The organism is Stenotrophomonas lacuserhaii, from assembly GCF_014836545.1.
Lineage (GTDB): Bacteria > Pseudomonadota > Gammaproteobacteria > Xanthomonadales > Xanthomonadaceae > Stenotrophomonas > Stenotrophomonas lacuserhaii.
Genome location: NZ_JACSQS010000009.1, coordinates 66120 through 122989 on the forward strand (window position 1 = coordinate 66120; position 56870 = coordinate 122989).

At 67.9% G+C, this 56870-nt stretch carries 54 protein-coding genes and 2 pseudogenes (1 of these 56 only partly in view); 45 read left to right on the top strand and 11 right to left on the bottom strand.

Features of this window, described 5'->3' with window-relative positions; genetic code table 11:
• Window positions 1–39: 39 nt before the first annotated feature.
• Window positions 40–456 (bottom strand): YkgJ family cysteine cluster protein, encoded by a 417-nt coding sequence (locus H9654_RS10300; protein WP_191770753.1) that lies wholly within the window; start codon window positions 454–456, stop codon window positions 40–42.
• 105 nt (window positions 457–561) lie between these two features.
• Between H9654_RS10300 and oleC the strand changes: the two genes are divergently transcribed.
• The 7 genes from oleC (at window position 562) to xth (ending at window position 7561) form a co-directional block, all read left to right on the top strand.
• Window positions 562–2220 carry an olefin beta-lactone synthetase gene (gene oleC / locus H9654_RS10305; RefSeq protein WP_191770754.1) on the top strand — a complete coding sequence of 553 codons (1659 nt, stop codon included), beginning with the start codon at window positions 562–564 and terminating at the stop codon, window positions 2218–2220.
• Complete coding sequence (oleD, locus tag H9654_RS10310) at window positions 2217–3227, top strand: 2-alkyl-3-oxoalkanoate reductase (protein WP_191770755.1); 1011 nt, start codon at window positions 2217–2219, stop codon at window positions 3225–3227. The genes oleC and oleD overlap by 4 nt, the downstream gene beginning before the upstream one ends.
• A 63-nt stretch (window positions 3228–3290) precedes the next feature.
• Window positions 3291–3446: a DUF1328 domain-containing protein gene (locus H9654_RS10315; protein ID WP_042613899.1), complete on the top strand. Its 156-nt coding sequence runs from the start codon at window positions 3291–3293 to the stop codon at window positions 3444–3446.
• 145 nt (window positions 3447–3591) lie between these two features.
• Complete coding sequence (locus H9654_RS10320; protein WP_191770756.1) at window positions 3592–4227, top strand: ubiquinone biosynthesis accessory factor UbiJ; 636 nt, start codon at window positions 3592–3594, stop codon at window positions 4225–4227.
• On the top strand, window positions 4224–5879 hold the full coding sequence (ubiB, locus tag H9654_RS10325) for a ubiquinone biosynthesis regulatory protein kinase UbiB (RefSeq protein WP_191770757.1): 1656 nt from the start codon (window positions 4224–4226) through the stop codon (window positions 5877–5879). Before H9654_RS10320 ends, ubiB begins: the two co-directional genes overlap by 4 nt.
• Window positions 5879–6640, top strand: a complete 762-nt coding sequence (locus H9654_RS10330; protein ID WP_225211981.1) for a pseudouridine synthase — start codon at window positions 5879–5881, stop codon at window positions 6638–6640. Before ubiB ends, H9654_RS10330 begins: the two co-directional genes overlap by 1 nt.
• A gap of 153 nt (window positions 6641–6793) precedes the next feature.
• Complete coding sequence (gene xth / locus H9654_RS10335; protein ID WP_191770758.1) at window positions 6794–7561, top strand: exodeoxyribonuclease III; 768 nt, start codon at window positions 6794–6796, stop codon at window positions 7559–7561.
• 74 nt (window positions 7562–7635) lie between these two features.
• On the opposite strand, the gene H9654_RS10340 is transcribed toward xth, so the two are convergent.
• Window positions 7636–7887: a GlsB/YeaQ/YmgE family stress response membrane protein gene (locus H9654_RS10340; protein WP_101099446.1), complete on the bottom strand. Its 252-nt coding sequence runs from the start codon at window positions 7885–7887 to the stop codon at window positions 7636–7638.
• An 84-nt stretch (window positions 7888–7971) separates the two neighbouring features.
• Here H9654_RS10340 and H9654_RS10345 point away from each other — a divergent pair, with 84 nt between their 5' ends.
• The 13 genes from H9654_RS10345 to H9654_RS10405 all read left to right on the top strand — a co-directional run bounded on the left by H9654_RS10345 (window position 7972) and on the right by H9654_RS10405 (window position 21676).
• Window positions 7972–8571 carry a 4'-phosphopantetheinyl transferase family protein gene (locus H9654_RS10345; protein ID WP_318241130.1) on the top strand — a complete coding sequence of 200 codons (600 nt, stop codon included), beginning with the start codon at window positions 7972–7974 and terminating at the stop codon, window positions 8569–8571.
• A 38-nt stretch (window positions 8572–8609) separates the two neighbouring features.
• Window positions 8610–9248, top strand: coding sequence for a 16S rRNA (guanine(527)-N(7))-methyltransferase RsmG (gene rsmG, locus H9654_RS10350; protein ID WP_191770759.1), 639 nt, complete (start codon window positions 8610–8612; stop codon window positions 9246–9248).
• A 111-nt stretch (window positions 9249–9359) separates the two neighbouring features.
• On the top strand, window positions 9360–10157 hold the full coding sequence (locus H9654_RS10355) for a ParA family protein (protein ID WP_101099443.1): 798 nt from the start codon (window positions 9360–9362) through the stop codon (window positions 10155–10157).
• A complete protein-coding gene (locus H9654_RS10360; protein WP_372487481.1) occupies window positions 10154–11080 on the top strand; it encodes a ParB/RepB/Spo0J family partition protein in 927 nt (308 codons plus the stop codon). The genes H9654_RS10355 and H9654_RS10360 overlap by 4 nt, the downstream gene beginning before the upstream one ends.
• Before the next feature lie 8 nt (window positions 11081–11088).
• A complete protein-coding gene (locus tag H9654_RS10365) occupies window positions 11089–12054 on the top strand; it encodes an NAD-dependent epimerase/dehydratase family protein (RefSeq protein ID WP_191770760.1) in 966 nt (321 codons plus the stop codon).
• A gap of 91 nt (window positions 12055–12145) precedes the next feature.
• Entirely contained in the window at window positions 12146–12868 is a 723-nt protein-coding gene (locus H9654_RS10370; protein WP_191770761.1) for a glycosyltransferase family 2 protein, read from the top strand.
• Window positions 12868–13209: a lipid-A-disaccharide synthase N-terminal domain-containing protein gene (locus tag H9654_RS10375; protein WP_101099439.1), complete on the top strand. Its 342-nt coding sequence runs from the start codon at window positions 12868–12870 to the stop codon at window positions 13207–13209. The genes H9654_RS10370 and H9654_RS10375 overlap by 1 nt, the downstream gene beginning before the upstream one ends.
• An 85-nt stretch (window positions 13210–13294) precedes the next feature.
• Window positions 13295–15070, top strand: coding sequence for a DUF885 family protein (locus H9654_RS10380; protein WP_191770762.1), 1776 nt, complete (start codon window positions 13295–13297; stop codon window positions 15068–15070).
• A 63-nt stretch (window positions 15071–15133) separates the two neighbouring features.
• Complete coding sequence (locus H9654_RS10385) at window positions 15134–15748, top strand: hypothetical protein (protein ID WP_191770763.1); 615 nt, start codon at window positions 15134–15136, stop codon at window positions 15746–15748.
• 58 nt (window positions 15749–15806) lie between these two features.
• Window positions 15807–16184: a hypothetical protein gene (locus H9654_RS10390; protein ID WP_191770764.1), complete on the top strand. Its 378-nt coding sequence runs from the start codon at window positions 15807–15809 to the stop codon at window positions 16182–16184.
• A 59-nt stretch (window positions 16185–16243) separates the two neighbouring features.
• Window positions 16244–17515, top strand: coding sequence for a TolC family protein (locus H9654_RS10395; protein WP_225211982.1), 1272 nt, complete (start codon window positions 16244–16246; stop codon window positions 17513–17515).
• The gene (locus H9654_RS10400) at window positions 17512–18480 is read left to right on the top strand and encodes an efflux RND transporter periplasmic adaptor subunit (RefSeq protein ID WP_318241131.1); all 969 of its coding nucleotides are present in this window, start codon (window positions 17512–17514) and stop codon (window positions 18478–18480) included. Before H9654_RS10395 ends, H9654_RS10400 begins: the two co-directional genes overlap by 4 nt.
• Window positions 18481–18520: 40 nt before the next feature.
• Complete coding sequence (locus H9654_RS10405; RefSeq protein WP_406833468.1) at window positions 18521–21676, top strand: efflux RND transporter permease subunit; 3156 nt, start codon at window positions 18521–18523, stop codon at window positions 21674–21676.
• Window positions 21677–21833: 157 nt separating this feature from the next.
• Here the strand turns inward: H9654_RS10405 and H9654_RS17935 are convergent.
• Window positions 21834–21920 (bottom strand): annotated as a pseudogene (locus tag H9654_RS17935) (RidA family protein); the annotation flags it as partial.
• A gap of 1 nt (window position 21921) precedes the next feature.
• Between H9654_RS17935 and H9654_RS10410 the strand changes: the two are divergent.
• From H9654_RS10410 to H9654_RS10420, 3 genes and pseudogenes are all read left to right on the top strand, one after another.
• Window positions 21922–22092: pseudogene (locus tag H9654_RS10410) on the top strand (LysR substrate-binding domain-containing protein); the annotation flags it as partial.
• Between the two features lie 53 nt (window positions 22093–22145).
• On the top strand, window positions 22146–23441 hold the full coding sequence (locus H9654_RS10415) for an AAA family ATPase (protein ID WP_191770766.1): 1296 nt from the start codon (window positions 22146–22148) through the stop codon (window positions 23439–23441).
• Window positions 23438–24313 carry an HNH endonuclease family protein gene (locus tag H9654_RS10420; RefSeq protein WP_191770767.1) on the top strand — a complete coding sequence of 292 codons (876 nt, stop codon included), beginning with the start codon at window positions 23438–23440 and terminating at the stop codon, window positions 24311–24313. Before H9654_RS10415 ends, H9654_RS10420 begins: the two co-directional genes overlap by 4 nt.
• Here H9654_RS10420 and H9654_RS10425 read toward each other — a convergent pair.
• On the bottom strand, window positions 24247–25524 hold the full coding sequence (locus H9654_RS10425) for a glycosyltransferase (RefSeq protein ID WP_191770768.1): 1278 nt from the start codon (window positions 25522–25524) through the stop codon (window positions 24247–24249). The genes H9654_RS10420 and H9654_RS10425 overlap by 67 nt on opposite strands.
• Window positions 25525–25834: 310 nt before the next feature.
• Between H9654_RS10425 and rpmB the strand changes: the two genes are divergently transcribed.
• From rpmB to H9654_RS10460, 7 genes are all read left to right on the top strand, one after another.
• Window positions 25835–26071, top strand: a complete 237-nt coding sequence (gene rpmB / locus H9654_RS10430) for a 50S ribosomal protein L28 (RefSeq protein WP_019185625.1) — start codon at window positions 25835–25837, stop codon at window positions 26069–26071.
• A 7-nt stretch (window positions 26072–26078) separates the two neighbouring features.
• Complete coding sequence (gene rpmG / locus H9654_RS10435) at window positions 26079–26246, top strand: 50S ribosomal protein L33 (protein WP_182339464.1); 168 nt, start codon at window positions 26079–26081, stop codon at window positions 26244–26246.
• A 112-nt stretch (window positions 26247–26358) separates the two neighbouring features.
• Complete coding sequence (cls, locus tag H9654_RS10440) at window positions 26359–27777, top strand: cardiolipin synthase (RefSeq protein ID WP_191770769.1); 1419 nt, start codon at window positions 26359–26361, stop codon at window positions 27775–27777.
• A 34-nt stretch (window positions 27778–27811) separates the two neighbouring features.
• On the top strand, window positions 27812–29212 hold the full coding sequence (locus tag H9654_RS10445; protein WP_191770770.1) for an FAD/NAD(P)-binding protein: 1401 nt from the start codon (window positions 27812–27814) through the stop codon (window positions 29210–29212).
• Between the two features lie 9 nt (window positions 29213–29221).
• Complete coding sequence (uvrD, locus tag H9654_RS10450) at window positions 29222–31411, top strand: DNA helicase II (RefSeq protein ID WP_191770771.1); 2190 nt, start codon at window positions 29222–29224, stop codon at window positions 31409–31411.
• Window positions 31412–31428: 17 nt separating this feature from the next.
• Entirely contained in the window at window positions 31429–31755 is a 327-nt protein-coding gene (locus tag H9654_RS10455; RefSeq protein ID WP_191770772.1) for a low molecular weight protein tyrosine phosphatase family protein, read from the top strand.
• 134 nt (window positions 31756–31889) lie between these two features.
• Entirely contained in the window at window positions 31890–35255 is a 3366-nt protein-coding gene (locus H9654_RS10460) for a hypothetical protein (protein WP_191770773.1), read from the top strand.
• 15 nt (window positions 35256–35270) lie between these two features.
• Here H9654_RS10460 and H9654_RS10465 read toward each other — a convergent pair whose 3' ends face one another.
• Complete coding sequence (locus tag H9654_RS10465) at window positions 35271–35984, bottom strand: ThuA domain-containing protein (RefSeq protein ID WP_191770774.1); 714 nt, start codon at window positions 35982–35984, stop codon at window positions 35271–35273.
• Window positions 35985–36113: 129 nt separating this feature from the next.
• Between H9654_RS10465 and H9654_RS10470 the strand changes: the two genes are divergently transcribed.
• On the top strand, window positions 36114–36560 hold the full coding sequence (locus H9654_RS10470) for a universal stress protein (RefSeq protein ID WP_191770775.1): 447 nt from the start codon (window positions 36114–36116) through the stop codon (window positions 36558–36560).
• Window positions 36561–36671: 111 nt separating this feature from the next.
• Here H9654_RS10470 and H9654_RS10475 read toward each other — a convergent pair whose 3' ends face one another.
• A complete protein-coding gene (locus tag H9654_RS10475; RefSeq protein WP_101099425.1) occupies window positions 36672–36914 on the bottom strand; it encodes a hypothetical protein in 243 nt (80 codons plus the stop codon).
• 16 nt (window positions 36915–36930) lie between these two features.
• Window positions 36931–37227, bottom strand: coding sequence for a DUF2782 domain-containing protein (locus tag H9654_RS10480; protein WP_406833466.1), 297 nt, complete (start codon window positions 37225–37227; stop codon window positions 36931–36933).
• An 87-nt stretch (window positions 37228–37314) separates the two neighbouring features.
• Here H9654_RS10480 and polA point away from each other — a divergent pair, with 87 nt between their 5' ends.
• Complete coding sequence (gene polA, locus H9654_RS10485; RefSeq protein WP_191770776.1) at window positions 37315–40092, top strand: DNA polymerase I; 2778 nt, start codon at window positions 37315–37317, stop codon at window positions 40090–40092.
• A gap of 290 nt (window positions 40093–40382) precedes the next feature.
• Here the strand turns inward: polA and hemF are convergent, their stop codons facing one another.
• The 4 genes from hemF to H9654_RS10505 form a co-directional block, all read right to left on the bottom strand.
• Window positions 40383–41279 carry an oxygen-dependent coproporphyrinogen oxidase gene (gene hemF, locus H9654_RS10490; RefSeq protein ID WP_191770777.1) on the bottom strand — a complete coding sequence of 299 codons (897 nt, stop codon included), beginning with the start codon at window positions 41277–41279 and terminating at the stop codon, window positions 40383–40385.
• 71 nt (window positions 41280–41350) lie between these two features.
• Window positions 41351–42634: a hypothetical protein gene (locus H9654_RS10495; RefSeq protein WP_191770778.1), complete on the bottom strand. Its 1284-nt coding sequence runs from the start codon at window positions 42632–42634 to the stop codon at window positions 41351–41353.
• 38 nt (window positions 42635–42672) lie between these two features.
• A complete protein-coding gene (locus H9654_RS10500; protein WP_191770779.1) occupies window positions 42673–43236 on the bottom strand; it encodes a hypothetical protein in 564 nt (187 codons plus the stop codon).
• A gap of 69 nt (window positions 43237–43305) precedes the next feature.
• The gene (locus H9654_RS10505; protein WP_191770780.1) at window positions 43306–45675 is read right to left on the bottom strand and encodes a S9 family peptidase; all 2370 of its coding nucleotides are present in this window, start codon (window positions 45673–45675) and stop codon (window positions 43306–43308) included.
• 567 nt (window positions 45676–46242) lie between these two features.
• Between H9654_RS10505 and H9654_RS10510 the strand changes: the two genes are divergently transcribed.
• The 13 genes from H9654_RS10510 to H9654_RS10570 form a co-directional block, all read left to right on the top strand.
• On the top strand, window positions 46243–47640 hold the full coding sequence (locus H9654_RS10510; RefSeq protein ID WP_101099418.1) for a cytochrome ubiquinol oxidase subunit I: 1398 nt from the start codon (window positions 46243–46245) through the stop codon (window positions 47638–47640).
• Window position 47641: 1 nt separating this feature from the next.
• Window positions 47642–48655 carry a cytochrome d ubiquinol oxidase subunit II gene (gene cydB, locus H9654_RS10515; RefSeq protein WP_191770781.1) on the top strand — a complete coding sequence of 338 codons (1014 nt, stop codon included), beginning with the start codon at window positions 47642–47644 and terminating at the stop codon, window positions 48653–48655.
• A gap of 156 nt (window positions 48656–48811) precedes the next feature.
• Entirely contained in the window at window positions 48812–49552 is a 741-nt protein-coding gene (locus H9654_RS10520; protein WP_191770782.1) for a beta-ketoacyl synthase chain length factor, read from the top strand.
• The gene (locus H9654_RS10525) at window positions 49542–50348 is read left to right on the top strand and encodes a lysophospholipid acyltransferase family protein (RefSeq protein WP_318241132.1); all 807 of its coding nucleotides are present in this window, start codon (window positions 49542–49544) and stop codon (window positions 50346–50348) included. The genes H9654_RS10520 and H9654_RS10525 overlap by 11 nt, the downstream gene beginning before the upstream one ends.
• On the top strand, window positions 50335–50592 hold the full coding sequence (locus H9654_RS10530) for a phosphopantetheine-binding protein (RefSeq protein WP_191770783.1): 258 nt from the start codon (window positions 50335–50337) through the stop codon (window positions 50590–50592). Before H9654_RS10525 ends, H9654_RS10530 begins: the two co-directional genes overlap by 14 nt.
• Entirely contained in the window at window positions 50589–50864 is a 276-nt protein-coding gene (locus H9654_RS10535) for an acyl carrier protein (RefSeq protein WP_318241133.1), read from the top strand. Before H9654_RS10530 ends, H9654_RS10535 begins: the two co-directional genes overlap by 4 nt.
• Before the next feature lie 22 nt (window positions 50865–50886).
• Window positions 50887–51438, top strand: coding sequence for a COG4648 family protein (locus H9654_RS10540; protein WP_318241134.1), 552 nt, complete (start codon window positions 50887–50889; stop codon window positions 51436–51438).
• Window positions 51431–53119 carry an ApeI family dehydratase gene (locus H9654_RS10545; protein WP_191770784.1) on the top strand — a complete coding sequence of 563 codons (1689 nt, stop codon included), beginning with the start codon at window positions 51431–51433 and terminating at the stop codon, window positions 53117–53119. Before H9654_RS10540 ends, H9654_RS10545 begins: the two co-directional genes overlap by 8 nt.
• A complete protein-coding gene (locus H9654_RS10550) occupies window positions 53109–53879 on the top strand; it encodes a glycosyltransferase family 2 protein (RefSeq protein WP_191770785.1) in 771 nt (256 codons plus the stop codon). Before H9654_RS10545 ends, H9654_RS10550 begins: the two co-directional genes overlap by 11 nt.
• Complete coding sequence (locus H9654_RS10555; RefSeq protein WP_191770786.1) at window positions 53879–54826, top strand: LpxL/LpxP family acyltransferase; 948 nt, start codon at window positions 53879–53881, stop codon at window positions 54824–54826. Before H9654_RS10550 ends, H9654_RS10555 begins: the two co-directional genes overlap by 1 nt.
• Window positions 54816–56366 (top strand): HAL/PAL/TAL family ammonia-lyase, encoded by a 1551-nt coding sequence (locus H9654_RS10560; RefSeq protein WP_191770787.1) that lies wholly within the window; start codon window positions 54816–54818, stop codon window positions 56364–56366. Before H9654_RS10555 ends, H9654_RS10560 begins: the two co-directional genes overlap by 11 nt.
• On the top strand, window positions 56359–56775 hold the full coding sequence (locus H9654_RS10565) for an acyl-CoA thioesterase (RefSeq protein WP_406833467.1): 417 nt from the start codon (window positions 56359–56361) through the stop codon (window positions 56773–56775). The genes H9654_RS10560 and H9654_RS10565 overlap by 8 nt, the downstream gene beginning before the upstream one ends.
• Window positions 56772–56870, top strand: the 5' end (the start) of a protein-coding gene (locus H9654_RS10570; protein WP_191770788.1) for an outer membrane lipoprotein carrier protein LolA. 528 nt of this gene lie beyond the right edge of the window; 99 of the gene's 627 nt are visible here — the first part of the coding sequence; its start codon is at window positions 56772–56774; the stop codon falls past the right edge of the window. The genes H9654_RS10565 and H9654_RS10570 overlap by 4 nt, the downstream gene beginning before the upstream one ends.

A 56870-nucleotide genomic window follows, 5' to 3' on the forward strand; every position in this document is an offset into this window, starting at 1 on the left:
GCCGAAGGCAGCGGCTCCTGCCGCTGCCTTCGGCGCTACTCAGGCTGCGATCGGGGCCTGTGGCGAGCCGTTGTCGTCCGGGTGGTTGTCATCGTTGCCGGCGGCGTCGCGCCAGCGCCAGTCGGCCGGGGTCAGCGGGTCCAGGCCGTAGGCAATGCGGGCTTTCTCGCACTGCGCGCTGGGCTTGCCGTATTCCCATGAAGCGTCCACCTCGCGGCATACGCTGGGCCGGTTGGGATGGATCGTGCATCGCGAATACACGCCGATCTGGGCGTCGAGCGCCACGCAACGGACCGGCGCCGAATGGGTGCCCTGCATGCACAGGCGATGCGGGTCCAGCACTTCGGTCAGTTGGTGCGGCACGCCGCCGGGGGTGACTTCGTCTGATTCCATCCAGTGGAACGCGACGCGGTACTGGGTGCAGCAGGCGCCGCAGGTCATGCAGGGGTGTTGCATGGGCAGGGCGCCTCGGGCGGCCATTGGCGCAATGAAAAGAGAGTGCGGATTTTCCACGATGCGGGCCAGCGCGCAAGAAATTCCGTATCGGGCGACAATGAACGGATGAACCGATACAGCAACATCGCCGCACGATTGCCCGAACTGGCGCGTGAACGTCCCGACCAGATCGCCATCCGCTGTCCCGGACGGAGAGGGCCGGGCAATGGCATGGCGGCCTACGACGTCACCCTGGACTACCGCCAGCTGGATGCGCGCAGTGATGCCATGGCCGCCGGTCTTTCCGCCTACGGCATCGGCCGCGGCGTACGGGCGGTGGTGATGGTGCGGCCTTCGCCGGAGTTCTTCCTGCTGATGTTCGCGCTGTTCAAGCTGGGCGCGGTACCGGTGCTGGTGGATCCGGGCATCGACAAGCGCGCGCTGAAGCAGTGCCTGGACGAGGCGCAGCCGCAGGCCTTCATCGGCATTGCGCTGGCCCACGTGGCCCGGCTGGCGCTGCGCTGGGCGCCGTCGGCCACGCTGCTGGTGACCGTGGGCCGCCGGCTGGGCTGGGGTGGCACCACGCTGGCCGCGCTGGAGCGCGCCGGGGCCGGTACGCCGCCGATGCTGGCCGCCACCGATGGCGAAGACACCGCGGCGATCCTGTTCACCAGCGGCTCCACCGGCGTGCCCAAGGGCGTGGTCTACCGCCACCGCCATTTCGTCGGCCAGGTCGAGCTGCTGCGCGCGGCCTTCGGCATGCAGCCGGGCGGAGTGGACCTGCCGACCTTCCCGCCGTTCGCCCTGTTCGACCCGGCATTGGGACTGACCTCGGTGATACCGGACATGGATCCCACGCGCCCGGCCAAGGCCGATCCGCGCCGCCTGCACGATGCGATCAAGCGCCACGGCGTCACCCAGTTGTTCGGCTCGCCGGCATTGATGCGGGTGCTGGCCGACCATGGCCAGCCGCTGCCGGGGGTCAAGCGGGTGACCTCGGCGGGGGCGCCGGTGCCGCCGGACGTGGTCGCCAGGATCCGCCGGCTGTTGCCGCCCGATGCCCAGTTCTGGACGCCATATGGCGCCACCGAATGCCTGCCGGTCGCGGTGATCGAAGGGCGCGCGCTGGAGAACACCCGGGCCGCCACCGAAGGCGGTGCCGGCACCTGCGTGGGCGGGGTGGTGGCACCGAACCAGGTGCGCATCATCGCCATCGACGACGCGCCGCTGCCGGACTGGTCGCAGGTGCGTGAGCTGGCGGTGGGTGAAGTGGGCGAGATCACCGTCGCCGGGCCTACCGCAACGGACAGCTATTTCAACCGTCCGCAGGCAACCGCGGCGGCCAAGATCAACGAGACGCTGGCCGATGGGAGCACCCGCGTGGTGCACCGCATGGGTGATGTGGGCTACTTCGATGCGCAGGGCCAGCTGTGGTTCTGCGGACGCAAGACCCAGCGCGTGGAAACCGCGCACGGGCCGCTGTACACCGAACAGGTCGAGCCGGTGTTCAACACCGTGGCCGGCGTGGCGCGCACCGCGCTGGTCGGCGTCGGTGCGCCGGGTGCGCAGGTGCCGGTGCTGTGCGTGGAGCTGCTGCGCGGGCACTCCGATTCCGCCGCCCTGCATGAAGCGCTGCGCACCAAGGCGGCCGTGCGCCTGCCCGAGGCACGCCTGCAGGAGTTCCTGGTCCATCCGGGGTTCCCGGTGGATATCCGCCACAACGCCAAGATCGGCCGCGAGAAGCTGGCGATCTGGGCCGCTTCGCAACGGGAAAAACACGCATGAAGATCCTTGTCACCGGCGGCGGTGGATTCCTCGGCCAGGCGCTGTGCGCTGGCCTTGCCGAGCGTGGGCACCAGGTACTCAGCTTCAATCGGGGTCATTACCCGGCGCTGCAGGCAATGGGCGTAGGCCAGATCCAGGGTGATCTGGCTGATGCGCAGGCGGTGCTGCACGCGGTGACGGGCATGGACGCGGTGCTGCACAATGCGGCCAAGGCAGGGGCCTGGGGCAGCTATGACAGCTACCACCGGGCCAATGTCGTCGGCACCGACAACGTGATCGCCGCCTGCCGTGCGCAGGGAGTGTCGAAGCTGGTCTACACCTCCACGCCCAGCGTGACCCATCGGGCTACGCATCCGGTGGAAGGGCTGGGCGCGGACCAAGTGCCGTATGGCGAAGACTTCCAGGCGCCGTATGCTGCGACCAAGGCGATTGCCGAACAACGCGTGCTGGCGGCCAACGATGCCGCGCTGGCCACCGTGGCGCTGCGCCCCCGGTTGATCTGGGGGCCGGGCGATCTGCAGCTGGTGCCGCGGCTGGCGCAGCGTTCGCGCGCTGGACGCCTGCGCCTGGTCGGCGATGGCAGCAACCTGGTCGATACCACCTTCATCGACAATGCCGCACTGGCGCATTTCCTGGCGCTGGATGCACTGGCTCCTGGTGCGGCGTGCGCGGGCAAGGCGTACTTCATTTCCAACGGCGAACCGCTGCCGATGCGCGAGCTGCTCAACAAGCTGCTGGCTGCGGTAGGCGCGCCCCCGGTGAAGAAATCGCTGAGTTTCAAGACTGCGTACCGCATCGGGGCGGTAGCCGAGAAACTTTGGCCGCTGCTGCGCCTGCCGGGTGAGCCGCCGCTCACCCGTTTCCTTGCCGAACAGCTGTGCACCGCGCACTGGTACAGCATGGAACCGGCGCGCCGTGACTTCGGTTATGTGCCCGTGGTGAGCATTGACGAAGGGCTCACGCGGCTGAAAGCTTCATCAATCGGCGAGATTTCCGTCACCAGATGAACACCGCTGGCACGTGAGTATGGTCCCCAACGCCACCCCGGCACGTTAACCGCGAGGATCGCCATGCTGCATTACGCCGTCATCTTTTTCGTCATCGCCCTGATTGCCGCCGTGCTTGGGTTCTCCGGTATCGCCGGTGCCGCCAGCAACATCGCCTGGATCCTGTTCGTGGTCTTCCTGGTGCTGGCCATCATCTCGATGTTCCGCAAGCGAACCTGACCTTCGGTCGGGTTGCTTGAAAGACAAAGCCGGGCATTGCCCGGCTTTGTTGTTTCCGCACGATGCTGCTGGAGCAGACGGCCAGCGGCCGTCACTACCGGGCCGGCGGCGGTCACTGCCGCATCAGGCAGGTAGAATGCCCGCCATGCCTCTTTCCCTGCTCAAGTCGCTCAAGCCGGTTGCCGGCCGCGCCCTGCAAGCCGCGCTCAACCGCGCGCTTGCGCTGGACCCTGATACCCGCCAGGCGCTGACCGCACTGGATGGCCGCCATATCGACCTGACCCTGGAAGCGCCCGCCCTGGCGATGCGCATCAGCGTGCACGGCGAGGCGCTGGAAGTGGGTCCGGTGGACCATCGCGAAGCCGACCTGGCGGTGCGCAGCAGCCTGTCCGGTGTGCTGGTACAGTTACCGCTGCTGGCGAAATCACGCGGCGCCCAGGCCAACACGGCCGGGCGCGTTCGGGTGGCCGGCGATGCCGAACTGGCGCGCCGCCTGCAGCAGCTGGCGAAGGGCTTCGATCCGGACTGGCAGCTGCCCTTCGTGCGCGTGTTCGGCGAAGTGCTGGGCGTACAGGTGGCCAATACCCTGCGCAGCGCCCTGCAGCACGCACGCCGCGGCGCGTCCGACCTCGCGCATACGGCCGCAGAGTTCGTCACCGAGGAATCGCGCGATGTGGTGCCGCGCGGCGAACTGGATGCCTTCCATGACGACGTGGACGTGCTGCGTGACGACCTCGAGCGCCTCGCCGCGCGCGTGCAGCGCCTGCGGGGTGCCGCATGAAGGCGCTGCTGCGGGCCAGCCGCATCGGCCGCATCATCCTGCGCTACCGGCTGGACGACCTGCTGCAGGGCACCCCGGCCGAGCGCTGGCTGCGGCTGGCCAAACCCTTCGTGCCACGTGCATCGGCGGACATCGCCGCGCAGTCCCGCGGTGCGCGGCTGCGCCTGGCGCTGCAGGACCTCGGCCCGATCTTCGTCAAGTTCGGACAGATCCTGTCCACCCGCCGCGACCTGGTGCCGCCGGATGTAGCCGTCGAACTGACCCTGCTGCAGGATCGGGTCAAGCCGTTCGACGGCGATACCGCACGGCGCATCGTCGAACAGGCGCTGGGCATGCCGGTCAGTGCGGCATTCGCCAGTTTCGATACCGAGCCGCTGGCCTCGGCATCGATCGCCCAGGTGCACGCTGCCACGCTCGGCGATGGGCGCCAAGTGGTGGTCAAGGTGCTGCGCCCGGACATCGAGAAACAGATCGTCGCCGACATCGCCCTGCTCAATTCGCTGGCGACGCTGGTCGAGCGCACCCATCCGCGCGCCGACAAGATCCGCCCGCGCGAGGTGGTGGCGGAGATCGAAAACACGCTTTCGGCCGAACTGGACCTGCAGCGCGAAGGCGCCAATGCGAGCGTGCTGCGCCGGTTCTGGGAGAACTCCGACGACCTGTACGTGCCCGAGGTGATCTGGAGCCACACGGCCGAACGTGCACTGACCCTGGAACGCGTGTGGGGCATTCCGTCGGACGACATCGAAGCGCTGGACCGCGCCGGCATCGACCGCGTCGCGCTGGCGGCCAAGGGCGTGCGGGTGTTCTACACCCAGGTGTTCCGTGACAACTTCTTCCACGCCGATGCGCACGCCGGCAACATCTGGGTCGATATCGATCCGCAGCGCCGCGCCAACCCGCGCTTCATCGCGTTGGATTTCGGCATCATGGGCCAGCTCTCGCAGGAGGACCAGTACTACCTCGCCGAGAACTTCATGGCCATCTTCAACCGCGATTACCGGCGCATCGCCGAACTGCACGTGCAGGCCCGGTGGATGCCGGACCACGTGCGCATCGACGAGCTGGAATCGGCGGTACGGTCGGTCTGCGAGCCTTACTTCACCCGCCCGCTGTCGCAGATTTCGCTGGCCGAGGTGCTGATGAAGCTGTTCCGCGTAGCGCAGCGCTACCAGCTGACCCTGCAGCCGCAGTTGATCCTGCTGCAGAAGACCCTGCTCAACATCGAAGGCGTGGGTCGCCAGCTGGATCCGCAGATCGATATCTGGGCGGTGGCCAAGCCGGTGCTGGCGAAGATCCTGCGCGCGCGCTACAGCCCGCGCCGGGTGCTGCGCGAGATCGGCAAGCGGGTGCCGGAAATCATGACCCATGCGCCGGACATGCCGCGGCTGGTGCACGCCTGGCTGAGCCAGCAGGTGGAAGGGCGGCACGAGTTGTCGATGCGCTCGCGCGACCTGGCCGCGCTGGATGCCAGCCTGCAACGGCTGCAGAAGCGCGCCGTGGGCGCAATCACCGGTGTCGGCCTGCTGGCGATCGCCGCGCTGCTGTACGTGCTGCAGCCGCCGGGCCTGTACTTCGGCGACATGCCGATCTGGAGCGGGGTGTCCAGCGTGCTGGGTGCATTGGCGTTGGCACGGGCGTGGTGGCGATGATGGGGGGCGAGTCGGTGATCGACGAGACGACCCAGGAGGATGTGTCCGCCGTCGCAGCAGCGGAGCCGCTGCAGCTGCTGCACCAGGACGAGCGCTTGGCGGTGGTCAACAAGCCAGCCGGGCTGATGGTCCACGACAGCAAGCTGGCGCGCGGCGAGGATGACTTCCTGGCTGATCGGCTGCGCGAGCAGCTGGGCCGGCAGATCTTCCTGGTGCACCGGCTGGACCGCGCCACCAGCGGCTGCCTGCTGCTGGCCTTCGACCGCGAAACCGCCAGCGCGCTGGGCAAGTCGCTGATGGGCGGGGAAGTGCAGAAGGATTACCTGACCGTGTGCCGTGGGTGGCCGGCAGAGGAAAGCTGGCAGGTCGACCATGACCTGGACGGTGGTCCCGGCAAGCCGGTGAAGAAGCCGGCGGTGACGGATTTCCAGCGCCTGGCGACCGGCGAGCTGGCGGTGCCGAGTGGTGAGTTCAGCACCTCGCGCTATGCGTTGCTGCGCTGCCAGCCGCAGACCGGGCGCTTCCGCCAGATCCGCCGCCACCTCAAGCACCTGTCGCACCATATGATCGGTGACACCAGCCACGGCGATGGGCGGCACAACCGCATCTTCCGCATGCAGGGCGTGCACCGCATGCTGTTGCATGCCGAGCGCCTGCGTTTCCCGCATCCGGACGGTGGCACGGTGGATGTGCGCGCACCGGTGGACGCCGCATTCCAGAAGGCGCTGGATCTGTTCGGCTGGGACGTCGCGCCGGCCTGAAGGCGGTAGCGCCGAGCCATGCTCGGCGGGATCCAGAAGCGTGACGACCAACGGTCGTCACCCACCAAGCGAACAGCGTGACGACCAACGGTCGTCACCCACCACGGCACGGCGCTACCGGGCCCCGAGCCTGGGCGGGCTACAATCCCCGCCATGAAAATCGCCTCGTGGAACGTCAATTCACTCAACGTCCGCCTGCCGCACCTGGAGCAGTGGCTCAAGGACTTCGGCCCGGATATCGTCGGCATCCAGGAAACCAAGCTGGAAGACCACAAGTTCCCGGATTCGGCGCTGATCGCCGCCGGTTACCGCAGCGTGTTCGCTGGCCAGAAGACCTACAACGGCGTGGCACTGCTGTCGCGCGAGCCGGCGCAGGACGTGCAGATCGGCATTCCCGGCTTCGAGGACGAGCAGAAGCGCGTCATCGCCGGGACCTTCGGCCAGCTGCGGGTGATCAACCTGTACGTGGTCAACGGCCAGGACGTGGGCACGGACAAATACGCCTACAAACTGCGCTGGCTGGAGGCGGTGCACGCCTGGATCGCCGATGAGCTGCAGCGCTACCCGAAGCTGATCGTGATGGGGGATTTCAACATCGCCCCGGACGAGCGTGACGTCAACGACCCGCTGGTCTGGAACGAAAACCACATCCTGACTTCCACCGCCGAACGCGGCGCGCTGAACAAGCTGCTGCAGCTGGGACTGCACGATGCGTTCCGCCTGCACAGTGACGAGGCCGGAGTGTTCAGCTGGTGGGATTACCGCGCCGCCGGTTTCCGCCGCAACCTTGGCCTGCGCATCGACCTCACCCTCGTATCGGAGGCGCTGAAGGCGTCAGCGGTGGCATCGGGCATCGATCGCGAGCCGCGGACCTGGGAGCGCCCCAGCGACCACGCACCGGCCTGGGTGCAGCTGGCCTGAAACAACGGGGCCCGGCATTTTGCCGGGCCCCGTGCTGATGCATCCGCCGGCCAGCGGCCGGCACCATGGCGGCGTCAGCGTATGCTCTTGCGGGTGAACAGATTGACGATCGCCAACAGGATCACCGCGCCGATCAGTGAGAACAGGAAGGTGCGCAGCGTGATCGCGTCGTTGATCCCACCACCGAACAGAAAGCCGGCAATGAGCGCGCCGACGATGCCGACCACCACGTTGAGGATGATGCCCTGCTGGCCATCGCGCCTCATGATGATGCTGGCCAGCCAGCCCACGATGCCGCCTACGATCAACCAGATGATGATGCCCATCGCCACACCTCCACGTCCCAAGGGCCTTCAGTTGACGCGCCCGGCCGTGAACCGCTTGTGCAGCCGTGCTGACAGGCACGCGACGTGAGCCTGCAGCCGCCCTGTGATGGCCCGTGGCAGTTCGGTCCGGTGACAGTCTGGCGCCGGCCCCACGTGCCGGGACACCGTGGCGAACCGCAGGCGCGCCAGGTGCTGGCCGAAGCGTTGGGAGGCGATCCGCTGGCGCTGCCCCTGGTCCGTGATCCGCGTGGCCGCCCGGAGCTGTCTGCTGCGTTGTCCGGCTACGGCACCGGCTGGAGCCACAGCGGCGAGCTGCTGCTGGTGGCGCTGGGCGAAGGCGTACGGCTGGGGGTGGACCTGGAACTGCTGCGTCCACGGCCGCGCCTGCTGGAAATCGTTCGCCGCTTTTTCCACCCGGCGGAAATCGAATGGCTGGAACGCCTGTCCGAGGCTGATCGCGAACACTGGTTCTTCCGTGTCTGGTGTGCCAAGGAGGCCATGCTGAAGGCCGACGGGCAGGGCATCTCCTTCGGCCTGCACCGCCTGCAGTTCGCCCCCGCCGGCGACGGCAGCCTGCAGCTGCACTGGTGCGATGCGGCGCTCGGCCCGGCCACGCGCTGGCACCTGCATGAGTGGCAGGCGCGCGCCGATTTCCGCGCCGCGCTGGCCTGGCACGCGGCCTGAAGCGCTCGTGGCCGGGTGAAACCGGCGATAATGCCGGCATGAGCGAACACAATCTTCCGCCTGCCGTCGCCGACACGCTGCAGCGTGGTCTGGCCGACATGGGCCTGGCCGCCGAGATGGCGCCGCCGCTGCTGCGTTACCTGGCCCTGCTGCATCGCTGGAACCAGACCTACAACCTCACCGCGGTGCGCGATCCGCAGGAGATGGTCACCCGCCACCTGCTGGATTCGCTGGCGATGCAGCCGCACGTAACCCAGGGCACCCTGGCCGACCTCGGCACCGGTCCGGGGCTGCCCGGCATACCGCTGGCCATCGCCTGCCCGGGCCTGCAGGTCACCCTGGTGGAAAGCAACGGCAAGAAGGCGCGCTTCATGCGCGAGGCCGTGCGCCAACTGCAGCTGGGCAATGCGCGGGTCGCCGAATCGCGCGCTGAAGCGCTGGACGAGCCCGGCCAGTACGACCAGATCACCGCGCGTGCGATGGATACTTTGGAAGGTATCGTGCGCGTGGGTGGCCACCTGCTGCGCCCGGGCGGTGTGCTGCTGGCGATGAAAGGCATCCATCCGCACGATGAAATCGCCGCACTGCCGAAGGGCTGGAGCGTGCGCGAGGTAGTGCCGCTGCAGGTACCGGGCCTGTCCGGAGAGCGCCACCTGGTGACCGTTACAGGTCCTTGAGCGGCTGCGCCGGTCCTTGTCCGCCAAGGTCCTGGCGCATCCCGATTTCCGCCCGGGGCCGGTTGTACGCATAATGACCAGCCCCAGCAACCGTCGACGAGGCTCACCCGCATGGCCCGCATCATCGCCATCGCCAACCAGAAGGGTGGCGTCGGCAAGACCACGACCGCCGTCAACCTGTCCGCCGCCCTGGCCCACGCCCCCAAGCGCGTCCTGCTGGTGGACCTGGATTCGCAGGGCAACGCGACGATGGGCAGCGGCGTGGAAAAGCGCGAGCTGGCCTCGTCCACCTATGACCTGCTGCTGGGCGAAAGCACCGCGGCGGAAGTGCGGGTGAAGTCGGCCGAAGGCTATGACCTGCTGCCCGGCAACATCGACCTGACCGCCGCCGAGATCCAGCTGATGGGCCAGGGCGAGCGCGAACAGCGCCTGAAGCGCGCGCTGGCACCGATCCGCGATGAGTACGATTACATCCTGATCGACTGTCCGCCGGCGCTTTCGCTGCTGACCTTGAATGCCCTGGCCGCCGCCGATTCGGTGCTGGTGCCGATGCAGTGCGAGTACTACGCCCTGGAGGGCCTGAGCGCGCTGGTGGAAACCATCGAAGCGCTGCGCGGCAACCTCAATCCGGCCTTGGAAATCGAAGGCGTGCTGCGCACCATGTTCGATGTGCGCAACAACCTGGCCAACGCGGTGTCCGGCGAGCTCACCGAACACTTCGGCGACCTGGTGTTCCGTACCATCGTGCCGCGCAACGTGCGCCTGGCCGAAGCGCCCAGCCATGGCCAGAGCATCGTCGGCTACGACCGTGGCTCGCGCGGTGGCGTGGCCTACCTCGGCCTGGCCGGGGAGATCATCCGTCGCAACAACGATCGCAACAAGGCCGCCAAGGCCGTGGAGACTGCCTGATGACCACCAAGCCCGCCGCAGGCAAGAAGCGTGGCCTCGGCCGCGGCCTGGATGCCCTGCTGGGACCGAAGGCTTCGGTGAGCCAGGTGCAGGCCACGGCGGTGATCGAACCGCTGCCTGGTGAAGTGCTGCGCAGGCTGCCGATCGGCCAGCTGCAGCCGGGCAAGTACCAGCCGCGGCGCGAGATGGACCAGGCCAAGCTCGCCGAACTGGCTGATTCCATCCGTTCGCAGGGCGTGATCCAGCCGATCCTGGCGCGCCAGCTGCCGGGCGGCAACTACGAAATCGTCGCCGGCGAACGCCGCTGGCGTGCCTCGCAGCTGGCCGGGCTGGACGAAGTGCCGGTGGTGGTGCGCGAGCTGGAAGACCGCACCGTCATCGCGATGGCGCTGATCGAGAACATCCAGCGCGAAGACCTCAACCCGCTGGAAGAAGCCGAAGCCCTGCATCGGCTGATCAGCGAGTTCACCCTGACCCACGCTGAAGCGGCCGAGGCCGTCGGCCGTTCGCGTGCGTCGGTGTCCAACCTGCTGCGCCTGCTGGAACTGCCGATCGCGATCCGCGTGCTGCTGGAATCACGCCGGCTGGAAATGGGACATGCCCGCGCGCTGCTGACGCTGGCACCGGAACTGGCCGGCAAGCTGGCCCAGGAAGCCGCCGACGAAGGCTGGTCGGTACGTGAAGTGGAGCGCCGCGCGCAGGCGTTCGCCGCCGGCAAGGTGCCGGGCAACCGCCCGCAGCCGGCGCCGCGCAGCGCCCCTCAGGCGGATATCGCCTCGCTGGAAACCGAGCTGAGCGAATCGCTTGGTGCCAAGGTGGCGATCAACCATGGCCGCGGCGGCAAGGGCAAGCTGGTCATCCACTACACCGATCTGGACACGCTGGATGGCGTGCTTGAACGGTTGCGGGCCCAGCGCGGCTGAGCGACAGCATGACGATCCTGCTTACCGGCGCTGCGGGATTCATCGGGGCCTACACCGCGCAGGCCCTGCTGCAGGCCGGCCAAGCGGTGGTCGGGCTGGACAACTTCAATGATTACTACGATCCCCAGCTGAAGCGCGACCGCGTAGCGGCGCTGTGCCCGCAGCTGGACCTGCGCACGCTGGAGCTGACCGACCGCAACGGCCTGGCCGCGCTGTTCGAAGAGGTCCAGCCGCAGGCGGTGATCCACCTGGCCGCGCAGGCCGGTGTGCGTTATTCACTGGAAAATCCGCAGGCCTACGTCGACAGCAACCTCAGTGGCTTCGTCAACATCCTGGAGGCCTGCCGCCACTACCGCGTGCAGCATCTGGTGTATGCCAGCAGCAGTTCGGTGTATGGCGATTCGGCCACGCCGCCGTTCTCCGAAGACCAGCGCGTGGACCAGCCGCGCTCGCTGTACGCGGCCACCAAGGTCGCCAACGAACTGATGGCCTACAGCTATGCGCAACTGTATGGCCTACGCGCCACCGGACTGCGCTTCTTCACCGTATACGGCCCCTGGGGGCGGCCGGACATGGCGCCGCTGCTGTTCGCCCGCGCGGTGCTGGCCGGGCAGCCGATCGAGGTGTTCAACGAAGGCCGGATGCAGCGCGATTTCACACATGTTTCCGACATCGTGGCGGGCATCCTTGGCGCGCTCGCGCATTCCAGCACCGAGCCGGTGCCGCACCGCGTGTTCAACCTGGGCAACCACACCCCGGTGGAACTGGAGCGGTTCATCGAGGTGATCGAGCAAGCCGCCGCTCGCCCTGCACGCAAGGTCTACAAACCGATGCAGGCCGGCGACATGGTGCGCACGATGGCCGATACCCGACGTGCCCATGACGCGTTCGGCTATTCACCGTCCCTGCCGATCGAACAGGGGCTGCCGCCCGTGGTGGCGTGGTGCCGGGATTATTTCGGCGAACGCGGCTGAAGGCGCCCATGCTGGGCAGCCGGGTTCATCTTCGGATAACCTCGGAAGCGGAGAATGCGCGCTGTTTTACTTTCCCTTGGCCGAGTTCCCGATGAGTCATCCCGAGCTTTCCGTCGTCGTCCCGGTATTCAACGAACGCGACAACGTCGCCCCGCTGGTGGCTGAAATCACCGCAGCGCTGCGCGGCCGCGTGGCGTTCGAGATCGTCTACGTGGACGACCATTCGCAGGACGACACGCTGGCGGTGCTGCAGGCGCTGAAGGCCACCACGCCGGAGCTGCGCGTGCTGCACCACCTCAGCCAGAGCGGCCAGAGCACGGCGGTGCGGACCGGCGTCAAGCAGGCCCGCGGCGCGTGGATCGCCACGCTGGACGGCGACGGCCAGAATGATCCCGCCGATATTCCGAAGCTGCTCGACGCCCGCGCGACGGCCGATGCCCAGGTCAAGCTGTTCGCTGGCTGGCGGGTCAACCGCAAGGACAGTGGCAGCAAACGCTGGGCCAGCCGCTGGGCCAACGCGATCCGCGCACGCGCGCTGCACGACGCCACGCCCGATACCGGCTGCGGCATCAAGCTGTTCGAGCGCGAGGCCTTCCTGGACCTGCCCTATTTCGACCACATGCACCGCTATCTGCCTGCGCTGATGCAGCGTGCCGGCTGGACCACGCAGTGCGTGCCGGTCAACCACCGTGCGCGTACCGCCGGGGTGTCCAAGTACAACAACCTGCAGCGGGCACTGGTCGGTCTGCGCGACCTGCGCGGGGTGGCATGGCTGATCACGCGCAGCCGCCGTACGGCCGTGGAAGAACGCTGATGGACCTTCCCCTGCTGGACCAGCCGCTGACCTGGTTGTACTGGACCGGGCTGCACGTCACCGGCTGGAAGCTGATCGGCTACACCGGCGCGCTGATGTTCGGCGGCCGCTGGCTGGTGCAGTTCGTCGCTTCGCGGCGCGCCGGCAAGCCGGTGATCCCGCGGTTGTTCTGGTACATGAGCGTGGTCGGCAGCCTGATGACGCTGAGTTACTTCCTGTTCTCCGCCAAACAGGACTCGGTCGGCGTGCTGCAGAACCTGTTCCCCGCCTTCACCGCGCTGTACAGCCTGAAGCTGGACATCGCCCACCGCGGCTGGAAGCGCGACAAGGCCGCTCATTAGACAGCGGGCAGGACGTTCGACCCATGTAGCGGGGCAGCATCGGTGCCATCATCGAAGGCCTGCCTCCCCCGGGAATCCTGCGCTCGTGAAAACCCGCCTTGCCGTTGCCCTGCTGCTCGCCCTGTCTGCTCCCTTGCTCACCCACGCGGCCCCGCCGGCGGCCACCGCCGCGCCGGCCAGCATTGCCAATGAAAGCGCCGCCGATGCAGCGTTCCGCGCGATCTATGAGAAGGAATGGGCGTGGCGCCAGGCCGGTGGAGGTGAAGCCAGCGAAGACGGCGACGCACCGGAAAGCGCCGCGCGCATGCCCGATGTAGGCCCGGCTGCACAGCAGGCGCGGCTTGCGGTCTGGGACGGTGTGCTCAAGCAGCTGGACGGGCTGGATGCCAAGGCCCTGTCTGGCGTGAACCAGGTCAACCTGGCGATCTACCGCGACCAGGTGTTCAACCTGGCCGAGGAAGTGCGCCTGCGCACCTACGAGATGCCGTTCAATTCGGATTCCTCGTTCTGGTCGAACCTGTCCTTCATGGCCCGTCGCGAGATGAAGACCGCGCAGGACCATCGCAACTACATCGCGCGCCTCAACGACGTGCCGCGTTACTTCACCCAGCAGACCGACAACATGCGTGCCGGCCTGGCGCGTGGTTTCAGCGTGCCGCGCGCCGTGCTGGACGGCCGCGAAGTGGCGATCTCCAACGTCGCCGACCTCACCGATCCGACCCGGTCGCCGCTGTACGCACCGTTCAAGAAGCTGCCTTCCAGCATTCCCGCCGCCGAGCAGGCCCAGCTGCAGGCGCAGGCGCGCGAGGCGATCGCCGGCAAGGTCATCCCGGCGTTCCAGCAGCTGCGCCGCTTCTTCCTGCAGGAGTACGTGCCGAAGGCGCGCACCACCCTGGCCGCCGAGGCAATGCCGGACGGCAAGGCGTTCTACAAGCAGCAGATCCACGAATACACCACGCTGGACCTGGGCCCGGATGAGATCCACACGATCGGCCTGGCCGAAGTGGCACGCATCCAGGCCGAGATGAACGCCATCATCAAGCAGGTCGGTTTCAAGGGCAGCTTCGGTGAGTTCCTGACCTTCCTGCGCACCGATCCGCAGTTCTACGCCAAGACGCCCGATGAACTGCTGCATCGCGCGGCGTGGATCTCCAAGCGCGTGGACGGGGTGATCGGCAGGTACATGACGCTGCCGCGCGCGCGCTTCACCATCGTGCCGGTGCCGCCGGACATCGCCCCGTTCTGGACCGCCGGCCGCGGTGGGATGGGCACCTATTGGCTCAACACCTACAACCTGCCGGCGCGCCCGCTGTACAACCTGCCCGCGCTGACCCTGCATGAGTCCGATCCGGGCCACGCGCTGCAGGGTGCGCTTGCGGCCGAGCAGGGCGAACTGCCGGAGTTCCGTCGCAACAGCTACATCTCCGCCTACGGCGAAGGCTGGGGCCTGTACTGCGAAAAGCTTGGCGTGGAGATGGGCATCTACGAGACCCCTTACGAAGACTTCGGCCGGCTGACCTACGAAATGTGGCGTGCCGCGCGGCTGGTGATCGATACCGGCGTGCACAGCAAGGGCTGGAGCCGCGAGCAGGCACTGGCCTACCTGCGCGACCACACCGCGTTGAGCGAACACGAGGTCACCACCGAAGTGGATCGCTACATTTCCTGGCCGGGCCAGGCGCTGAGCTACAAGCTCGGCGAGATCGCCATCGTGCGGCTGCGCGCGCAGGCGGAGAAGGAACTGGGCGATTCGTTCGACATCAAGGCGTTCCACGATGCAGTACTGCAGCAGGGCTCGGTGCCGCTGCCGGTGCTGGAACAGCAGATCCAGGCGTTCATCGCAGAACGCAGGAAAGGCTGATTCCTGGTAGCGGGAATCGCGCGCTGCGGCAGGCTTGTCGGATCCAACAGACAGGCCTGCCGCATGCCCCAACCCCTACAGCCCCATCCGGCCGCGCCAGGTATTTTCACCATCCACAGCGTCGCTGCCCCGGCAAGCGGCCCGGCGGCTTCGCTGGTGCCACGCGCCGTGGGCAATGCTCCGGTCATCACCGCCATCTGGATGGCCGGGATGCCATGCTATGGCGGACAGGCGCCGCAGGGCATCACTGACGTGCTGACAGCACAGGAGCGCGGCGTCATCGCCAGCGACCATGCGCGGTACGGGAATGCGCTGAACGACCCGGAGCGCATCGTCAACATCGATCCCGAGCAGGCCAAGGCGCACGTCAGCTATCGCGCCCTGTGCACGCAGTTCCAGCGCCCGGGCAGCTTCTGTGTACGCCATGCAGAAGGCGGGGATCTGATCCTGGTGCATCGTTCGCGATCAGCACTGAGCCCAGCACAGCTGGTGCGCACGCCGCTGCAACGCTCGGCGACAGGCTGGCAGTTGCAGGTCGCGGACAACGCCAGTCCTGCCTGGTCGGCAGTGCGAGGCAGGCATTTCCAGACCTTGCAGGCGCTCAAGGCGGCGCTGCCGCCCGGCATGCGCGAAGTGCAGGCAATGGCCGTTGGCGACCCGGACATCAGCCACCTGTAGCGTCGGCCCGCGGCGCTGCGATTGTGTAACGCCTCGTGCGGCCGCTACCCTGACGATGATGATCCGCACCGTCCGCCGACGCCCGCTGTTCCTGATCCGCCTGCTGATGTTGGTGGTGGTGGCGCTTGGCACGGCCGGTGGCGCATTGGCGTCGGCGCTGGGTGACCTGCATGAGTTGTCCCATGCCGATCATCCCGCGGTGCCGCACGGCGATGCAGAAGCAGACACCGGCCACGACGATGATGATACCGGCGCGCGCCTGCTGCATGCACTCGTGCATTGCGGCCATTGTCATGGCCAGGGCGGCGTGCTGCCCTTTGCCTACGCAGGCTGGGAACTGATCACTGCACCGGCCGGCGTGCGCCACGCTCCGCATGACGCGACGTGGCGTCCCGCGCCACAGGACAGCCCGCTGCGTCCCCCGATCCAGGCCTGATCCGCGGTCCGCACGCAGCGGACGACCCGATCCTGTCCTGAGATTGCTGGAGAAACCCCATGTGGAAACGCCTGGCCGCGCTTGCGGCCCTGGCGATGGCACCGTGCGCAGGCGCACAGGTGACATCGTCTGCTGTCCCGTTGACGCTCGATGCTGCCATCGAGCGTGTTTCGCGCACCCACCCCGACCTGCGACTGCTGCCCCTGCAGCAGCAGGCCGCCCGCGCCCGCTACGACGCCGCCGGGCTGGCACCGCCGCTGGTGTTCGGCGTGGACCTTGAAAACGCGCTTGGCAGCGGCGACAGCCGCGGCATCGACGCGCTGGAAACCACGGTATCGCTGGCCGGCGTCCTGGAGCGCGGCGGCAAGCTGGATGCCCGCCGCGCCGTGGCCCAGGCCAATCTCGATGCGCTGGCACCGCAGCGCGAGATCATCCGGCTGGACATGATGGCCGAGGCGGCTCGTCGCTACCTTGCGATCACCGTCGCCAGTGGCCGCCAGCGCATCGCGCTGGATGACATCGAGCAGCGCCGGCGCGCGGTGGACGCAGCGCGTGGGCGGCTCACTGCCGGAGCTTCGCCAGCCTCGACCCTGATGACCGCGCAGGCCGCACTGGCCCAGGCAGAGCTGGACCGTGACCGTGCATTGCAGGAGGGCAGGGCGGCACGGTTGTCGCTGGCTGCGCTGTGGAATGCACGCGAAGTCGACTTCGACGTGGCCAGTGGTGATCCGCTGCAGTTGCCTGCCCTGCAGGAATTCAGCCAGCTGGCCGATCTGCTCGAGCGGACCCCGGAGCTGGCGCTGATCGCCGGCGAGCAACGGGTGCGCCAGGCCCAGTTGCAGCTGGCCAGCAGCCAGCTGCGCGGCGATGTGTCCTGGCAGTTGGGGGTCCGCAACGAGCGCGCCCGCCGGGACTCATCGCTGGTGGGAGGCTTCAGCGTGCCGCTGGGCAACGCGCGGCGTGCCGATCCGGAGATCCGCGCGGCACGCAGCGAACTGGAAATGAGTGCGGTGGAGCGGCAGGCGCGCGCGCTGCAGCTGCACGCCACCCTGGCTGAAGCGCATGGGCGTTACGCCAACGCCCGGCTGGAGGTCACCCGCATGGAGCGCGATGTGCTGCCGCAGCTGCGCCGGGCCGAAAAGGCCGCCGAAACCGCGTGGCGCGCCGGTGCCATCAGTTATCTGGAATGGGCCCAGCTGCAGGCGATGCGCATCCAAGCGCGGCAGCGCCAGCTGGATGCAGCGGTGTCCGCGCAGAGTGCCCTGATCGAGATCCAGCGGCTGACCGGACAGCCACTGGTCGCCAACGCAACCCAAGGAACCGCACCATGACCTCCACCACCGTGGCGCCGCGCCGCCTGCTCGCGATCCTGTTGCTGTCTGCCCTGCTGGCGGGCTGTAGTGACAAGGCAGCCAAGGCCGCCGATGAAGACACACACGCGCACGCAGAAGGTGGATCGCACGCTGATGAAGCGCCCGCCGACAGCACCCGTATCAGCGATGCGCAAGCCCGCGCCGCCGGCATCGTCAGCGCAGCGGCAGGCCAGGGCACCATCGCCGACGAGCACGAAGTGCAGGGCCTGCTGGCGCCGGTCGATGGACGCAGCGCACAGGTCACCGCGCGTTTTCCCGGACCGGTGCGCGCGCTGCGCGCCAATGTCGGTGACCGGGTGCGCGCCGGCCAGCCGTTGGCCAGCATCGAGAGCAACCTCAGCCTGACCACCTACAGCATCGCCGCACCGATCTCCGGCGTGGTCCTGTCGCGCCAGGTGCAACTGGGCGCAGTGGCAGCCGAAGGCCAGGTGCTGTTCGACATCGGCGACCTGTCGCAGCTGTGGGTGGACCTGCATATCTTCGGTTCCGATACCCAGCACATCACCGCCGGCGTGCCGGTCACCATCACCCGCATGACCGATGGCGCCGCGCAGACCGTGACCCTGGAACGTGTGCTGCCCGGCACCGCTACGGCCAGCCAGAGCACCGTGGCCCGGGCCACCATCGACAATGCCGATGGCCTGTGGCGGCCGGGTGCCGCGGTGCGCGCGCGCATCGTGGTGGCCAGCACGCCGGCGCCGCTGGCGGTACCGCTGAGTGCACTGCAGACGCTGGATGGCAAGGACGTGGTCTTCGTCCGCGACGGTGAAACCTACCAGGCACGCGAGGTCCAGCTGGGTGCACGCGACGCACGCCAGGTGGCGGTCACGGGCGGCCTGCAGGCCGGCGAGCAGGTGGTGGTGGAGCAGAGCTATACGGTGAAGGCGGACATCGGCAAGGCGGGCGCAGCGCATGAGCACTGAACCGCAAGGCGGCCGCGCCAGACCTGGCGTGCTGAAACGCATGATCGGTGGCGCCATCGCCCAGCGCTGGCTGATGATGGCGCTGACCGTGGGGCTGGTGCTGGTGGGTGCGTGGAGCTTCGGCCGGCTGCCCATCGATGCCACGCCGGACATCACCAACGTACAGGTGCAGATCAATACCGCGGCGCCGGGATATTCGCCGCTGGAAAGCGAACAACGCATCACCTATGCGGTGGAAACCGCGATGGCCGGGCTGCCGGCACTGGAGCAGGTCCGTTCGCTGTCGCGCTACGGGTTGTCACAGGTGACGGTGGTGTTCGACGACGGCACGGACCTGTACTTCGCCCGCCAGCAGGTGGCCGAGCGCCTGCAGCAGGTCCGCTCGCAGTTGCCCGACGGCCTTGATCCCCAGCTCGGGCCGATCGCCACCGGACTCGGCGAGATCTTCATGTACACCGTCGACGCCGCGCCCGGAGCGCGCAAGCCCGATGGCACGGCCTACACCGCCACCGACCTGCGCACGCTGCAGGACTGGGTGATCCGCCCGCAGCTGCGCAACGTGCCAGGAGTCACCGAGGTCAACACCATCGGCGGCTTCCAGCGCCAGGTTCACATCACCCCGGACCCGGCTCGGCTGCGCGCACTGGGATTCACGCTCGAGGATGTGGCGGCCGCGGTGGAAGCCAACAACCAGAACGTGGGTGCCGGCTATATCGAGCGCAACGGGCAGCAGTTCCTGGTGCGCATACCCGGCCAGGTGGCCAATCTGGAAGAGATCGGCAACATCGTGCTGGACCGCCGCGAAGGGGTGCCGATCCACGTGCACGATGTGGCCGAGGTGGTCGAAGGGGCGCAGCTGCGCAGCGGCGCGGCCACCCAGGATGGTCATGAAGTGGTGATGGGCACGGTGGTGATGCTGGTCGGCGCCAACAGCCGCGAGGTGGCCCAGGCCGCGGCAGCGAAACTGGCGCAGGCGCAGCGCAGCCTGCCCGAAGGGGTCACCGCCACTTCCAGCTACGACCGCACCGCGCTGGTGGACCGCACCATCACCACCGTGGCCAGGAACCTTCTGGAGGGCGCGCTGCTGGTGGTCGTGGTCCTGTTCGCGCTGCTGGGCAACGTGCGTGCCGCGCTGATCACCGCGGCGGTCATCCCGTTGGCGATGCTGTTCACCCTGACCGGCATGGCACGCGGCGGCGTGTCGGCCAACCTGATGAGCCTGGGCGCGCTGGATTTCGGCCTGATCGTCGATGGCGCGGTGATCATCATCGAGAACTGCCTGCGCCGCTTCGGTGAGCGCCAGCATGCGCTGGGCCGCGACATGAGTGCCGCCGAACGCTTCGCCGAAACCGCCAGCGCGACCGCCGAAGTGATCCGTCCGAGCCTGTTCGGCCTGGGCATCATCACCGCGGTCTACCTGCCGATCTTCGCGTTGACCGGGGTGGAAGGAAAGATGTTCCACCCGATGGCGATCACCGTGGTGCTGGCGCTGACCGGCGCGATGCTGCTGTGCCTGACCTTCGTGCCGGCCGCCATCGCGCTGTTCCTGGGTGGACGCGTGCAGGAGAAGGAAAACCGGGTGATGGCCTGGCTGCGCCGGCGCTACCAGCCGCTGCTGGGCGTGGTGCTGCGGCGTGGGCGCTGGGCAGTGGCCGCCGCGCTGGTTCTGGTGGTGGGCTGCGGCGTGCTGGCCAGCCGCCTCGGCAGCGAGTTCGTTCCCAGCCTGGACGAGGGTGACGTGGCGATGCATGCCATGCGCATTCCCGGCACCAGCCTGGGCCAGTCGGTACGGATGCAGGTGCAGATCGAAACGCGTCTGCTGCAGGTGCCCGAGGTGGCCAAGGTGTTCTCCAAGATCGGCACGCCGGAAGTAGCCTCGGACCCGATGCCGCCATCGGTGGCCGACACCTTCGTGATGATGAAGGACCGCCGCGACTGGCCCGATCCGCGCAAGCCCCGCAGCCTGCTGCTGGCCGAACTGGAAGCGGCGGTGGAGCAGCTGCCGGGCAACAACTACGAGTTCACCCAGCCGATCCAGATGCGCATGAACGAACTGATCTCCGGCGTGCGCGCGGATGTGGCGGTGGTGGTGTATGGCGATGACCTGGACATGCTGGCGCAGCTTGGCCGGCGCATGGAGCAGGTGGTTTCCGGCGTGCCCGGCGCCGCCGACGTGCGACTGGAGGAAACCAGCGGGCTGCCGCTGCTGACGGTGCGGCCCGATCGCCAGGCATTGGCCGGCTACGGACTCAATCCGGGCCAGGTGCAGTCGACCGTGGCCACCGCCGTCGGCGGCACGGTGGCGGGGCAGCTGTTCGAAGGTGATCGCCGCTTCGACATCGTGGTGCGCCTGCCCGAAGCCCTGCGCCAGGACCCGGCGGCGTTGGCGGACCTGCCGGTGTCGCTGGAAACCGCGCTTGCCAACGGCGACGTCGATGAGCTGAGCCGTGGCGACAGCGCGGCCAGTGGGGGCCCGCGCACGGTGCCGCTGCGCGAACTGGCCCGCATTGAAACCAGCGAAGGGCCGAACCAGGTGAACCGTGAAAACGGCAAGCGGCGCATCGTGGTCACCGCCAACGTGCGTGACCGTGACCTCGGCGGATTCGTCGCTGACCTGCAGTCAGCGGTGGGCACGCAGGTCGTGGTCCCCAGCGGCTACTGGATCGACTACGGCGGCAGCTTCGAGCAGCTGATTTCAGCCAGCGAGCGGCTGGCGGTGGTGGTGCCGGTCACCTTGGTGCTGATCTTCGCGCTGCTGTTCTGGGCCTTCGGTTCCGGTCGCGATGCGCTGGTGGTATTCAGTGGCGTGCCGCTGGCGTTGACCGGTGGCGTGCTGGCGCTGGCGCTGCGCGGCATGCCGCTGTCGATCTCCGCCGGAGTGGGTTTCATCGCACTGTCCGGCGTTGCGGTGCTCAACGGGCTGGTGATGATCAGCTTCATCCGCCAGCTGCGCGGGCAGGGACTGGCGGTGCCGGACGCGGTGCGCGACGGTGCGCTCGGCCGGCTGCGGCCGGTGCTGATGACCGCGCTGGTGGCCTCGCTGGGCTTCGTGCCGATGGCGTTCAATGTCGGTGCGGGTTCGGAGGTGCAGCGGCCGCTGGCAACGGTGGTGATAGGCGGGATCGTCTCGTCCACGCTGCTGACCCTGCTGCTGCTGCCGGTGCTGTACCGCTGGCTGCACCGCCGCGAACACTGAAGAAAGGCCTTGATGGTGATGACCTGCGCTGGTGGTTGACGGGCCGCTCTGGTGGTTGACGGGCCGCTCTGGTGGGTGACGACCGTTGGTCGTCACCGCTTCGGCTTTCCCATGAGCGCTGGAAGAGCGTGACGACCACCGGTCATCACCCACCCACTTACGCCGGCAACTTGGCGATCACCTTGATCTCGAACTGGAATCCATACAGTCAGGTCACGCCGATGCCGGTCAGGGTGGGGTGGGGCGTGCCGGACTACATGGCCGCCGCACCTGTTGCGCGCGGCGAACTGGTGCCGTTGTTCGGCGACTGGCAGATCGAGCCGATGCCGATGTATCTGATGTTTCCCCCCGGCCGGCACGTGAACCAGCGCCTGCGGGTGTTCATCGACTGGGTGACCGCGCTGATGAAGGCATGAACCGACCTGGCCGCCTCTGGTGGCTGCGGGCCCGCGCCATCTAGGCTGCAGGCATGCAGATCGCCCGGCTGGGCGTCGACGGGGTTGCCACGTTGCATGTAGAAGCCATCCGCATCCAGCACCTGCGTGCCTTCAGCGACGCACGGATCGACTTCGCGGCGGACGCTGGTCCTGGCGAGGCCGCGGCACTTTCCAACATCCATGTGCTGCTCGGCGGCAACGGTACGGGCAAATCCACCGTTCTGCGCGCCATTGCGTTGGGCATACTGGCGCCGGTGATCGAGCGCGATCCCACGCTGGAGCGCGCCGCCTGGGTACGCAGGGCGCCACGCACCGGCGCAGGCAGGAACCAGATGGCTGCCGACTTCGCTACGATCGACATCGACCTGCGGCTGCACGGCCAGGACCTGCTGCGATGCGCCGGGAAGCCTCCCCGCATGCTGCCGATGCAGGTGCGGATCGAACGTGTCGGCGACCTCGACCTGATCGACTGGTATCGCCCGCAGGATCACGTACTGGCACGTGAGCTGCGCCTGATCCAGCAGGTGCGCGAGCCCAGTGCATTCTTCCTAGTGGCTTACGGCGCCTCGCGCTGGGTCGATCACGCGCAGGGAGGGACGAGCACGGCATCGATGCCGCTGCCGGCACGGCGACGGCAGCGCGTGGCCAGCCTGTTCGACAACCGCGGCCTGCTGCCGCTGGCCGCCTGGTTGCCTGCGTTCTCGCTGCACAATCCCGGCCGTTACCGGCAGGTGGTCAGCTTGATGGATCGCCTGCTACCGGCGGGCTGCCGGCTGGCGGCGGCCCCTCCCGGTGAGGCCACCCGGTTCGATATGGAGGGCATCGTGCTTCCGTTCGAAGGCTTGTCCGACGGCTACCAGGCCTATGTGGGCTGGATCGGCGACCTGCTCCATCAACTGTGCATGGGTGCACCTTCCGGGCGCAGGCTGGTGGACAACCAGGGCGTGGTGCTGGTCGATGAGATCGACCTGCACCTGCATCCGGCATGGCAGCGTGCGCTGCTGTCCACCCTGTCGCAGGCGCTGCCGAACCTGCAGTTCATCGTGACCACCCACAGTCCCCTGGTGATTGGTGCACTGCAGCCGGAAAACCTGATCGTGCTCGATCACACCGACGCTGCGGGCACCTGCTGCCGCCGCCTGCCCGAGCGGGTGCATGGGCGCAGTGCCGACCAGGTGCTGCTCAGCCCCTACTTCGGCCTCGCCAGCACCCGGCCGACAGCCGTGGGCGATGCGCTGGAGCGGCTGCGGCGGGCCAGCCAGGACGGCGATCCCGCTGCAGCGGCTGCGTATCTGCAACTGCTGTCATCGGGTGAGGACCCGGCATGATCCGCATTCCCGTGGCCGAGGCCGAACTGCTTGCCCTTGTCGCCGCCCATGACCGGCGCTGGCTGGACAAGGCGCGGCAACGCACCGCCGAGTACCGAGGCCAGGGTCACTACGTCGAAGGCAGTGAGTTCTGGGGCGACATCAAGCAGGTCTACATCGAACTCCAGCATGAAAAATGCGCCTACTGCGAAAGCCGGCTCGCGGGCCGCGCGCTGGCCAGCAAGGTCCACGAAGTCGAGCACTTCCGGCCCAAATCGAGAGTGGGCGCGTGGCCGCCCGCCACCGGCAAGGGGGCCGTCGGCTTCATTCCGCCGTGTTCGGTCGGCAGGCCGAGCACACGCGGGTATTACCTGCTTGCCTACCATCCCCTGAACTATGTCATCGCCTGCACACGCTGCAATTCGACGTTGAAGGCAGACAGCTTCCCGGTGCGTGGCAGGCGCCGCACGCGCGCGTCCACGCCGCAGTCGGCACAGGCTGAAGATCCGCTGCTGGTCTATCCGCTCGGCACCCTGGACACCGATCCGGCACGGATCATCCGCTTTGACGGTGTGCTGGCCGTGCCGCGCCGCAAGCGCGGCCGCGACCACGAGCGTGCACGGGTGACCATCGAATTCTTCCAGCTAAACCACCAGGACCTCACCAGCCGGCGCGCGCGCTTGCTGGGTGCGCTCTGGCTTGCGCTGCGCACCCTGCAGTTGCCGGGAGTGCCGGATGACCTGCGGCAGCTGCAGCGGCAGTCGATCGAGCAGGCGCAGTCCGATCGGGCTGAGTTCGCCGCCTGTGCGCGCGACTTCGTCGCGCTTCATGGGTCTGATCGGAAACGCGCGGACGCGCTCGGTGGCATGGCACTGCGGTTGGTGGCCGGCTGACCGAGCAGCTGTCCCACAGCCGCCACCCCGGCGGCCACCCCGTCTTCCGTCGCCATCCGCCGACCCAGCGCCGTCGCACGCGCACGCACGTCCGGATGTTCGGCAACGGCCAGTGCCGCGGACAATCGCTGGCTGTCCAGCCGCCGCGGCGAAAGGGCCGGCGGTGCCACGCCGAGCCGATGCAGGCGGTCGGCCCAGAAGAACTGATCGGCCGCGAACGGCATCACCATCGAGGGCACGCCGGCGCGGCAGGCCGAGTGCGTGGTGCCGCTGCCGCCATGGTGGATGACCAGCGAGGTGAGCGGGAACAAGGCTTCATGCGGCACCGCCCCCACCACATGCACGTTGCCGGGAAGGGCCAGTGCCGGCGTGCCGGACCATCCGGGCGACAACAGAACGCGGCGTCCGTCGAGCATGCGCAGCAGGGGCGACAGCACCGCGTCGCGGTCGAATCCGGTCATGCTGCCGAAGCCCACATAGACCGGTGGCGGGCCGGCATCCAGGAATGCCTGCAGGGCAGGCGGTGGCGACCAGCCGGGGCTGTCGGGCAGCCGCCACTGGCCGCACACCCGATGGTCGGCCGGCCAGTCCGCGGGCGTGGCGACCAGGCTTGGCGACACGCCATACAACATCGGCGCATCGATCCACGGCGTGGTGGCCGGTGGCAGGCCCAGCACGGCGCGCCGGGCCTGGTTGATCGGCGCGCGAAACTGCTGCCAGATCAATCGGGTCACCAGCCGGTGGCTGAGCCGGTTCAGGGGGGGCGGCGTCCAGCCGGGCGGCAGGAACGGCGAGGGAAAGGCGCGGGTCGGGGTGATCGGGATCATCCCGGTACCGATCACCGGAATGCCGTGGCGCTCGGCCACGCTGAGGCCGACGAAGGCGGCCAGCCCGCCGGCCAGCAGCGCCTCGCAGCCTGACGCCGCCTGGTCGGTCTGGCGCATCCAGTCGGACACATGCCGCCTTGCCATCCGTGCCAGCCCGCTGCTGGCGGCCCGTGGGCTGTTGCCGCGCGACAACAGCGCCACCACTTCTTCGTGGATGTCGCCCTGCAGGGCGGCGTGCGGCACGTCCAGCGCCCGCGCGCTGCCCAGCGTGCCGCCGTCGGCGAGCAGCAGCACCTGGTGCCCGGCGTCGATCAGCCCGCGGCAGAGTAGGGTCAGCGGGCGGGTGTCGCCTTCGGTGCCGTAGGTCAGTGCCAGGAGTCTCATGTGCCCTGTGTAGCAGGGACCGGGCGAGGGCTCCGTAAACCGGCTCACGCTGCCGGGCAGGCTTGCAGGTTTCCCCGGTTCGCGGCATAATTCGCGGCTCGCTGTGTCCGGTCAACCCCGGATGGCGGTGCCGGGAATACGTCCTCCGGTGCGCCTAGGACAGCGTAACCCTTTGATTCTCTTGACGTGTGGTGGGCAACCATCGAGGCCGCCGTCGCCCGGGCTACGGGCTGACAACATGTGCGGATCCTTCCGCAGAAGCTCGGCCTTCCCTGGCCGGACTTTCAATACAAACTTATCGAGGTGCGCAATGTCCCGCGTATGCCAAGTTTCCGGCAAGCGAGTGCAGACGGGTAACAACGTCTCGCACGCAAACAACAAGACCCGTCGTCGTTTCCTGCCCAACCTGCATGAGCGCCGCTTCTGGGTCGCCAGCGAAAACCGCTGGGTCAAGCTTCGTGTTTCCGCGCATGCACTGCGCACCATCGACAAGAACGGCATCGACTCCGTTCTGGCTGAGCTGCGTTCGCGCGGCGAAAAGGTCTGAGGAGTAAATCATGGCAGGCAAGCGCGACAAGATCCGTCTGATTTCGACGGCCGGTACCGGCCACTTCTACACGACGGACAAGAACAAGAAGAACACCCCCGGGAAGATGGAATTCCTGAAGTACGATCCGGTCGTGCGCAAGCATGTCCCGTACAAGGAAGGCAAGATCAAGTAATCCACCAGGATGCTTGAGCTTCCCGAATGAAGAAACCCGCCGCGAGGCGGGTTTTTTTTTGGCCGTGGCCCAGCCCGTGGCAGAATGCGGCTTCCTCCGGGCGGGTGGCGCGATGCTCTTCGAGTGGATGCTGGGCTCATGGCTGCTGCTGCTGGACTGGCTGATCCGGCTGGCTGCGCTGTTGTGGATACCCACCCGCACCACGCCAGGCGCTGCACGCAGCTGGCTGTTGCTGGTCGGCTTCGTGCCGTTGCTGGGCCTGCCGCTGTACCTGCTGTTCGGCCATCCGTGGCTGTCGGCCGAGCGCCTGCGCCGCCAGGCTGAAGCCTCGCAGGTGATCCGCGAAGAACAGGCGCTGCAGGCGGCCCTGCGCTGGCAGCCGGACGCGGACACCACCGTCGCCGAAATGGTGCCACTGGTGGAGCGGCAGGGCGATTTCATGCCTGTGCACGGCAATGCACTGGACCTGCTGACCGGTTACGAGGACTCGCTGGCCCACCTGATCGACGACATCGACCAGGCCGAAGAGCGCGTCCACCTGCTGTATTACCTGATGTTCGACGATGCGGTGGGCGAGGCCATCGTGGAGGCGCTGCAGCGTGCCGCCGCGCGCGGCGTGCACTGCCGCCTGCTGCTGGATGCAGTAGGCGCGAAGCGTGGACTGCGGGCCTACCGCAAGCGCCTGATGGCGCGCGATATCGATGTCCGCGCGATGCTGCCCGGTGGATTGCGCTGGCGCCGCAGTGGGCGCATGGACCTGCGCAACCACCGCAAGATCGCCGTCATCGACAACAAGGTCGGCTATATCGGCTCGCAGAACCTGGCCGATGCCGGCTTCGTGCGCGGCCGGCCGAACCGCGAGCTGGTGGCGCGGGTGCGCGGCCCCGCCGTGGCCCATCTGGAAGCGGTGTTCGCCAGCGACTGGTACATGGAAACCGGCCAGCGGCTGGAGGTGATGGCCGATGTGCCGGTGTGCAGCGAGGACGTGGCCACCCAGCTGCTGCCCAGTGGCCCGGCCTACCCCTTCAGCAACGCGCGCGACGCGGTCAACGCGTTGATCCACCTGGCGCGCCGGCGCATCGTGCTGGTCACCCCGTACTTCGTGCCCGACGAAGCCACCTTGAGCGCGCTGCGCATTGCTGCCCTGTCCGGGGTGGATGTGCAGCTGATCGTATCGGCCACCAGCAATGCTCGGCTGACCGCGTGGGCGCAGGAAGCCTACTACGATGAACTGCTGCGCAGCGGCGTGCGCATCGCGCTGTACGAGCCCCATTTCCTGCACGCCAAACACCTCAGCGTGGACGAGGACATCGCCCTGTTGGGATCGATCAACCTGGACATCCGTTCGTTCGCGCTGAATGCCGAGGTCGGCCTGCTCTGCTATGACCGGAAGATCGTGCGCCAGCTGCTGGATATCGAGGACGATTACCTGCGCAACTCGCGGCCGTTGGAGCTTTCACAGTGGCGCAAGCGCGCCACCTGGCGGCGCAGCCGCGAAGGCATCGCGCGGCTGGCCGATGCGCTGATGTAAGGCGCTGGCCGACGCATCCGCCTACAATCAACGCATGAACGATACAGCGACTCCGCACCGCATCGACCTGGCCATCATCGGCGGCGGCGCCGCCGGTGCGCTGACCGCCCTGCACCTGCTGCGCCACGCAACGACCCCGCTGAAGGTCCAGCTGTTCGAGCCGGCCTCGACCCTGGCCGAGGGCATCGCTTATGCCACGCCGGCACCGCAGCACCTGCTCAACGTGCCGGCCGGGCGGATGAGCGCGCTGCCCGACCAGCCCGCCGATTTCACCGCCTACCTGCGCCAGGTCGACGCCTTCCCGCAGGATGATGATGCGACGTTGGCGGGCCGCTTCGTGCCGCGTCGGCATTACGCGGCGTATCTGCGCCAGCGCCTGGCCGAGGCGGAGCAGGCCAGCAGCGCGCAGCTGCAGGTGGTCGCGCAGGCGGTGCTGTCGCTGCGCCGGCACGAAGGCGCGGCGCGGCTGGAACTGGCCGACGGCACCGTCGTCGATGCCCGCCAGGTGGTGCTGGCCTGCGGCAACAGCGTGCGGCCGATTCCGCTGGCTGGCGCCGATGCCCTGCCGCACGAGTCGATCGCCGAGGCCTGGGATTACGATGGGGTGCGCCTGCTGGCGGGTGACCAGGCGATCGGCATCATCGGCTCCGGGCTGAGCATGGTGGACAGCGTGGTGGCATTGTTCGCGGCTGGCCAGACCGGCGTGCTGCACGTGTTTTCGCGTCACGCGCTGATGCCGTTGCCGCATGCCCACGGCGCGCCCGCCACGTATGATCCACAACCGCTGCTGGCGATGGGCTTGCGCGCGCGCCTGCGCACGCTGCGTCGGCATGCCCGTGAGGCGGCTACGCACGGCATTCCCTGGCAGAGCGTGATGGAACGCATCCGCCCGCTGGGCAAGGCACTGTGGCAGACCCTCGATGAGGCTGACCAGCGGCGCTTCCTGCGCCACGCGGTACGGCACTGGGATGTACACCGGCACCGAATCGCTGAAGAGGTCCATGTGCAGCTGCGCGATGCGCTGGCTGATGGCCGCCTGCAGTTGCATCGTGTGCGCCTGCAGGGTGTCGTGGAAACGGACACGGGCCTGCGCCTGACCGCCTTGTCGCACGGCGCAGCGGTGCAGTGGGACCTCGGCGCACTGGTCAACGCCACCGGCGTGGAGACGCGTGCGGAGGGCCTGCGCAATCCCTTGCTGAGGCAGCTGCTGGCTGAAGGCATCGCGCGCCCGGGGCCGCATGGCCTGGGCCTGGACAGCGAGGCCGCAGGTGACCGGCTGATCGATGCCGACGGCACCGCGCATGGCGCCATCGGCGTGTTGGGCAGCCTGCGCATCGGCACGCTGTGGGAGAGCCTGGCCGTGCCTGAACTGCGTCAGCAGGCCGAAGATGCGGCGCGCCACGCGGTGCGGCAGCTCGAAGCAGCGATGCCGTAAAATGGGGGCATGGATGTCTCCCACCTGCTTGATGGCCTGAACCCGGCCCAGCGCGATGCCGTGTCCGCCCCCCCTGGCCACCACCTGGTGCTGGCCGGCGCGGGCTCCGGCAAGACCCGCGTACTGACCCACCGCATCGCCTGGCTGCACGAAGTGTTCGGCGTGCCGACCCATGGCATTTTCGCGGTGACCTTCACCAACAAGGCGGCCGGCGAGATGCGCCACCGGATCGACGCGCAGCTGCCCAATGGCAGCCGTGGCGCGTGGATCGGCACCTTCCACGGGCTGGCCAACCGGCTGCTGCGGCTGCACTGGGCCGAAGCCAGGCTGCCCGATTCCTTCCAGGTGATGGATTCGGATGACCAGCTGCGGCTGGTCAAGCGCGTGGTGCAGGCCCTGGAGCTGGATGACGGCAAGTACCCGCCCAAGCAGATCGCCTGGTGGATCAACGAACAGAAGGACGAGGGTCGCCGGCCGCAGCACATCCAGCCCGAGCCGAATGACGCCTGGCTGGACACCATGCGCCAGGCCTACACCGAGTACCAGGCGCGCTGCGACCGCGCCGGCCTGGTCGACTTCGCCGAACTGCTGCTGCGCGCGCATGAGCTGCTGCGCGACAACCCGGCCCTGCTGGCGCATTACCGCGCCCGCTTCCGCGAGATCCTGGTCGACGAATTCCAGGACACCAACTCCATCCAGTACGCCTTCGTGCGCGTGCTGGCCGGCGACACCGGGCATGTGTTCGTGGTCGGCGACGATGACCAGGCCATCTATGGCTGGCGCGGCGCGAAGGTGGAGAACGTGCAGGGCTTCCTGCGTGATTTCCCCGGCGCGCAGACCATCCGGCTGGAACAGAACTACCGTTCCACCGCCAACATCCTGGGCGCGGCCAACGCGGTCATTTCGCACAATCCGGACCGCATCGGCAAGGAGCTGTGGACCGACAGCGGCGACGGCGATCCGATCGACCTGTACGCGGCCTACAACGAGATGGACGAGGCGCGTTACATCGTCGAACGTGCCCGGCAGTGGGTGCGCGACGGCGGCAGCCATGGCGAAGTGGCGGTGCTCTACCGCAGCAATGCGCAGTCGCGCGCGCTGGAAGAAGTGCTGCTGAGCGAGCAGGTGCCGTATCGCGTGTACGGCGGCATGCGCTTCTTCGAACGCGCCGAAATCAAGGATGCGCTGGCCTACCTGCGGCTGCTGTCCAACCGCAACGACGATGCGGCCTTCGAGCGTGCGGTCAACACCCCCACCCGTGGCATCGGCGACCGCACCCTGGACGAGGTGCGCCGCGAGGCGCGCGCGCAGGGCATTTCGCTATGGGAAGCCACCATGCTGGTCACCCAGGGCAACGCGCTGGCGGCGCGCGCGCGCAACGCGCTGGCCGGCTTCCTGGTGCTGGTCAATGAACTGCAGGCGCAGACCGTGCACATGACCCTGGCCGAGCGCATCGACCACGTGCTGGCGCGCTCGCTGCTGCGCGAGCACTGGAGCAAGGAAAGCCGCAACGCGCTGGACTCCGAATCGCGCACCGACAACCTCGACGAACTGGTGTCGGTGGCCTCGCGCTTCGTGCGCCGCACCGACGATGTCGAAGAAGTGGAGGACATGGACGAGCTGGTCGCCTTCCTCGCCTATGCCGCGCTGGAAGCCGGCGAAGGACAGGCGCAGGCCAACGAAGACGGCGTGCAGTTGATGACCCTGCATTCGGCCAAGGGCCTGGAGTTCCCGCTGGTGTTCCTGGCCGGCATGGAAGACGGCCTGTTCCCGAGCGCTCGTTCGCTGGAAGAAAGCGGGCGGCTGGAGGAAGAACGCCGACTGGCCTACGTCGGCATCACCCGCGCGCGGCAGAAGCTGGTGCTGTGCTACGCCGAATCACGGCGCATCCATGGCCAGGACAACTACGGGGTGCCGTCGCGCTTCCTGCGCGAGATCCCGCGCGAGCTGCTGCATGAAGTGCGGCCGAAGGTGCAGGTGTCGCGGCCGGCATCGCTGGGCGCCAGCCGCGGCGGCGGGCATGCCGCGCTGGAGGCACCGCCGCTGAAGCTGGGCACGATGGTCACCCATCCCAAGTTCGGCGAAGGCATGGTCACCGACTACGAAGGCAGCGGCGCGCATGCACGCGTGCAGGTGGAGTTCGCCGATGCCGGCAGCAAGTGGCTGGTGATGGCCTACGCCAACCTGACCGCGCTGTAACGTCAGCAGCGCACGCCATGTCCCGCCACGTGCTGTTCCTGTGCAGCCAGAACCGCCTGCGCAGCCCGACGGCCGAGCAGGTGTTCGCCGACTGGCCTGGCATTGAAACCGCGTCGGCCGGGTTGCTGGCCGATGCGGATGAACTGCTGGGGCCTGAGCTGCTGGAATGGGCCGATCTGGTGTTCGTGATGGAGCGCGCGCACCGCACGCGGTTGTCGGCACGCTTCGCCCCTTGGTTGAACGGCAAGCGCGTGGTGTGCCTGGATATCCCGGATGACTACGACTACATGGACCCGGCGCTGGTCGAGCTGCTCAAGCGCAAGGTCAGTCCGCACCTGCGCTGAGTGGCCGGCGTGGGCGTACGGCATCCCAGTCCAGCTGGGGGAGGACGGTGTCATGCTGACCAGTGCCGTATTTATGAAAGCCCGCATCTATGGCTGGAAGCAGTATTTCCTTCTTGTTCAATGAAGGAAGGCGCATGCCCGTTGCTGGCTCCTCGTCGCAGGCAACGCCCGCAGTGATCCGCGGGCGGCATCTATCCGGCCCCGTGCAGGGACGCGCCTCAGCGTCCACCCTCGGCAGCCTGCTGGTCAGCAACACCGCCCCGTTGCGCGAGCGCCGTCTCTCTGCGCCCTCAGGCCCGCAGCGGGTGTCGGCGGAGGACTGCCCGCCCGTCGCTGGAGCAGCCGATGCGATGCGGCAGACGACCACGCTGCGCGCCCTGTTCCACACGATGGACGGAGTGCGGCAGGCGTTGGACAGCGGAGATATGGGGGCGGGCCGGCACGCAGATTCCGATGCGGGAGGTGACGGCCCAGGCCCGGCAGCGGCCCGCGCATGGACCGGCGCCGGCAGCCGTCCCGCCGCGCTGGTCTGCCTCGATGGCGCAGACTGGAGGGTGAAGGAAACCGGGGACACCGGGCTCAGTGCGATGGAGGCCAGCCTGTCCCGCGTGTTCCAGCTTACCGGCCTGGCCGCGCCGGACGCGCGCGTGATGGCAGCCGACGCCTCGCTGCCGGGCGACAGCCAGCGCTTTGCTTCGCGCTACGAACCCAGCTTCAAGGACCTTGGCAGCTTCCTTGCCACGCCGGCTGCCGAAGCCTTGGCCGGCGCAGGCGATGAAGGGGCCAGGATGCGCTACGCCCAGCTGCGCAGCGACCATGCAGCGGCTGTTTCGACCTGCGATGCGGTGCTGCAGCGCGCCGGGGTCGAGTACTTCTGGCAGGTGCAGGACGCTGGACTGCAGGCCGAACACGCAGCGGCCGACAGGCAACGATTCGATGCGCTGGAGGCGATGAACCGCTTGCTGCCGACCGCAGTGCGCAGCGACCAGGTCCGCCATTTCATCGCCTCGCGATGGCTCGGCAACTGGGATCATCTGAACTTCCGGATGGAGAACTTCGGCTACGCCGAGCGCGATGGACAGCCCGTGGCGATGACCGTGGATTTCGGTTCGTGCGGGCCGCTTGGATTCGCCACGCTCGATGCGCGCAGGGTGATGCTGCCCAAGCAGGCCAGTGGCGATATCGCCATGCTGCAGCGGCCCGCCTCGCTGTATCCGATACCGGATGCCTTCGTTGAGAACGCTGCGGAGTTCGACGCCATGGGGGCAGATCCCGGCCGGTTGCATGACACGCTGGGCTGGCCCTATGGATTCCAGTCGGAGAGCGTTGCCGAGCTCATGCGTGCGCCCGCCGCGCCCGACCCGGCCATTGCCGATGCGATGGCTGAAATGGGTTATCGGCTCGCGCTGGTTCCTGCAATGACCGTACATGCGGTCGTCGACGCAGGATGGCAGGTTCCCGCTGGCGCGCCGGAAGGCCACTGGCCGGACGCCGCACGGATGGCCGGCACCCTGGTGCAGCGCCGGCAGGCCCTGCTGGCGCAGTATGCGCCAGCGCAGATCCGCGACTGGATCAGCGCCGACCCCGAGCGCGCCGCGCGGGTCCGGCAGCAGATGCTGGACGGCATCGGCGCTGCCCTGGGCGGTGATGCCGGCCCCATGGCTCTGCAGGAACACATCAACGCCCTGCACGCCGGGCATCAGATGCTGATGGACGGCGACATTGCTTCTGTGATGGGTGACGCCACGGCGCACGCCCCCAATGCCGCCACGGCACGGATCAGGACGCTGCAGCAGCTGCATGACTGCAATCGACGGCTGGCCGTCGCCCTGGACACCAACATGGAGGCGGACGTCCGCGCGATCGGCGAGGAACTGTTGTCCCCAACGGTATTCGGGGAGCTGTTGAAGGACCTGGGCCTGGGTCCAGGGTCGGGTGCGATGGGGCGCGCGAGCTTCGAGGCAAACCGCGATTGGCTGTTGCTGGTGAACCGCCTGGTGGAATCCGGCCATCTCGCCGCCACGCAGGTCACGCACCGCCTGTTGGAACCGTTCGAAGGAGCTGCCTATTCGCCCAACGTCGGCGCGCATGCCCATCGTGACCCCGCGCTCGGGATGGCTTTCATCGAGCTGCTGGAGACCCTGCTGGCCAGATCGCCGGAGATCACCCCCCTGATGCTGCGCGCGGGCCTGCTGGCGGCGAAGGAGAAGGGCTATCCCAACTATTACGCCGCGTTGGCGGCATCAGGCGCATCGACCGCGTGGGACCAGCGCCTGCAACAGGCCGATCTGTTGCCAGGCAACGCGGAATACATCCGCTTGAGGTCGTTGCGCAGCTGGGCGGTCAAGAAGGTGTCCTACGAGCCGCGCCGCGGTGACGAACCGATCAGGGTCGCAGCGGAGGCGCAGCAGCTGTCCGCGCTGCCGCTGCGCGCTCTGGTGCAGCATGTGCAAGCTGCGTATGGTGCCCGCCGCATGATCGAACTGGAGCTGCCCGTCATGCGTGAGAAACTGCACATGAAGCTGACCACCGCTGCCGAGGACAAGGCGCTGAAGACGCTTGTCCACGCCAGCGTGGAAGGCGCCTGGAAGGACGCCACGGAAAAACACCGGCTTCCACGCAATACGCCTGCACCGCCCACGATGATCAAGGAGCTCCAGCACGACGCGCTGGAGGACTACTGGATTCGGATGAGGAAGCTGCGCAAGGCCGATGCCGAGGCCTGGATCCAGGCCGGTGAGCGGCGCTACACGAAGGCGGTGCTGGCGCAGCCTGGACTATCGCTGGCGGACCGGCGTCAGCTGCTCAAGCAGTGTGCTGCAGAGATTGAAATCGACATCAGCAACATGGTGCGCGATGCCGGGGGCAGCGATGATGATGCCCTGGATGCAGCGGGCATCGACCAACGCGCGCAGCAGCACGCGACTGCCACGGCCGGTGACATGGCCGGCCGTGCAGCGGCCAAGGCCCAGGCGGATGCACAGGCAGAGGCACGCGTGAGAGCCGAACAGCAGGCACGCAGCAAGGCCGGTGAATCCGCTCAGCGCGCATCCACCAGCGCGGCTGGGAAGGCCACGCACGCCGCGGCTCTTGCCGCCAGCTCGCAGGCCAGTGCGCAGGCCCAGGCCACCGCGCGTAGAGAGGCAGAGCGGCGTGCAGGTGAAAAGGCCGCGAAGGAAGCTTCGGCGCGTGCCACGCGTGATGCGATCGTCCACAGCCGCCAATTCAAAAATGAGGTGGAGACACGCCTCGCCATTCTTCGCGCACCGCCGCCGCCCGGTGCCGCGTCCTCGTCCTCCCGGCAGACACAGCGGCAGATAGAGCAGCGTGCCGGCGCGCTCAGGGAAGATCGCTTGAATGCACCGCTTCAGGCACGTCTGGATGCGCTCAGGGAAAGCTCCCCACGCGGAGAAACAGCCCCTCGCTCCCGCGCCGGGCGGCAACGCACCCGGGAGTACGTCGACCCCCGCAGCGGGACGTCCGGCAGCACGACCCGATGATCCGCGGGTCGTCGGTCAGCAGTGCGGGCTCGTGCCCGCGGCATAGGCCAACCCACGCCGCAGCAGCGCACGCACATCGGGATCGGCGTACACCGCCGCATCGTGGCCCAAGCCGGTATACCAGCTTCGGCCGCGGCCCATCGGCCGGCACCAGGTGATGGGATGGTCATCGCCCATCGTGCCGCCTTCGTAGCCTGCTTCATCCACGGTGGCCAGCACCTGCACCCAGGGTCGCGGATTGCGTCGGTAGTTGTAGAGTTCATCGGTGATCGGCCACTGCACGCCGTCATCGCCCCCGCCATGCAGCGTCACCCGCGCAGTCTGCAGGCCGGGTGGATGCTTGTGGAACCAGGCACCGACCAGTTCGCCATAGAACGGCCAGTCGTATTCGGTATCGGCCGCAGAATGCAGGCCGAGGAAACCTCCGCCTCCTTCGATGAAAGCCTGGAGCGCGGCCTGCTGCGGCTCATCCAGTACGTCACCGGTGGTGTTGGCGAACACCACGGCGCGAAAGGCTGACAGCCCTTCAGCAGTGAATACGCCGCTGTCTTCGCCATGCACCACCCGCAGTCCCTGCTCGGCGGCCAGCGAGCCCAGCGTTTCCACGGCTACCGGAATGGAGTCGTGGCGGAACTTGGCGGTCCGGGTGAAAACCAGGATCGCATCGTCGGCATAGGCCGGCCAGGGGAGCAGCAACAGGGCCAGGCAGCAGGAGATGAGAGCGCGCATGCGGCCGATTCTGGCACGCACCGCCCGCTGCGCCATGCTGCACTGCATTGATCGTGCTCAAGGCGCGGCCTGCACGCGGGGTATGTAATGCTCCTGTTCCCACACGGCGGATCACCAAGGAGCCCGGCCATGTACAAGCGCATCCTGATTGCCACCGACGGGTCCGAACTGTCGGAAAAAGGCCTGATGAAGGGTCTGGAGCTGGCCAAGGACCTGGACGCGGAGGTCGATATCGTTACCGTATCCGAGCCTTGGGCCGTTGGCATGTATGACGCCATGGGCTGGAGCGTCGGCTACATGAACAGCCCGGAATACAAGGCCGACCGCGAAGAGTCAGCGCAGAAGATCCTGCAGCCCGCGCTGGCCACTGCGCAGGCGCAGGGCGTGCGGGCCAACGGCGTGCACGTGCTGGACCGCTATGCGGCCGACGGTGTGATCGACGTGGCCGGCGAGCGCAGTTCGGACCTTATCGTGATGACCTCGCATGGCCGGCGCGGCATGACCCGCGTGCTGCTGGGCAGCCAGACCGCTGAAGTGCTCGCGCGCAGCAGCATACCGGTGCTGGTCATCCGCTGAGACAGCGTTCCCGGGGAGGGGACCCGGCGTCGGTCGCAGGAAGCGGCCGGCGCCGTCTTCTGCCCTGGTGGGTGACGACCGTTGGTCGTCACGTTGCGCCAGCCGCCACGCTCAGTCGCGCAGCTTCAGGGTCTGCGATTCGTCCAGGCTGCCATCGGCCTGCAGCACCACGTAGCGCTCGCCACTGCGGTCGAACAGCACCGGGATCGGATCGCGGAACAGCGGCCGCCGCACGAAGCGCAGCTGCCAGCCGAAATGTTCCAGGGTCTGCACGGCGGACAGCTGCTCGGCAGTCAGCCCCTGGCGAAGGGCGGCCTGGTCGATCGGCAGGTTACGGCGTTCTACGTTGCTCATTTCGAAAGAACGTGCATCACCAGCTGTAGAGCTTCCAGTACACCGGCGACACGCCGTCCTTGGAATTATCCATGCGGCCATCGCCGTTCTGGTCGTAGATGAAATAGGGGGCACCGCGCACCGGGGTCACCTTGACCATGCGCAGCTGGCCTGCCACGCGGTATTCCTCCAGCACGTCGCCGTTGTCCAGCGTGCGCTTGGCGATGTCGGCACCGGCCACATCGACCGGCGGTGCACCGGCGCCACCGGGGGTCGCGCAGCCGGCCAGCAGCAGGGCCAGCAGCAACGGCGCGGCGAGCATCATGGGTTTCATGGGCAGGAGTCCTTGGCCGGGTGTGTCAGGGATTATGCCCCAGCTGGCGTGACCGACGTGCAGGCGCGGGGCGCGTAGAATCGTCGCATGAGCAGATTAGTCCTTATCGACGGGTCCAGTTACCTGTATCGCGCGTTCCACGCGCTGCCGCCGCTGTCCAATCCGCAGGGTGAACCGACCGGTGCGTTGTTCGGCGTGGTCAACATGCTGCGCGCAACGCTGAAGGAGCGCCCGGCCTACGTGGCGTTCGTGGTCGATGCGCCGGGCAGGACCTTCCGTGACGACCTGTATGACCAGTACAAGGCCAACCGCCCGCCGATGCCGGACGAGCTGCGCAGCCAGGTCGAACCGATGTGCCGCATCGTCGACGCGCTGGGCATCAGCATCCTGCGCGTTTCCGGCGTGGAAGCCGACGATGTGATCGGTACGCTGGCCCTGCAGGGCGTGGCGCGCGACCTCAGCGTGACCATCTCCACCGGGGACAAGGACTTCGCCCAGCTGGTGCGGCCGGGCATCGAACTGGTCAACACCATGACCGGCAGCCGGATGGATTCAGATGCTGCGGTGATGGAAAAGTTCGGCGTGCGTGCCGACCAGATCGTCGACCTGCTGGCCCTGATGGGCGACTCCGTGGACAACGTGCCGGGCGTCGAGAAATGTGGCCCCAAGACCGCCGCCAAGTGGCTGGGCGAGTACCAGCACCTGGACGGTGTGATCGCCGCCGCGCCGACCATGAAAGGCAAGATCGGCGAGAACCTGCGCGCAGCGCTGGAGCGGCTGCCGCTGAACCGCGAGCTGGTGACCATCCGTACCGACGTGGCCCTTGAAGCCGGGCCGCAGGACCTGCCGCTGCGCGAGCGCAACGTCGAGGCACTGCGCGAACTGTATGCACGGTACGGCTTCACCCAGGCGCTGAAGGAACTGGAAGGCAGCGCGGGGCTGGCCCCGAACCTGGCCAGCGAGGCGGTTCCGAGCCTGCGCGGGACGGCGGCTGGCTTTGCCCGTGGCGGCGGCGAAGAGGCGCCGGTGGCCACCCTGGATCCGTCCCTGTCGTTGCCGGGCCAATACGAGACCGTGCTGGAGCCGGCCCAGCTGCAGGCCTGGATCGAGCGGCTGCAGCAGGCCGACCTGGTCAGTTTCGATACCGAAACCGATGCGCTGGATGCCATGCGGGCACGGCTGGTGGGCATCAGCCTGGCGGTGGAGCCGGGCAAGGCGGCCTACATTCCACTCAACCATGATTACCCCGGCGCGCCGGCCCAGCTGCCGATGCAGCAGGTGCTGGATGCGCTGCGCCCGGTGCTGGAAGACCCGGCGAAGAAGAAGCTCGGCCAGCACGGAAAGTACGACCTGCACGTGTTGCGCCGGCATGGCATCGAGGTGCGTGGATACCACGACGACACCATGCTGGAAAGCTTCGTGCTGAACTCCACGGCCACCCGGCATGACATGGATTCGCTGGCGCAGCGCTACCTCGGCTACACCACGATCAAGTTCGAGGACGTGGCCGGCAAGGGCGCCAAGCAGATTTCCTTCTCTCAGGTGGGCATCGACGAGGCCAGCCGCTACGCTGCTGAAGATGCCGATGTGACCCTGCGGCTGCATCGCGCGCTGGCGCCCCAGTTGCTGGCGCTGCCGTCGCTGGACCAGGTGTACCGGGAAATCGAAATGCCGTTGGTACCGGTGCTGGCCAGCATCGAAGCCAATGGCGTGCAGGTGGACGTGGCCGAACTACGCCGCCAGAGCCAGGACCTGTCCACCCGCATGCTGGCTGCGCAGCAGAAGGCCACCGAACTGGCCGGGCGCAGCTTCAACCTGGATTCGCCCAAGCAGCTGCAGGCGGTGCTGTTCGACGAACTCAAGCTGCCGGCCCTGGTGAAGACGCCGAAGGGCCAGCCGAGCACCAATGAAGAAGCGCTCGAAGCGATCGCCGAACAGCACGAGCTGCCGCGGGTGATCCTGGACTACCGTGGCCTGGCCAAGCTGCGCAGCACCTACACCGACAAGCTGCCGGAGATGGTCAACGCCGATACCGGCCGGGTGCACACCAGCTACCACCAGTCCGGTGCGGCCACCGGGCGGCTGTCCTCGTCCGATCCGAACCTGCAGAACATCCCGATCCGCACCGACGACGGCCGCCGCATCCGCCGTGCCTTCGTCGCACCGGAGGGCAAGCTGCTGCTGGCCGCGGACTACTCGCAGATCGAACTGCGGATCATGGCCCACCTGTCCGAAGATCCCGGGCTGGTGCGTGCCTTCGAACAGGGCGCGGACGTGCACCGCGCCACCGCCGCCGAAGTGTTCGGGCGCAGCCTGGACGAGGTGACCAGCAACGAACGCCGCGCCGCCAAGGCGATCAACTTCGGCCTGATGTACGGCATGAGCGCATTCGGCCTGGCACGCAACCTGGGCATCGACCGCGGCCAGGCACAGGATTACGTTGCGCTGTATTTCAGCCGGTATCCCGGCGTGCGCGATTTCATGGATCGCATGCGCCAGCAGGCACGCGAGCAGGGCTACGTGGAAACCCTGTTCGGCCGGCGCCTGTATCTGAACGACATCAACGCGCGCAACCAGGGCCTGCGTGCCGGCGCGGAACGGGCGGCCATCAATGCACCGATGCAGGGCACCGCGGCCGACATCATCAAGCGGGCGATGGTGGACGTGGACGGCTGGCTGAAGGCGTCTGCGGCGCCGGCCAGAATGATCCTGCAGGTGCACGATGAACTGGTGTTCGAGTGCGAGGCCGGGTACATCGACGAGCTGCGTACGGCGGTGGTCCTCCATATGTCGCAAGCGGCACAGTTGAAGGTGCCGCTGGTGGTCGATACCGGACACGGTCACAACTGGGACGAAGCCCATTGAGTCGAGTTCGGCGCCTTACGCCGCTGAATGGGTTAATCGAACGGATTTAGCTGACTAAATGATGAATATTCTGATGGGTGTGGTTGGCTAAATGGGCCGCCTTCACGATTCATCAATGTTCGAAGTGCTTCCATAGGCTCCAACAGGCGCAACGCCTGTTGTGGATCTCTCCCATCCCCTGGAGCAGATCTCGGAACGGGGGCTCCTCCCCAAGCACCCGTTCCCCGGCCCCGTTGACCTCCCCCTGGTCAGCGGGGCTTTTTATTTGGGGCGTCTGCAGGGCCTCGCCGTTACAGCCAGTCGCGCGGCACCAGGTAATCGGCCAGTCGCGCTTCGGCGCTGCCGGATTCGGGCTGGAAGCCATACTCCCAGCGCACGCGGGGTGGCAGGCTCATCAGGATGCTCTCGCTGCGGCCGCCGCTCTGCAGGCCGAACAGGGTGCCGCGGTCGTAGACCAGGTTGAACTCCACGTAGCGGCCGCGCCGGTACAGCTGGAACTCGCGCTCGGCCTCGCCGTACGGGTCGTCCTTGCGCCGCGCCACGATCGGCAGGTAGGCATCCAGGAAGCCATCGCCGACCGCACGCAGGTAGTCGAAGTCGCGCTCGAAATCGCCATGCAGGTCATCGAAGAACAACCCGCCCACGCCGCGCGTCTCGTTGCGGTGGCGCAGGAAGAAGTACTCATCGCACCAGCGCTTGTGCGCCGGATAGCGCTCGGCGCCGAACGGCGCGCACAGGTCATGCGCGGTCTGGTGCCAGTGCCGCACGTCTTCATCGAAGGGGTAGAACGGGGTCAGGTCGAAGCCGCCGCCGAACCAGCTGGCCACCACCTGTCCGTCCCGTTCGGCCTGGAAGAAGCGCACGTTGGCATGGGTGGTGGGCACCTGCGGATTGAGCGGGTGGAACACCAGGGACACCCCGGTGGCACGCCACGAGGCGCCCGCCAGCTCCGGCCGGTTGGCCGAGGCCGAAGGCGGCAGACGGCTGCCGGCCACGTCGGAAAAGCCGATGCCTGCCTGCTCGAACACGGCGCCGTCGCGCAGGATGCGGGTGCGCCCGCCGCCGCCTTCGGCGCGCTGCCACAGGTCTTCCTGGAAGCGGGCCTGGCCGTCTGCGCCTTCGATGGCGGCGCAGATGCGGTCCTGCAGGTCGGTGAGGTAAGCGCGGACGCGGTCGAACTGGTTCATGCGTGCAGTTTAGCCGGTGCCCGCCGCCCGCTGCAGCGCTGGAAGCGCCGAGCCACGCTCGGCCGATGCCATCAGCGCTTGTGGTTGCGCGTGCGCGACGGTGCCGGCGCGTCGTCTTTGCTGCTCTCCTCGGCGGCGTCCTGCAGCGCCCGGCCCAGTTCCATCAGTGTCCAGTTGCGGGTGGCCACCACATCGCAGGCCACGTGACGGCCGCTGCGGTCGGCCTCGCACAGCTGCTGCAACTGCCCCCGCGCATCCACCTCGGCGCTGTTTTCCTGTGCACTGGCCAGGTTCTCGCAGCCTTCGCGCACGCCCGCGCGGCATACCTGCAGGTAGCTGCCGGCGGCCTTCACCCAATCGCCGGCCAGGGCCTGCTGGTTGCCCAGTGTGTTGCAACCCTGCAGGCTGCCGGCCTTGCAGCAGGCAGCGGCGCCGTCCCCGCTGGCGGCCTGCGGGCAGTCCCGTGGCAGCGGCACTACGTTGAACACCACCGCTTCGGCACACTGCGCCTTGCCACCGGCACGCTGGAAAACCCGCATCCGGGTCCACTCGTCCATGCCGACCAGGCGGCCGCCGGGCAGGGTCTGGAACACGAAGTCCCCGCCCTTGTCGTGGCGCAGCCGGATCGCGCCGTCTTCCAGCCGCGCGCGCGCCTGTGCGCCCAACCCCAATCCAACCAGACCGCCGTCGCCGAAGTCCAGCGTGTCCAGCAGGCCGCCCTCGCTGCGGTACTCGCCGCACGGCACGCTGGTGGCCGGCTGCGGCCGCGGCGCGCCACCGAGCGCCTGCAGCGGGGCATGCAGCTCGCAGGCGCGCTCATCGCCGCTGCGGCAGCTGAGCTGCAACGCCGCCACGGCCTGCGCGAAGCCACCGGCCTTCCACTGTTCCTCGGCGACCTCGCGGCAGAAATCGCCGTCCGGATGGGCCACGCACAATGCCTGCAGGGCCTCCAACCGGGCCGTCGGCAACACGATCTCACGCTGGTCGAACACTCCGGTCAGCGTCATGCCCATCGCCTTGGAAAGCGCCGCCTTGGCCGCCTCCTCGCAGGCCTGTTCGTCGTAGGCGGGGTCGGCTTCCTTGCACACTGCCGGTTCCTGCAGGTCCGGGTCGTCGTTGGGGGCGCGGGTGTCGGCCTGACGCGCCTCGCTGACCCATTCGCGCAGCAGGCCGCTGCAGGCCACGCCGGTGCCCTGCTCACACCACTGCTGCAGGCGCGTTGCATCGGCGCTGTACAGCTGGTTGCCACAGGTGGCCTCATCGTAGACAGCACAGTCCTGTGCGCTGGCCACGGCAGTGGCGGACAGAAAGAAAAGCGCGGTGATCGCGCGCAGCGGCAACGTCATCGATGACATGCAGACTCCGGGGGGGAAGTAAAGAAGGAGAGGGGAGGTCAGTAGCGCGAACGGATGTCCGGGCGCATCAGCCGCCATGCCAGCCAGCCCTGCAGCACCGCGAACAGCACGCAGCTGCCGAGCACGGTGGCAGTGAACAGGATGCGCTGGGCATTGAGCGCCTCGACCACGTCGGCCTCGCCGAGCATGCCGATCAACACGGCGGCCACGCGATCCATCCACCACGCCACGCCGATGTTGCCGATGCCGGTGATCACCAGCAGCCAGACGAAGCTCAGCAGGCCCCAGCGGGTGCCCTTGTACAGGCCCCAGCTGGAGACCAGCGACGGCACGCAGGCCGCGCCCAGCAGCAGGCTGGTGGCCACCGGGTGGACCAGCATCCAGCGCAGGCTGGCGGGCCACCCGCTTTCCTCGGCCAGCTCGACCAGCATCTGCCAGGGCTGGCTGGCGCCGAGCGGCCAGGCCACCAGCGCCTGCAGCAGGAACCACACGATCATGGCCGCGCAGACCAGCAGTGTGGTCAACGCGATGGGGCGCACGAAGTCCGTGCGCGGTGGTTTTGCCTGGCCGGTGGGGGCCAGGGTGGGAGGCAGCTGTGACATCCGGTGTCCTTGCAGGGGGAGGCAACGCCAGACCGATCGTGCCGAGCGGATCGGCACGATCCGGGTCGCTTACTTCACGTTTTCGTTGAACAGCTTGAGGATGCGCTTGTACTGGTCCAGCCAGGAATCGGCACGGGTGTAGCCATGGCGTTCCAGCGGGTACGGCGCGATGGTCCAGTTGTCCTTGTGCAGTTCGATCAGGCGCTGGGTCAGGTTGACCGAATCCTGGAAGAACACGTTGTCGTCCATCATGCCGTGGCCGATCATCAGGTGGTCCTGCAGGTTCTGCGCGTACTCGATGGGCGAAGAAACGCGGTAGGCCTCCGGGTCGATGTCCGGCGTGTTGAGGATGTTGGCGGTGTAGGCGTGGTTGTAGTTGTGCCAGTCCACCACCGGACGCAGTGCGGCGCCGGCTTTGAACGTGCCCGGCGAACGGAACAGCGCCATGAAGGTCATGAAGCCGCCGTAGGAACCGCCGTAGATGCCGGCGCGGTCGCGGTCGCCCTGCTGGGTTTCGGCCAGCCAGTCCAGGCCATCCTTGTAGTCTTCCAGCTCCGGGTGGCCCATGTTGCGGTAGATCGCGGTACGCCAGTCGCGGCCGTAGCCCTCGCTGCCGCGGTAGTCCATGTCCAGCACGATGTAGCCCTGCTGCACCAGCAGGTTGTGGAACATCTGTTCGCGGAAATAGGCCGGATAGCGCTGGTGGACGTTCTGCAGGTAGCCGGCGCCGTGCACGAACATCACGATCGGATACTTTTTCCCGGGCTCCTTGTTTTCCGGTTCGTAGTACTTGGCCCAGACCACGCCCGCACCGTGCTTGGACGGCACGGCCACCAGCTTCGGCTGGATCCACTCGCGCGCCTTGAATTCGGCACTGCGGGTGTCGGTCAGCACCCGCGCCTGCCCGCCTGCCGTCGGCACCACGGCCAGCTGGGCCGGCAGATAGGCGCCGGAGTAGCGCACCAGCAGCTGCTGGCCATCCGGGGAGACGGTGAAATCCTCCACGCCGTTGAGGCTGGTCAGCTCCCGCACCTGGCCGCTGGCCACGTCGACGCTGCACACTTCATAGTCGTGCGGAGCCTGCTGGTTGCACAGGAAGTAGAAGCCCTTGCCATCGGCCGACAGCGCCGGCGCGGAGGTCTCCCACTTGCCGCTGGTCAGCGCCTGCGGCTTGCCGGTGCCGGCCTGGGTGTACAGGTGCGAGAAACCGGATTCCTCGGACAGCAGCCACAGCGTGCGGCCATCGGCCATCCAGCCGTAATCGTTGAAGCCCCAGTTGATCCAGGCCGCATCGGTGAGGCGGTGGCGGCTCTGCAGGCGGCCATCGGCCGCGCCCACGCTGACGATCCAGCGGTCCTTGTTGTCGTTGGCGCGCAACATGATCGCGGCCTGCTGGCCGTCGGCGCTCCAGCGGATGCCGCCGCCCATGAAGTCGCTCATCAGTTCCAGCGGGCGGTTGCCCTTCAGCGCGTCCTTGCCGGCCTGCCTGCGCAGGCTGGCCAGCGGATCGGTGCCGATCCCGGGCAGGGTGTCCAGCGAGACCTTGTCGACCTTGCCGGTGCGGGCATTGACCAGCCAGAAGGTATGCGGTTCCGGCTCATTGCGGCCGACGCGGGTGCGGGTGTCTTCGGTTTCTTCGTAACCGGATTCGGTCACGTACAGCGGCATCTTGCTGGTGCGGCCCTCTTCGAAGCCCTTCGGCTTCGTCACCACCACCAGGTGCACGCCATCGGGTGACAGCACGCTGTCGACGATCTCCACCTCGGCGCCGAGGAACACCGGACCCGGCGCGCGGGTCGGGTCGGTCTCCCGCCAGCGTTGGTCCTGTTCCTTCAAGGCTTCGCGCTGTTCGCGGTCACGGCGCAGGGTTTCCAGCGTGCGCAACTGCTGCTCGCGCAGGGTATCGGCCTTGGGCGCATCGGACGGATTCTTCTCCGCCTTCAGGCTGGCCACCTGGGCCACGCCGTTCGCTGCGGTCCAATGGAACCAGTTCTGTCCGTTGCGCCAGATCACCCCGCCGTCGGTGGCGAAATTGATGCCGCTCGAGCGTTCATTGCCACGGGTGAGCTGGGTCAGTGCGCCGCTGCGCAGGTCGCGCACGAACACATCGCCGTTGCGGGCGAAGGCCATGCGGCTGCGGCTGCTGTCATAGACCGGATCGGCCACGTCCAGGCTGCCGCGCTGGTCGTCGGCCACCTGGGCGGCGACGCCCCCGCTGATCGGCTGGCGGAACGTGTCGCGGACCGGGCTGCCCTTGCGCTTGAGCTGGTATTCGACCTGCTGGCTGTTCCAGGACCACCAGGCGCGTTCCACCGGCGGCCCGATCCAGTCAGGGTCGGCCATGGCCTGTTCGATGGTGATCGGGGTCGGCGCAGCCTGAACGGCCGGAGCGGCCAGCAGGGCGGACAACAACAGGGACAGCGGCAGCACTCGGGACATGGACGGGACGCACCGTGAAGGAGAAAACCGGCCAAGGGTAGCAGCCCCTCCCCGGCAGGGGCTGGCCCACAGGTCATGGAGGGTGTGCGCTTGCTGGCGGCTTGGATTGCCTGCTGGAGGCTGGCGCCGGGCGGTGGGACAGGTCGGGGGACGGCAGAAGCCGCATCCTGCGGGCCTCGTTTCGCGCCATCCATGGCGCTCAACGCCCCCGCCCAGCCCCACCGCCCGGCGCCCCGACATTCGGCGATGGCCGCCAGCCATGGAAAAAGAAAAAGAGCGGTAGCGCCGCATGCTCCCAGGCTGCCATGGACCTGTCGAAGGTGGGGCGGGGTGGCTGTGCAGGACCGTCTGTTGCCATGGATGGCAACAGCGAGCCCCCATGGATGGGTTTACGGCGTGTCCTGCACAGCTACCCCGCCCCACCTACCCAGCCCTTCACGCTTTTGATGTTGCTGGCACCCCCGCGACAAAGTGAAGCAGCGCGTCACCCGGTCGCATCCCTTCTTCACGCAAATCCACCCAGACTGGTCCGGTATCCCCACCCGCGCCCGGCAGGAGGACGTCCCCTTGGACGCATTGCTGTTGTCCCGTTTCCAGTTCGGCTTCGTGGTCAGTTTCCACGTGCTGTTCCCCGCCTTCACCATCGGCACGGCCAGCTGGCTGGCCTTCGTGGAATGGCGCTGGCTGCGTACCCGCAACCCGATCTGGCGCGAACTGTTCTTCTTCTGGCAGAAGATCTTCGCCGTGTCCTTCGGCATGGGCGTGGTCAGCGGTATCGTCATGGCCTTCCAGTTCGGCACCAACTGGCCGCGCCTGATCCAGGTAGCCGGGTCGGTGATCGGCCCGCTGCTCACCTATGAAGTACTGACCGCCTTCTTCCTGGAAGCCAGTTTCCTCGGCGTGATGATGTTCGGCTGGGGCCGGGTGTCGCCGCGGCTGCATTTCCTGTCCACCTGCATGGTGGCCCTGGGCACGCTGGTGTCCACCTTCTGGATCCTGGCCTCCAACAGCTGGCTGCATACCCCCGCCGGCTTCGAGATGATCAACGGCATCGTGCATCCGGTCGACTGGTGGAAGGTGGTGTTCAACCCGTCCTTCCCGTATCGCCTGACCCACATGGCGCTGGGCTCGTTCATCACCACCTGCTTTGTGATCGGCGGCATCGGCGCGTTCTACCTGCGCCGCGGCGTGCACGTGGAAGCGGGCCGCCGCATGCTGACCGCCGCCGTGATCTTCGCCGCGATCACCGTGCCGGCGCAGATCTTCGTCGGCGACATGCACGGCCTGAACACCCTCAAGCACCAGCCGATGAAGATCGCGGCGGTGGAGGCGCACTGGCATGAAACCGCGCCAGGGGAGGGGGTGCCGCTGGTGGTGTTCGCGCTGCCCAACGAGGAACACGAACGCAATGATTTCGAGGTCGCCATCCCCACGCTCGGCAGCCTCATCCTGACCCATTCACGCGAGGGGACCATCGCGCCGCTGACGTCCGTGCCGGCCAGCGAGCGGCCGCCGGTCACTCCCGTCTTCTTCGCCTTCCGGATCATGGTCGGGCTGGGCACGCTGATGTTGCTGCTGGCGCTGGTGTCGGTCATCGCCCTGTGGCGTGGCAGGCTGCTGCAGTCGCGCTGGCTGCTGCGTGGCTGGAACTGGATGTTGCCGAGTGGCTTCATCGCGCTGGTGTCGGGCTGGTTCGTGACCGAAATGGGGCGCCAGCCATGGGTGGTGTACGGCCTGCTGCGCACCGCCGATGCGGTGGGGCCGCAGAGCGCATGGATGACCGCGCTTTCGTTGGGCGTCTATGTGGTCGGCTATGCCTTCGTGTTCGGCTGGGGCATCTGGTATCTGGTGAAGATCCTGCGGCAGGGCCCCAGGCCGCACGAAGACGGCCCCTCGCTGGATGGCGGCCACCACACCCCGGCGCGTCCATTGTCCGGCGCGGATGAACCCCTGGAGGAGCGCTGACATGGACCTGATGACCTGGCTGCCGGTGGCGTGGTTCGCGGTGATCGGCTTCGGCGTGCTGATGTACGTGGTGCTGGACGGTTTCGTGCTGGGGATCGGCATCCTGGCCCCGTTCGCCCACAGCGAAGAAGAACTGGACCAGATGATGAACACCGCCGCGCCGATCTGGGACGGCAACGAAACCTGGCTGGTGCTGGGCGGTGCGGGCCTGCTGGCGGCCTTCCCGAAAGCGTACGCCGCGCTGCTGTCGGCGCTTTACCTGCCGGTGCTGCTGCTGGTGATGGCGCTGGTGTTCCGCGGCGTGGCCTTCGAGTTCCGCTTCAAGGCGCACCGCTCCAAGCGGCTGTGGAGCGTGGCCTTCGGGCTGGGTTCGCTGCTGGCCACCTTCGCCCAGGGAATCATCCTGGGGGCGTTGGTGCAGGGCCTGCCGATCGTCGAGGGGGTCTACACCGGCGGGGCGCTCGGCTGGTTCACCCCGTTTGCGATGCTGACCGGTGCCTCGCTGGTGGCCGGCTACGCCTTGCTCGGCAGCACCTGGCTGATCCTCAAGACCACCGGCCCGGTGCAGGTGCTGGCCCGGCAGTTGACCCGGCCGCTGGTGGTGGCGGTGATCGTGGCGATGGGGCTGGTCAGCAGCTGGCTGCCGTTCCTGCAGTCGCACCTGATGCAGCGCTGGTTCTCCGACGGCAATTTCTGGTGGCTGTCGCCGGTGCCGATCCTGACCCTGGCGGTGGCCACCGCGCTGTGGCGCAGCGCGCTGCATCCCAGGCGCGATCTGCCGCCGTTCCTGCTCAGCCTGGGTTTGTTCGTGCTCGGCTTCGCCGGGCTGGTGCTGGGCATGTGGCCCTACCTGCTGCCACCTACCATGACCCTGTGGGACGCAGCGGCGCCGGCGTCGTCGCTGGGCTTCAGCCTGGTCGGCCTGGTGGTGCTGCTGCCGGTGATCCTGGGCTACACGGCGTGGTCGTACCGGGTATTCCGCGGCAAGGTGGAAGCCGGCGCCGGCTATCACTAGGCGCGGTGGGTGAGGGCCGTTGGTCGCAGGGGACGAGCGTTGGTCGTGGTGGGTGAGGACGTTGGTCGTGGTGGGTGACGACCGTGGGTCGTCACGCTCTTCGCCCCGGCCGTGCTAGCGTGCGGCGCTCCGCGCAACCGCAGCAGTTTTTCCGCAATGATCGAGTTTTCCGTTGTCGACTGGGCCGCCTGGGCGCCCGGGTTGGCCACCCGCAGCGCCTGGCAGGACTGGGCACAGGCACCTTGGCTGCCTGAAGGCGAGGACACTCCCGGGCTGCCGGAAGTACCGGCCATGCAGCGTCGCCGGATCGAGCGGCTGGGCCGCATGGCGATCCAGGCCGCCTGCTGGTGCGAAGCCGGCGAGGGGGCGGACAGCCGGGTGCCACTGGTGTTCGCCAGCCGCCATGGCGATGTCGCCCGTTCGATGGAGCTGCTGGCCGCGCTGGTGGCCGAAGAAGCGCTTTCACCCACCACTTTCGGCCTGTCGGTGCACAACGCGATCGGCGCGCTGTACTCCATCACCCGTGGGCACCGCGGCAACAACCTGGCACTGGCGGCGGGCAAGGCCACGGCCGAAGCGGCGTGCCTGGAAGCGGCCGGGCTGTTGGCCGATGGCGCCGAGGAAGTCCGCATCGTGGTCTACGACCCGCCGTTGCCGGCCCTGTATGCGGAGTTCATCGATGAGCCGGCTCCGTTTCACGCCTGGTGCTGGCGCGTCCGGCGCTCCGAGGCCCCGGGCGTGCGCCTGCAGCTGGGCTGGCAGGCCACCGGGCAGGCGGATGATCCGCCCGGGCTGCTGCCGCATGCGTTGGACCTGCAGCGTTTCCTGCTGTCGGCGCAGCCGTCCTGCGAACGGGTGATCGACGGCCAGCGCTGGACCTGGAAGCGTGGCTGCTGAGGCGCTGCTGCGCGGCCTGGACCGGGCCTGGCGGGTGTTGGCCACCGGCCTCAGCTTTGCGGCATTCGGGCTGGGCGGGTTGATCGCCGGTCTGGTCGTGGCGCCGTTGATGCTGGTCCTGGTGCGCGACCCCGCATGTCGCCGCCGGCTCGCGCGCCGGGGCGTCCAACGCGGATTCGCCCTGCAGGTGGCGATCATGCGCCGCCTCGGCGTGCTCACGGTTTCGGTCAGCGGCGCAGCACGGCTGCAGCGCGAAGGCCTGCTGGTGCTGGCCAATCATCCGACCCTGATCGACGTGGTGCTGCTGGTCGCGCTGCTGCCGGATGCGGACTGCGTGGTCAAACGCGCGGTGGCCCGCAATCCGTTCATGCGCGCCACCGTCCGGGCTGCCGGCTACATCGTCAACGATGACGGGCCGGCGCTGGTGGAAGCGGGCATCGCCACGGTACGCGGCGGGGGCTGCCTGGTGATCTTCCCTGAGGGCACCCGCAGCGAGCCCGGCCAGCCGCTGAAACTGCGCCGTGGCGCGGCCAACATCGCCGTGCGCGGCCGGCGGGACATCACCCCGGTACGGATACGCTGCACCCCGCCGACGCTGGAAAAGGGGCGGAAATGGTATCGTGTGCCCCCGCGACGCTTCCACGTTTCGCTGGAGGTCGGTGAGGACATTCCGATCGGCACGTTCATCGACGAAGACGCAGCGGCAGGAGGGGAAGCCCTGGCCGCGCGGCGCGTCACCGACCATCTCACCCGATACTTCCAACCCTGTGGAGAGCTGCCCCGTGCAGGAACTTGAGCACGAGATCAAGGAGCTGATCATTTCGGCGTTGTCGCTGGAAGACGTTTCCGCCACCGAAATCGATGCGACCGCGCCCTTGTTCGGCGAAGGCCTAGGCCTGGATTCAATCGATGCTTTGGAGCTGGGCCTGGCCCTGCAGAAGCAATACGGCGTGAGCCTGTCCGCGGATTCGGAAGAAACCCGCCGCCATTTCGGCAGCGTGCAGGCGCTGGCGGCCTTCGTCGCCGGCAGCCGCGCGTGAGTGACTTCAACGCCATGACCAAGACCGACCTGTTCGACCACATCGCCCGTCTGCTGACGACCAGCTTCGAGATCGACCCGGCCCTGATCGTTCCCAGCGCGCGGCTGCATGCCGACCTGGATATCGACAGCATCGATGCGGTGGACCTGATCGTGCAGTTGAAGCCGCTGCTGGGCCGCAATCTGCAGCCGGATGCCTTCAAGACCGTGCGCACCGTGCAGGACGTGGTGGATGTGGTGCATGGGCTGCTGCCCGACCCGACCGCCGCCTGACCGCGCGCGCCGGACCTCCCTCGTGTCGCATCCGCGCAGGCTGGCTTTCGTGCTGCTGTCGCTGGCCTATCCGCCGCTGATGTACCTGGCGATGGGCCGGTTCGAGCCGCGCTGGCTGTCGCTGCTGTTGTTCGCGGTGGCCGTGCTGCGCGCGCTGGGCACGCGCGAACGATTGTGGATCTGGTCGGCGGTGGGTACCGGGGTGTTGGCCATGGTGGCCCTGCTCGGCAATGAAGCGCTGCCGCTGAAACTGTATCCCGCGCTGGTCAATGCGGTGCTGCTGGTGTTTTTCCTGGTCAGCCTGCGCCATCCCCCGACCGTGGTCGAGCGCTTGGCACGCCTGCAGGATCCACAGTTGCCGCCGTTCGCCATCGTCTACACGCGCCGGGTCACCCAGGTCTGGTGCGGCTTCTTCGTGCTCAATGGCAGCCTGGCGCTGGCCACTGCGCTGTGGGCCTCCGATGCCACGTGGGCACTGTACAACGGCCTGCTGGCCTACCTGCTGATGGGCCTGCTGCATGCCGGGGAATGGACCGTTCGGCGCCGGGTGAAGGCAGCGCATGGCCATGTCTGAATGGATCCCGTTGCACCTGCTGCTGCAGTCCGCACGGCCTGGCCGCACGGTGGGTGCGCTCGACGGTGCGGCGCTGGACCACGCCGCGCTGCTGGCACGGGCACGCCGCTGGCAGGCTGCGTTCGCGGCCGCCGAAGGGCGTGACTGGGCACTCTACTTCGAGGACAGCCTGGCCTTCGCCGCTGCGTTGCTGGGCGCATGGTCGGCTGGCAAGCGGGTCTACCTGCCAGGCGACGACCTGCCCGGTACGTTGCAGGCGCTGCGCCCGCACGTGGATGGCTTCGTCGGCGATGTCGATCCGTGCTGGCAGCCGCTGCACGCGGCACCGGCCACCGACATTCCCGCCACCGGCGTGGTGCTGGATCCACACGCCTGTCGGCTGGTGGTGTTCACCTCCGGCAGCACCGGCCAACCGGCTGCGATCGAAAAACGCCTGGACCAGCTGGGCAGCGAAGTCGAGGCACTGCAGCAGGCTTTCGGCGCGCTGCTGGCCGGTGCGCAGGTGCATGGAACGGTCTCCCACCAGCACATCTACGGCCTGCTGTTCCGCGTGCTGTGGCCGCTGGCCGCGGGCCGGGCCATCCAGCCACGACGTTTCTTCCATGAAGACCTGGTCGCCGCGCTGGCCGCCGCACCCAGTGTGCTGGTGGCCACCCCGGCGCACCTGAAACGACTGCCACCGCAGTTGGACTGGGCGGGCGCGCGCGGTCAGTTGCGCGCGGTGTTTTCCTCCGGCGGGCCGCTGCCGGCACAGGCCGCCGCAGACGTGCGCGAGGTGCTGGGCATCGCGCCGATCGAAGTGTTCGGCAGCAGCGAAACCGGTGGCATCGCCTGGCGCCGTTGCGCGGATGACGCCCCCGCGTGGCAGCCGTTGCCCGGCGTGCAGTGGCGCATCGACGACGGCCAGCTGGCGGTGGCATCGGCCCATCTTGCGCAGGGCGGCTGGTGGCGCAGCGAAGACCGTGCCGAAGCCAGTCCCGACGGCGGCTTCCGCCTGCTCGGGCGGGCCGACCGCATCGTCAAGATCGAAGAGCGCCGGGTTTCGCTGGGGGCGCTGGAGCAGGCCCTGTGCCGCGATGCGGGCGTGGCTGAAGCGCAGGTGCTGGTGCTGCCGGGTACGCGCGAGCAGCTGGCCGCGGTGATCGTGCCGAGCGACCCTGCGCTGGCGCAGGCCGGTGATGCCGAGCGGCGTGCTTTCATCGGCCGTCTCACCGCACTGCTGGCGCAGGGGCATGACGCGGTGACCCGGCCGCGGCGCTGGCGGCTGGTTGCCGCACTGCCCGTCAATGCACAGGGCAAACCGACCCAGGCGCTGCTGCAGGCGCTGTTCCAGAAAACGCTTCCGTCGCCGCAGTGGCTTGCGTGCGATGCCGCCACGGCACGGGTGCAGCTTGTACTGGAGCCCGACCTGGGCGCCTTCGAGGGTCATTTCCCCGAGGTCGCCGTGCTGCCGGGGGTGGCCCAGCTGGACTGGGCGATCCGCCTGGGCCGCGAGGCATTCGACCTGCCACCGCGCTTCCTGCGCATGGATGCGCTGAAGTTCCACCACGTTGCGCGCCCGCACGACGTGCTGATGCTGCAGCTGGACTGGGACGCGGCGCGCGGCGTGCTGGGATTCCGGTTCAGCTCCGATCACGGCATCCACGCCAGTGGCAAAGTACTGTTCGCCGATGCCGATTGATTCCCTGGTCCCCGCCGCCGAGTACGCCCTGCTGGTCGTGGTACCGGTCTACGACCATGAGCACGCCATCGCCGAGGTGGTGGCCGGAATCGGCGCTGCGGGACTGCCGTGCCTGCTGGTGGATGACGGATCGCACGCGGACTGCGCGGCTGTGCTGGCCGGGCTGGCACGACAGCCGGGCGTAGGCCTGCTGCGGCTGCAACACAACCAGGGCAAGGGCGGGGCGATGCTGGCCGGTTTCAGCCAAGCGGCGCGCCTGGGCTATACCCACGTGCTGCAGATCGATGCCGATGGCCAGCACGACACCGCCGAGCTGGGCCGTTTCGCCGCGCTGTCGCGCGAGCGTGCCGATGCGGTCATCTGCGGTATCCCGGCCTACGATGAAACCGTGCCGAAGATCCGGCTGTACGGCCGCTATGGCACCCATGTGTGGGTCTGGATCAACACCCTGTCGCTGCACCTGCGCGACTCGATGTGCGGTTTCCGGGTCTATCCGTTGGCACCGGTGCTGCAGGTGATGGCGCAGGAAACCATCGGCCGGCGCATGGATTTCGACACCGAGATCCTGGTGCGTCTGTACTGGCGCGAGGTGCCGGTGCATCACCTGGCCACGCCAGTCACCTATCCGAAAGACGGCGTGTCGCACTTCGATGTGTGGCGCGACAACCTTCGCATCAGCGGCATGCACGCGCGGCTGTTCGTGGGCATGCTGCGGCGCGCTCCTCGATTGCTGCGGCGGCGCCTGCGGGGACAGCCCTGATGGCTGCCCGTCCTGGTCCTGCCGCACCGCACTGGGCCGACATCGGCGAGCGCACCTCGGTACGCGGCGTATTGGTCCTGTGCTGGATCCACCGCTGGTTCGGGCGCTGGCCGTACCGGGCGTGCGCCTGGCCGGCGGTGGCCTGCCACTGGCTGGCCAACGGCCTGGCACGCCGCGCCTCGCTGCAGTACCTGCAGCGGTTGCAGGCGCACAGCGGTGCGCTGGGCCGCGCGCCGGGCTGGCTGGACAGCCTGCGCCACTTCGCGCTGTTCGGCGACACCATGCTGGACAAGCTGCTGGCGCTGGGACGGCGCTACCCGCCGCAGCGCCTGCAGCTGCACGACAACGAGGCGTTGCAGCGCATTGGTCGCGCGCAGGGCGGGGTGTTCCTGACCGCCCATGTCGGCTGCCTGGAGCTGTGCCAGGTACTGGCGGAAAAAGTCCCGGGCCTGCATCTCACCGTGCTGGTCCACACCAAGCACGCGCAGCGCTTCAACAGCCTGCTGGCACGTCTGGATCCGCTCGCGTCGGTGGAGCTGGTGCAGGTGACCGACGTCGGCCCGGCGATGGCGATGACCCTGGGCCAGCGGGTCGCTGCAGGTGGCTTCGTGGCGATCGTCGGTGACCGCGTCCCGGTCCACAGCGAACGCGTGGTGCATGCCGACTTCCTCGGTCACCGCGCGCCGTTCCCGGTGGGCGGCTACGTGCTCGCCGCCGCGCTCGGCTGCCCGGTGTACACGCTGTCCTGCCTGCACAATGGCGGTGGCTACCGGATCCGCTTCGATCTGTTCGACGAACGCATCGTGCTGCCACGCGGAGCCCGCCAAGCCGCGCTGCAGGACTGTGCGCAACGCTATGCCGCATGGCTGGAACAGCAGGTGATCCAATCGCCGCTGGACTGGTTCAACTTCTTTCCGTTCTGGGACCAGGCCACCGATGCCGATTGAACCGCTTCCCTGCTGTCGCTTCGGTGCCGGCCCGTTGACCATCGAAGACGTCGTCGCGCTGGCCGACCGCCGCGCGCAGGCCGTGCTCGACGATGCGCCCGGGTTCCGCGCCCGCATCCAGCGCGGCGCGGATTTCCTCGACCGCCTGCTGCGCGAGGACGGGGTGGTCTACGGGGTGACGACCGGCTACGGGGATTCCTGCACCACGGTGATCCCGCCTTCGCTGGTGGCCGAACTGCCGCACCATCTGTACACCTACCATGGCTGTGGGCTGGGTCGTTTCCTGGACGCACAGGAAACGCGCGCGGTGCTGGCGGCGCGGCTGGCGTCACTGTCGCAGGGCATGTCCGGCACCAGCGTGGCGCTGCTCGAAGGCCTCGCCACCCTGCTGCAGCATGACGTGCTGCCGCGCATTCCCGCGGAGGGTTCGGTCGGTGCAAGCGGCGACCTGACCCCGCTGTCCTACGTGGCGGCGGTGCTGTGCGGTGAGCGCGAGGTGCTGTTCGAAGGCAGTGTGCAGCCCGCCGCCGAGGTACTGCCGCGGATCGGCATGCAGCCGTTGCGGCTGCGGCCGAAGGAAGGACTGGCGCTGATGAATGGCACGGCGGTGATGACCGGCCTGGCCTGCCTGGCCTGGCAGCGCGCGGATTACCTGTGCCGCCTGGCCACGCGCCTGACCGCCTTCAACGTGCTGGCCAGCGATGGCAACGCGCACCATTTCGACGAAACGCTGTTCGCAGCCAAGCCACACCCAGGCCAGGCGCGCATCGCAGCGCGCCTGCGTGTCGATCTGCACAGCGATCGCCCGCCGCGCAACGAACAGCGCCTGCAGGACCGTTACTCGCTGCGCTGCGCCCCGCATGTCATCGGCGTACTGGAAGACACGCTGCCGTTCCTGCGCCAGTTGATCGAGACCGAGCTCAACAGCGCCAACGACAACCCGCTGATCGACCCGGACGAAGAACGCGTCCTGCACGGCGGCCACTTCTACGGCGGGCATATCGCGCTGGCGATGGACACGCTGAAGAACACCGTGGCCAACCTGGCCGACCTGTTGGATCGCCAGCTGGCGCTGCTGGTGGATGCGCGTTACAGCCACGGCCTGCCGGCGAACCTGTCCGCTGCGACCGGTCCGCGTGCCGCCATCAACCATGGCCTGAAGGCGCTGCAGATCAGCGTCTCGGCGTGGACCGCCGAGGCGCTGAAGAACACCCTGCCGGCGTCGGTATTCTCGCGTTCCACCGAATGCCACAACCAGGACAAGGTCAGCATGGGCACCATCGCCGCGCGCGACTGCCTGCGGGTGATCGAACTTACCGAACAGGTGGTCGCCGGCATGCTGATCGCCGCACGCCAGGCGGTGGCCCTGCGCCAGCGGGTCGGCCTGCAGGCGCAGCTGCAGGGTGAGCTGGCCGCTATGCACGATGACATCAGCCAGCGCATCACGCTGATCGAAGAAGACCGCGCGCTGGATGGCGAGCTGCGCCAACTGCTGCAGGCCATCCGCAGCCGTCAGTGGGAGCTGTATCCCGATGCATGAAATGGTCGAAGAGATCACCCTGGCGCCTGCCTTCCACGACTGTGACCCGATGCAGGTGGTCTGGCATGGAAACTACTTCAAGTATTTCGAGATCGCGCGCTGCGCACTGCTGCAGCGCTATGGGTACGACTATCCGCAGATGCAGGAATCGGGCTATCTGTGGCCGGTGGTGGATGCACGGGTCAAGTACGTGCGCCCACTGCGTTTCCAGCAGCAGGTGCGGGTGCGGGCAAGCATCGTCGAATGGGAAAACCGTTTGAAGATCAGCTATGAAATCTTCGACGCCGGCAGCGGTGAACGACTGACCCGCGCACACACCGTGCAGGTGGCCGTCGATGCCGCCAGCGGTGAAATGCAGTACCTGTGCCCGCCGATCCTGTGGCAGAAACTCGGAGTTCCCGCGCCATGAAGTCCCGTCATTTCCTGCGCCTGCTGGTGCTGTCCGGCCTGCTTTTCGTTTCGTTCGTGGCCGGCGCCGCCGAGGACGCGGTGCAGGCGATCGCC

Coding starts and splice junctions, on each gene's coding strand:
- rsmG (WP_191770759.1), top strand. CDS start 8,610: ATGAGCGAACACAATCTTCCGCCTGCCGTCGCCGACACGCTGCAGCGT.
- H9654_RS10475 (WP_101099425.1), bottom strand. CDS start 36,914: ATGAGCAACGTAGAACGCCGTAACCTGCCGATCGACCAGGCCGCCCTT.
- H9654_RS10355 (WP_101099443.1), top strand. CDS start 9,360: ATGGCCCGCATCATCGCCATCGCCAACCAGAAGGGTGGCGTCGGCAAG.
- H9654_RS10395 (WP_225211982.1), top strand. CDS start 16,244: ATGTGGAAACGCCTGGCCGCGCTTGCGGCCCTGGCGATGGCACCGTGC.
- oleD (WP_191770755.1), top strand. CDS start 2,217: ATGAAGATCCTTGTCACCGGCGGCGGTGGATTCCTCGGCCAGGCGCTG.
- H9654_RS10300 (WP_191770753.1), bottom strand. CDS start 456: ATGCAACACCCCTGCATGACCTGCGGCGCCTGCTGCACCCAGTACCGC.
- H9654_RS10520 (WP_191770782.1), top strand. CDS start 48,812: ATGATCGAGTTTTCCGTTGTCGACTGGGCCGCCTGGGCGCCCGGGTTG.
- xth (WP_191770758.1), top strand. CDS start 6,794: ATGAAAATCGCCTCGTGGAACGTCAATTCACTCAACGTCCGCCTGCCG.
- H9654_RS10425 (WP_191770768.1), bottom strand. CDS start 25,524: ATGAGACTCCTGGCACTGACCTACGGCACCGAAGGCGACACCCGCCCG.
- ubiB (WP_191770757.1), top strand. CDS start 4,224: ATGAAGGCGCTGCTGCGGGCCAGCCGCATCGGCCGCATCATCCTGCGC.
- oleC (WP_191770754.1), top strand. CDS start 562: ATGAACCGATACAGCAACATCGCCGCACGATTGCCCGAACTGGCGCGT.
- H9654_RS10470 (WP_191770775.1), top strand. CDS start 36,114: ATGTACAAGCGCATCCTGATTGCCACCGACGGGTCCGAACTGTCGGAA.
- H9654_RS10445 (WP_191770770.1), top strand. CDS start 27,812: ATGAACGATACAGCGACTCCGCACCGCATCGACCTGGCCATCATCGGC.
- H9654_RS10495 (WP_191770778.1), bottom strand. CDS start 42,634: ATGTCATCGATGACGTTGCCGCTGCGCGCGATCACCGCGCTTTTCTTT.
- H9654_RS10560 (WP_191770787.1), top strand. CDS start 54,816: ATGCCGATTGAACCGCTTCCCTGCTGTCGCTTCGGTGCCGGCCCGTTG.
- H9654_RS10375 (WP_101099439.1), top strand. CDS start 12,868: ATGGACCTTCCCCTGCTGGACCAGCCGCTGACCTGGTTGTACTGGACC.
- H9654_RS10480 (WP_406833466.1), bottom strand. CDS start 37,227: ATGAAACCCATGATGCTCGCCGCGCCGTTGCTGCTGGCCCTGCTGCTG.
- H9654_RS10385 (WP_191770763.1), top strand. CDS start 15,134: ATGCCCCAACCCCTACAGCCCCATCCGGCCGCGCCAGGTATTTTCACC.
- H9654_RS10365 (WP_191770760.1), top strand. CDS start 11,089: ATGACGATCCTGCTTACCGGCGCTGCGGGATTCATCGGGGCCTACACC.
- H9654_RS10550 (WP_191770785.1), top strand. CDS start 53,109: ATGCCGATTGATTCCCTGGTCCCCGCCGCCGAGTACGCCCTGCTGGTC.
- rpmB (WP_019185625.1), top strand. CDS start 25,835: ATGTCCCGCGTATGCCAAGTTTCCGGCAAGCGAGTGCAGACGGGTAAC.
- hemF (WP_191770777.1), bottom strand. CDS start 41,279: ATGAACCAGTTCGACCGCGTCCGCGCTTACCTCACCGACCTGCAGGAC.
- H9654_RS10455 (WP_191770772.1), top strand. CDS start 31,429: ATGTCCCGCCACGTGCTGTTCCTGTGCAGCCAGAACCGCCTGCGCAGC.
- H9654_RS10555 (WP_191770786.1), top strand. CDS start 53,879: ATGGCTGCCCGTCCTGGTCCTGCCGCACCGCACTGGGCCGACATCGGC.
- H9654_RS10500 (WP_191770779.1), bottom strand. CDS start 43,236: ATGTCACAGCTGCCTCCCACCCTGGCCCCCACCGGCCAGGCAAAACCA.
- uvrD (WP_191770771.1), top strand. CDS start 29,222: ATGGATGTCTCCCACCTGCTTGATGGCCTGAACCCGGCCCAGCGCGAT.
- H9654_RS10370 (WP_191770761.1), top strand. CDS start 12,146: ATGAGTCATCCCGAGCTTTCCGTCGTCGTCCCGGTATTCAACGAACGC.
- H9654_RS10505 (WP_191770780.1), bottom strand. CDS start 45,675: ATGTCCCGAGTGCTGCCGCTGTCCCTGTTGTTGTCCGCCCTGCTGGCC.
- H9654_RS10390 (WP_191770764.1), top strand. CDS start 15,807: ATGATCCGCACCGTCCGCCGACGCCCGCTGTTCCTGATCCGCCTGCTG.
- H9654_RS10465 (WP_191770774.1), bottom strand. CDS start 35,984: ATGCGCGCTCTCATCTCCTGCTGCCTGGCCCTGTTGCTGCTCCCCTGG.
- cls (WP_191770769.1), top strand. CDS start 26,359: ATGCTCTTCGAGTGGATGCTGGGCTCATGGCTGCTGCTGCTGGACTGG.
- H9654_RS10545 (WP_191770784.1), top strand. CDS start 51,431: ATGTCTGAATGGATCCCGTTGCACCTGCTGCTGCAGTCCGCACGGCCT.
- cydB (WP_191770781.1), top strand. CDS start 47,642: ATGGACCTGATGACCTGGCTGCCGGTGGCGTGGTTCGCGGTGATCGGC.
- H9654_RS10320 (WP_191770756.1), top strand. CDS start 3,592: ATGCCTCTTTCCCTGCTCAAGTCGCTCAAGCCGGTTGCCGGCCGCGCC.
- H9654_RS10400 (WP_318241131.1), top strand. CDS start 17,512: ATGACCTCCACCACCGTGGCGCCGCGCCGCCTGCTCGCGATCCTGTTG.
- H9654_RS10415 (WP_191770766.1), top strand. CDS start 22,146: ATGCAGATCGCCCGGCTGGGCGTCGACGGGGTTGCCACGTTGCATGTA.
- H9654_RS10330 (WP_225211981.1), top strand. CDS start 5,879: ATGGGGGGCGAGTCGGTGATCGACGAGACGACCCAGGAGGATGTGTCC.
- H9654_RS10565 (WP_406833467.1), top strand. CDS start 56,359: ATGCATGAAATGGTCGAAGAGATCACCCTGGCGCCTGCCTTCCACGAC.
- H9654_RS10315 (WP_042613899.1), top strand. CDS start 3,291: ATGCTGCATTACGCCGTCATCTTTTTCGTCATCGCCCTGATTGCCGCC.
- polA (WP_191770776.1), top strand. CDS start 37,315: ATGAGCAGATTAGTCCTTATCGACGGGTCCAGTTACCTGTATCGCGCG.
- H9654_RS10420 (WP_191770767.1), top strand. CDS start 23,438: ATGATCCGCATTCCCGTGGCCGAGGCCGAACTGCTTGCCCTTGTCGCC.
- H9654_RS10340 (WP_101099446.1), bottom strand. CDS start 7,887: ATGGGCATCATCATCTGGTTGATCGTAGGCGGCATCGTGGGCTGGCTG.
- H9654_RS10460 (WP_191770773.1), top strand. CDS start 31,890: ATGCCCGTTGCTGGCTCCTCGTCGCAGGCAACGCCCGCAGTGATCCGC.
- H9654_RS10405 (WP_406833468.1), top strand. CDS start 18,521: ATGATCGGTGGCGCCATCGCCCAGCGCTGGCTGATGATGGCGCTGACC.